The sequence below is a fragment of the Caballeronia zhejiangensis genome, from assembly GCF_022879815.1.
GTDB classification, from domain to species: domain Bacteria; phylum Pseudomonadota; class Gammaproteobacteria; order Burkholderiales; family Burkholderiaceae; genus Caballeronia; species Caballeronia zhejiangensis.
The window spans coordinates 1,020,306-1,077,976 of sequence record NZ_CP084284.1 but is presented as its reverse complement, the minus strand read 5'-3'; the positions used below and the strand labels follow the sequence as shown (position 1 = coordinate 1,077,976).

Below are 57,671 nucleotides of genomic sequence, written 5' to 3'. Positions count from 1 at the left end.
CCTGCTTGCCTTCTTCCGTCAGCACGCCGCTGCTATGGTCCTTGTTGGGCTCCGTGCCGGGTTCGGCCATGTTCCCGCCCGGCTGTTCCTGCGCTGTCTGCTTATTGCCCTTGCGTTGCGCGATACGGTCTTCCTGAGAACGTCCGGCGTAGTTGCTCATGGTGCGCCTCCTTTCGGATTGATGCGATGAAAGGCGCGCAAGCCGCGTTCCAGCCGGACGGTCGTCGCATGCTTATTGCGGCTGACCTTCGACGCCGCCGAGCACCATCCAGTTGACGCCGAATTTGTCCGTCACCATGCCGAAGCGCTTGGCGAAGAAGGTTTGCGTCATCGGCATCTGCACCTGGCCGCCGTTCGATAGCGCGTTGAAGTATTTTTCCGCCTGCTGTTCGTCATCGGCCGTGAGCGAAAGCGATACGCCCTTGAACTCGGTGTTGCCGCTGCACATGCCGTCGGAGCCCATCACCATTGAATCGCCGATGGTGAATGCCGCATGCATGATCTTGTTTTCCGATCCCGACGGCACGCCGCAACCGCTCGCGGCTTCGGCCTTGCCGGCGTCGGGGTTTTCGCTGAAGCGCATCATCATGACGACTTGCGCGCCCAGGTTCTCGCGATAGAACGTGATCGCTTCCTCGCAGCGGCCTTCGAAAAACAAATAGGGTTGCACTTGCATGACTGCTCCTTGAGTTATGACGTTTCGTCAGGGTCCATATCCATCATGAGCGGCACCGATGCGTGCTCGTGCACGACACGCCAGTCGCCATCGATCTTTCTGAAGCACACGGTCGCGCGCACGATGTCCTCCTGTTCGCCCACGGCGACGCGGTTGACGGAGTGCGCGTAAGCCAGATCGCCGCTCGCGGCGACTTCCACTTCCCGCATTTCGAATGAGAGCGGGGCTTTCATGCTGTCGAACCAGCGCCGCCAGTTCTCGCGATAGTGCTCGATGCCCCTGATCGACGCGGGCGGCACGACGTCGAACACGACGACATCCGGCGCGTAGTGGCTGACGAGCGTATCGACGTCTTTCGCCAGCACTGCCTGCCGCCACGCCTCGATCATTTCGCGGATCCGCGCGATATCGTCATGCGGATCCGTACGATCATTTGTATTCGCCATGCGAACCTCCTTTCGCATACGATGCCGCCGCGTCGTGACAATGCAACGGCAAACACCGATGCAGAACTATTTTTTGTGTTGTGTACACCGTCCACAAAAAGTAGCAGAGATAATGGACAGTGTCCACATAATCGAAGTCACACGAATCAAAATGACAAATGGCAAGCCGCGCAGCACCTATCGACATGGCGATTTGCGACGCGCGCTGATCGATGCGGGAATCGAACTCGCGCGCGAAGGCGGCCCCGACGCGATCGTCTTGCGGGAAGCCACGCGCCGGGCGGGCGTCGTCCCGAACGCGGCCTATCGTCACTTCGGGAGCCGTCAGGAATTGCTATCGGCGGTACGCTCGGCGGCGCTGTCATTCGTCGCGCAAGCAATGGAAGAGGAACTCGCGTCGCGCCCGAAGAAGCGCCGCCGTGCCGATGCGGCGCGCGCGGGTTTGCGCGCCATCGGCACGGGATATCTTCGTTTTGCGCAAAAGGAAGCGGGATTGTTTCGCACGGCGTTCGCGGCGCCGCAAACGGAATGGACGGAACACGAGGAAACCTATGGCGCGGGGCCGGGCGGTCTCGATCCGTTCGAGTTGCTGAGCCGCGCGCTGGACGACATGGTCGAGGCGGGCGCGCTCGAAGCGAAACGCCGGCCCGAAGCGGAATATCTAGCATGGAGCGCGGTGCACGGCTTCGCGCTCTTGCTGATCGAAGGCCCTTTGCAGGGGCTGAAGCGCACGCAGATCGAACCGCTTGCCGAGCGGCTTCTCGATATGGTCGAGGGCGGTCTCTGAAAGAAATCGCGCCGCACGGAGCGGCGCGAAGCATCATCGAATCAACTGAATTTCATTTCGCCGGTTCCGATGAGTCGGTTATCGGTTCGACCACGCTGAGCAACAAGAGCAGGCACAGCGTCGCGGTCCCGACCATGTACAGGAAGACCGCGGTCCAGTTATAGCTGTCGAGCAGCAGGCCGACCGCGAGCGGAGCGCAGGCGCCGCCGATTTGTCCGACCGAGTTCACGATGCCGAACGCCGTCGGATAGGTGGCCTTGGTTGCGAGACCCATCGGATACGCGGAGTAGCCTGCGAAGCCGATGCCGAGCATCAGGCCCGCGAGCATCAGCGCCGCGCCGAGATAGGCGACGCTGTCGGGCGCATCGATCAGCAGGAAGGTCATCACCATGGTGCCGAGCGCGCCGAGCATCATCATCGGTTTGCGGCGTCCGCCAAGCAGACGATCGGAGATGATGCCGCCGAGCATGTTGCCCGTCACCGCGCCGATGAAAGGCGCCGATGCAAGGAAGCCCATCTTCACCGAAGCGAAGCCCTTCACTGTCACGAGATAAGTGGGAATCCACGAGATGAAGATGTTGCTGATGCCGATCATGCAGCCATAGCCCAGCGCGATGCCGAAGATATTCCACGAGCCGAAGACCTGGCGAATCGTTTCGAGCTGCGGCACGCGCTTCGTGCGATTGATAGCGTCGAGCCGGGGCATCGGCGTCATGCGCGCGCGCGACAGCGACTTGCCGCCGTTGCTGCCGACGGTCGTTTCATCGGCGATGTAGCGGCGCTCGGCGGGCGAGCAGAAGCGATTCTCGCTGGGCGAGTTCGTCACGAAGAACATCCATACGACGGCGAGCAGAATGCCCGGCACCGCGAACACATAGAAGATCTCGCGCCATCCCCACAACTGGATCACGATGATGCACACCGACGGCACGATCAGCGGCCCGAGCTTCGATGCGGCGATCCACAGGCCGGTGGCCGTGCCTTTTTCCTTTGCGGGGAACCATCGGTTGATGACGTTGGTGCAGCCGATGCCGAGCGGTCCTTCCGACAAGCCGAGACCCACGCGATACGCCATCAGCAGAAACACCGACGATGTCGTGCCCATCAATCCGGTGAATACCGACGTGAGAATCATGAAGACGGAAAACAGCAGGCCGGTGGTCTTTTCGCTGAGTCGCTTGTAGAGGAGGCCGACGGGAATCTGCACAAAGCCATAAGCGAAGGAGAACAGGCTCACGATGAGACCGGCCTCGGTATTGGTGATGTGATATTCCCTCTTCAGATACGGCAGCGCGATGCCGAAGTTGGCGCGATCCGCGCACGCGATCGCCCAGATGCAGAAGATCAGTCCCATCACGACCCAGCGGTGTTTCGTGTGTTTCTCCGCAACAGGTTCCGCTTTCGAGGAAGCGACGATGCCGTCAGCGTTGTTCATTGCGCTGTTGTCTCCGATGTTATGTGCAAGGCTTTATTGTCGATGTGCCTTCCGATGTTTCGAATTGTGGGGAGCGTGGGCAAGAGCGTCCAATCTTTTATTGCTATTACCTGATTCCCGGATTGAATCGATCGAAGCGCGGCATGCAATGCGTCGATTCGTGGATCAATTGATAGCGTTTTGGGATTGGACGTTATCGCCGAAAGCAGACATGATCCGCTCCACATCGCAACGAACACCATGGAGCACGCGAATTGAAGCCGAGCATTCTGCAACTCAATCCCATCCTCGTACCGGCCATCAATGAAAAGCTGAATGCGCTTTATACGATGCATCGGCTGTTCGAGCAGGAAGACAAGGACGCGTATATCCGCGAACACGGCGCTTCGATTCGCGGCGTGATTACCGGCGGACATACGGGCATCGCCAACGATCTCATCGAACGCTTGCCTGCATTGCAGGTGATCGCGGTGAACGGCGTCGGCACCGATGCCGTCGACCTCGAATTCGCGCGCTCGCGCGGTTTGCCGGTGACGGGTACGTTCGGCGCGTTGACCGAAGATGTTGCCGATCTCGCCATCGGTCTCATCCTGACCACGCTGCGCGAGATCTGCCCCGGCAACGATTTCGTGAAGACCGGCAAGTGGGTGAACAACCCGAGCCCGAGCGCGATTCCGTTGTCGCGCCGATTCAGCGGCAAGCGCGTGGGCATCGTGGGCCTCGGCAAGGTGGGCCGCGCGATTGCGCTACGCGCCGCCGCGTTCGGTTGTCCGATCGCTTATACCGATGTACGCGCGATGGACGATATCGACTATCGCTTCGTGCCCGATCTGCTGTCGCTTGCGCGCGAAAGCGACATTCTCGTGCTCGCCGCTGCAGCCGATAAAGCGAAGGGCATCGTTAATGCGGCCGTGCTCGATGCGTTGGGCAAGGACGGTTATCTCATCAACATCGCGCGCGGCAAGCTCGTCGAGGAAAGCGATCTCGTCGAAGCGCTGTCGCGTGGCGTGATCGCGGGCGCGGGCCTGGATGTTTTCGTCGATGAGCCGAATGTGCCGGCCGAATTGTTCGGCATGGATCGCGTCGTGCTGCAGGCGCATCGCGCGAGCGCAACGGTCGAATCGCGCACGGCGATGGGCGAGATGGTGCTCGCGAGTCTCGCTCAGGCTCTTGCGGGACAGCGCCCCGAAGGCAGCCTCACGACCTGACGCACGCGCATGAACGCGTCCGGGGCGAACATATAATGATCGGCCATCACCTCAACGTCGATTACGAATGCTCGATCTCGGACAAGTACGTTGCTTCGTTGCGGCCGCGACGGAACTGAACTTCAGGCGCGCGGCCGCGCTGCTCAACATGACGCAGCCGCCGCTTTCCAGACAGATTCATCTGCTCGAAGAAAACCTCGGCGTGAAGCTGTTCGAGCGCGTCGGGCGCACGGTCAAGCTGACGACCGAAGGGCGCGTGTTTCTCGCCGATGCAACGCGCCTGCTCAATCTTTCCGAGCAAGCCGAAAGCACCGTGAGGCGCGCGAGCAAGGGCAAGACCGGGCGCGTACGCATTGGCTTCACGGGCGCGGCGGGCTATGAGCTGATACCCGAACTGCTCGTCGCTGCGAAGCGCGATTTGCCCGATATCGACGTCGTGCTGCTCGAGATGATTTCCGTCGCGCAGATCGAAGCCTTCGAGGCAAACGCGATCGATCTCGGCTTCATGCGGCCGCTGCCTTCGCGGCAGAAAGTGGAGTTTCTTCTCGTCGACCGCGAGCCGATGATCGTCGCATTGCCTGCGGGACACGCGCTGTGCCGTTTCGACCGGCTCGAACTCACGCAGTTGCACGAGCAGCCCTTCATCATGCATTCGCCCACGCACGGCAAATACTTCTACGACCGCATCATGAGCATGCTCGTCGCCGATGAAGTGAAGCCGCACTTCACGCAATACATCGATCAGACGCCGACCATTCTTTCGCTCGTGCGTGCAGGGCTGGGCGTATCGATTCTGCCCGCATCGTCGCAACGGTTTCATTACGACAGTGTCGAGTTCAGGGAAATTGCGGGCAACGCCGTTCAGGCCGAAATGAGCATGGCGTGGCGTGCCGATCAAGACAATCCCGCCGTCACGGCGTTTAGGCACATGGCGGCGGAATACTTCGCTACGCGGCGTGCGTGATCGCGCGCGCGGTCGCATCGATGGCGGCGCGGGCTTTATCGACGATTTCGTCGATCTCGTCATGCGTGACGACGAGCGGCGGCGAAAGCAACATGCGATCGTGACTCGCGCGCATCACGAGATTGCCCGCGAAACAGAAGTCGCGGCATATCGTGCCGATATCGTCGCCATTGGCAAAGCGCTTTTTCGTCGCGCGATCTTCGGCAAGCTGAATGCCGGCGACGAGCCCCGTGCCCGCAATTTCACCGACGATCGCATGATCGCTTAACGCCTCGCGCAATCGCTTTTGAAAGTACGGCCCCGCATCGTGCTTTACGCGCGCGACGATGCCTTCGTCTCGCAGCAACTTAAGGTTAGCCACGGCCACCGCAGCCGCGACCGGATGCCCCGAATACGTGAAGCCGTGATTGAATTCGCCGCCATTCACGATTGCATTCGCGATGCGATCCGATAGCGCGACGGCGCCCATCGGCACATAGCCGCTCGTAAGACCTTTTGCGATCGTGATGACATCCGGCTCGAAGCCGAAGTGCTCGTGCGCGAACCACTCGCCTGTGCGGCCGAAGCCGCCGATCACTTCATCGGCGATCAAGAGCACGTCATGCTTGCGGCAGATGCGCGCGATCTCCGGCCAATAACTCGATGGCGGAAAGATCACGCCGCCCGCGCCCTGAAACGGCTCGCCGATAAAAGCGGCGACGTTCTCCGCGCCGAGTTCGACGATCATATCTTCGAGCTGACGCGCACGCGCAATGCCGAATTCCTCTTCGTTCATCGCGCCGCCTTCACCGAACCAGTATGGCTGATCGATATGCGCGACATGCTCCATCTTCGATGGCATCTGCTCGTGCATATAGCTCATGCCGCCGAGCGTTGCGCCCGCGATCGTCGAGCCGTGATACGCATTCGCACGCGCGATGACATAGCGTTTTTTCGTTTGTCCTTGCACGGCCCAATAGCGATGCACGGCGCGCAGCGCCGTATCGTTGGCCTCCGATCCGCTGTTGCAATAGAGAAAGCGATTGAACTTCGCGGGCGCGACATCGGCAAGCATCGCCGATAACTCGATGATCGGCGGATGCGTCGTCTTGAAGAAGGTGTTGTAGTAAGGCAGTTCCTGCATCTGTTTCAGTGCGGCATCGGCGAGTTCGCGGCGTCCATAGCCGACGTTCACGCACCACAAGCCCGCCATGCCGTCGATGATGCGCTTTCCCTCCGAATCCCACAGATACACGCCTTCGGCCTTCACGATCACGCGGCTGCCCGCGCGATTGAGCGCGCCCATATCGGAGAACGGATGCAGATGATGCGCGGCGTCGAGCGCGCGGTAATGCGCCGTCGAATCGATTCGATCGTTCATGTTGTCGGCTCCTTCAAACGTGCAATAGCAGATGCTTGCGTTCCCACGAACTGATCACGCGGAAGAACGCTTCGTATTCGGTTTCCTTCAGCGCGAGATAGGCGCGCACGAACTTCTCGCCGAACATTTCGGCAAGCGGCTCGCAAGCGCCCATCAGCGTGAGGCCTTCGTCGAGATTGCGCGGCAATTGATAAGGCTGGCGATAACCATCGCTCGCGAGCGGTTCGGTCGGTTCGAGATGTTGCGTCATGCCGAGATAACCCGCGGCGAGCGTGGCGGCAATCGCGAGATACGGATTGCAATCGACGCCCGGAATGCGATTCTCGATGCGTCGTGCCTGCGGCGACGAGTGCGGCACGCGAAAGCCGACGGTGCGGTTGTCATAGCCCCATTGCACGTTGATCGGCGCGGCCATGAAGCGCGATAGCCTGCGATAAGAGTTGATATACGGCGCGAAGATCGGCATGAGCGCGGGCGTGTATTTCTGCAAGCCCGCGATGTAGCTATAGAAGAGTCCCGTCGGTTCGCCTTCGCGATTGGTGAAGAGATTGCGGCCGGTCTCGTCATCGACGAGGCTCTGATGCACATGCATCGCCGAACCGGGTTCGTTTTCCATCGGCTTCGCCATGAAGGTCGCGTACATCTTGTGGCGCAGCGCGGCCTCGCGCACCGTGCGTTTGAAAAGAAACACGCGGTCCGCGAGATTGAGCGGATCGCCATGCAGAAAGTTGATTTCCATCTGCGCCGCGCCCACTTCGTGAATCAGCGTATCCACTTCGAGCTCCTGCATCTCGCAGTATTCATAGATGTCTTCGAAAAGCGGATCGAACTCGTTGACGGCATCGATCGAGTACGCCTGACGCCCCGTTTCCGCGCGCCCCGTTCTGCCGACCGGCGGTTGCAATGGCAGATCGGGATCGCGATTCATGTCGACGAGAAAGAACTCGAGTTCGGGCGCGACGACAGGCCGCCAGCCCTTGGCGGCGAATTTATGAAGCACTTCGCGCAGCACGCGACGCGGCGAAATGGCGACAGGCGTGCCGTCGAAATGCACGCAATCGTGGATGACTTGCGCGGTCGGATCCGTGGCCCACGGAATCAGGCGGATCGTCGCGGGATCGGGCACGCAGACCATGTCGGGATCGGTGACGCCGGTGAAGCTGCCATCGACGGGATAGTCGCCCGTCACGGTCTGGATCATCACGGCTTGCGGCAGGCGCATCGCTTCGCCCGATTCGAACTTGCTGCGCGGAATGATCTTGCCGCGCGCGGTGCCGGCCATGTCGGGAATGATCGCTTCAACTTCGGTGATGCGATGTTTTCGCAGGAATTCGTCGATGCGTTCCATGTTCGTTCTCACGTTTCGATAGGGCGCACGCGTCCACGGCATTCGCGATGCATCGCGAATGCGCGAAGAAGCAGGACGCGCGCGTTCACGCGTGCGGGCGCACGCGCGCGGACCAACAGCAGCTCGAGAAGAAAACGAGAGGAGGCGCTACGGCAGCAGCGAAGCCGCGCCGACACAATGCACCGCGATGAACGCGCGCGCGGAAATCGCGTTGCGACGCCGCACGCAGCGGCGGGAGAGGACAGTCAGAACCGACAGGAAGCGGCGATCGGGAAGCTTGCCGCAGCGATCGGCGCGGGAGTGATGGCTCCTGCGTGCCAGAGGGCTTTGGACTTTCACGATAAGACTCGTTGGTCGAGTGGATTTGCAGAGCGATTGCCCATGCCGACAATTGCCCTTCAGCGAGCATATACGAGACATAAACGCCGTCAATACGTTTTTTCCAGTGGTTTTCACGCCGGATGTTTCTGTCGCGCCACGAGAAGGTTGCGCAATTCATCGATAATGTCGGCTCTTTCCGCCGAAATGCTCACAGAGCCGATGCTCTCCAACCTGCTCGTTCAACTCGTCAACGGCCTCGCCGATGCTTCTGCGCTCTTTCTCGTCGCTTCGGGACTGTCGCTGATCTTCGGCGTCACGCGCATCGTCAACTTCGCGCACGGCTCGCTCTATATGCTCGGCGTGTATGTCGCGTACAGCCTGACGAGCCGCTTCGGCGAAAGCGTCGCGGGGTTCTGGGCGTCGATCGCGGGCGCCGCGCTATTGGTCGGCGCGATCGGCGCAGTAATAGAAGTGAGCGTGCTGAGGCGCATCTATCGCGCGCCGGAGTTGTTTCATCTGCTTGCCACGTTCGCGCTCGTGCTCATCATTCGCGATGCGGCGCTGTGGCTTTGGGGACCGGAAGATCTGTTCGGCCCGCGCGCACCGCATCTCGAAGGCGCGGTGCAACTGCTCGGTCATGCGTTGCCCACCTATGACCTCGCGCTGATCGTCATCGGCCCGCTTGTGCTGTTCATGCTCTGGTATGCGCTCACGCGCACGCGCTGGGGCACGCTCGTGCGCGCGGCGAGCGCGGATCGCGAGATGCTCGGCGCGCTCGGCGTCAATCAGGCGTGGCTCTTTACCGGCGTGTTCTTCGTCGGCGCGATGCTCGCGGGACTCGGCGGCGCGCTGCAGGTGCCGCGCATGTCGGCGAATCTTTCGCTCGATATCGAGACCATCGGCAATGCGTTCGTCGTCGTCGTGGTCGGCGGCATGGGCTCGATTCCGGGCGCGTTCGTCGCCGCGCTATTGATCGCCGAAATCAAGGCGATGTGCATCGGCATCGGGAACATAACGATCATGGGCGTCGGCTTCTCGCTGTCGAAGTTCACGCTCGTCGCCGAGTTCGTCGTAATGGCGGTCGTGCTCGTGCTGCGTCCGTGGGGACTCTTCGGCCGTCCGCAGACGATCGCACGTTCCGCCGCGCCCGCCGACCGGCCTTTGCTACCCGCCACGCGAAACATGAGGATCGCGGCGTTCATCGCCGTGATCGCGCTTGCGCTCGCGCCGCTCGCCGCCGATGCGTTTCCGTACATGCCCGTGCTGTTCGTCGAGATCATGATCGCGGTGCTGTTCGCCGCGAGCCTGCACTTCATCATGGGACCGGGCGGCATGCACTCGTTCGGTCATGCGGCGTACTTCGGCCTCGGCGCATACGGCGCGGCGCTGTTTCTCAAGGTATTCGCGTTACCAATGGAAGCCGCGCTCGTGCTCGGGCCGCTGATTGCGGGCATCGGCGCGATCGTGTTCGGCTGGTTTTGCGTGCGCTTATCGGGCGTGTATCTCGCGATGCTCACGCTCGCGTTCGCGCAGATCGTCTGGTCCGTCGTCTTTCAATGGGATGCCGTGACGGGCGGCAGCAACGGCATATTGGGCATCTGGCCGTCACCGTGGCTATCGTCTCCCGTCGCGTTCTACTACCTCACGCTCTTCTTCGCCGTCATCGGCGTATGGCTTTTGCGGCGCATGCTTTTCTCGCCGCTCGGTCTCGCGATGCGCGCCGGTCGCGATTCGCCGTTGCGCGCCGAAGCGATCGGCGTGAACGTCGCGCGCGTGCAGTGGGCCGCGTTCATCGTCGCGGCGCTCGTGTGCGGGCTCGCGGGTTCGCTCTATGCGTTCTCGAAGGGCAACATCTCGCCGGAAGCGATCAGCGTGGGCCGCTCCGTCGACGGCCTCGTGATGGTCCTGCTCGGCGGCATCCAGACGCTTGCCGGTCCGATCGTCGGCGCGAGCGTGTTCACCTGGCTGCAGGATGCCGTCGCGCGTCAGACCGACTACTGGCAAGCGCTGCTCGGCGCGGCGATCCTCGTGCTCGTCATCGCGTTTCCGCAAGGCATCGCGGGTTTCGTGCGCGAGCGCTTTTTCAGGGAGGCGCAATGAGCCTGCTATCCGTCGCGCATCTCTCGAAGTCGTTCGACGGTGTGCACGCCGTCGACGACGTTTCATTCGATCTCGAAGCCGGTCAATTGCTCGCGCTCATCGGTCCGAACGGTGCGGGCAAATCGACGTGCTTCAACATGATCAACGGTCAGCTCAAGCCGACTTCCGGCGCGATCCGCTTCGACGGTCACGATATCGCGGGTATGCGTCCGCGCGATATCTGGCGGCGTGGCGTCGCGCGCACGTTTCAGATCGCCGCGACCTTCAATTCGATGACCGTACTCGAAAACGTGCAGATGGCATTGCTGTCGCGCGAGCGGCGCATCTACAGGCTGTTCGGGCGCGTCGAATCGTGGAGGGAAGACGATGCGATGGCGTTGCTCGGTCTCGTCGGCATGGCGATGCATGCGCGCCGCAGTTGCGCGGTGCTCGCATACGGCGACGTGAAGCGCGTCGAGCTTGCTATCGCGCTTGCAAATCATCCGAAGCTCTTGTTGATGGACGAACCGACCGCTGGCATGGCGCCACAGGAACGCAATGAATTGATGACGCTCACCGCGCGTCTAGCGAAAGAGCGCAACATCGGCGTGCTGTTCACGGAGCACAGCATGGACGTGGTCTTTTCACATGCGGACAAGCTGATCGTGCTCGCGCGCGGACGTCTCATCGCACAAGGCGATGCCGAAGCGATCCGCAACGATGCCCGCGTGCGCGAGGTCTATCTCGGCACGGGCGCATCGTATGCGCCGCGTGCGGCGTTGAATGCGGGGGCATCGTCATGACGCTGCTCAAAGTCGATGCGTTGAATGCGTTCCATGGCCGCGCGCAAATACTGTTCGATGTCGGCTTCGAAGTCGGACGAGGCGAAGTGGTCGCGCTGATGGGCCGCAACGGCGCGGGCAAGTCCACGACGATGAAAGCCGTCATGGGTCTTCTGCCGCGCATATCGGGCGCGGTGTCGTTCATGGGCGAAGACATCGCGGGCATGGCGCCGCATCGCATCGCGCGCAAGGGGCTGGGTTACGTGCCCGAAGATCGCCGCGTGTTCGGCGATCTCACGGTGATGGAGAACCTCGACACGGGCCGGCAGCCGCCGCGCGAAGATGCGCCATCGTGGACGCCCGAAAAGCTCTTTCGCGTGTTCCCGAATCTCGGCGAAATGCGCAATCGCCGCGCGAGCCGCATGAGCGGCGGCGAGCAGCAGATGTTGACCGTATCGCGCACACTGATGGGCAATCCGCGCCTCGTGTTGCTCGATGAGCCATCGGAAGGTGTCGCGCCTGTCATCGTCGAACAAATGGCCGATATGATTCTCGAACTGAAGCGCGAAGGGCTCGCCATACTGCTGTCGGAACAGAATCTGCATTTCGCGGAACTCGTCAGCGATCGCGTTTATGTGCTGGAAAAAGGGCAGATTCGCCATGAAGGCCCGATGCACGCATTCGCGCGCGACGATGCCGCGCGCCGCGAGTTGCTCGGCGTTTAAACGATCATTCAAACGGAGAGGAGAAGATTCAATGGCGCCAATGCGCTTCACTATCGCGGCCATCGCAGCGGGCATGGCGTTCGCCGCGCACGCCGACACCATCAAGATCGGCGAGATCAATAGCTATAAGGCGCAGCCCGCGTTTCTCATGCCGTACAAGAACGGCTGGAATCTCGCGCTCGACGAGATCAACGCGGCGGGCGGCATCAACGGCAACAAGCTCGAAGTCGTCTCGCGCGACGACAACGGCAATCCCGGCGATACGGTGCGCGTCGCGCAAGAGCTCGTCGCGCGCGAGCAGGTGAAATTGCTGTTCGGCGGTTATCTGTCGAATACGGGTCTCGCGCTCGCGGACTTCGCCAAGCAACGGCGCATCTTCTTCCTCGCAGCCGAGCCGCTCACCGACAAGATCGTCTGGCAGGACGGCAACAAGTACACATATCGGCTGCGTCCTTCGACTTACATGCAGGTCGCGATGCTCGTGCCCGAAGCCGCGAAACTCGGCAAGAAGCGCTGGGCGCTCGTCTATCCGAACTACGAGTACGGGCAATCGGCGGTGGCCACGTTCAAGCGCTTGCTGAAGGCCGCGCAGCCGGATGTCGAGTTCGTCGCGGAGCAGGCGACGCCGCTCGGCAACATCGATGCCGGCGCGGTCACGCAAGCGCTCGCCGATGCAAAGCCCGACGGCATCTTCAACGTGCTCTTCAGCGCGGACCTCGGCAAGTTCGTGCGTGAAGGCAATACGCGCGGCCTGTTCAAGAATCGCGCGGTCGTATCGCTTTTGACGGGCGAGCCGGATTATCTCGATCCGCTCGGCAAGGAAGCGCCGGTCGGCTGGATCGTGACGGGTTATCCGTGGTATTCGATCGATACGCCGGCGAACAAGAAGTTCGTCGCCGCTTACGAGGCGAAGTATCACGACTATCCGCGCCTCGGATCGGTCGTCGGCTATACGGCGATGATGTCGATTGCGAACGGCCTGAAGAAAGCGGGCTCGCCCGACGCCGACAAGCTCGCGGCCGCATTCAAGGGCTTGCCTGTCGATACGCCGTTCGGTCCGATCACGTATCGCAAGGAGGACAATCAATCGACGATGGGCGCGTATGTCGGCGTAACCGGGCTGAAAGACGGCAAGGGCGTGATGACGTCCTTCCGTTATGTCGATGGCGCGAGCGTGCAGCCATCGGACGATGAAGTGAAGAAGCTGCGTCCGGCTGACTGAAGCGTCAATCCTTCGGAAAGGGCTTGCTGACGAATTTCGAACCGGCAAGCCCGAAACGCCACGGCACGTCCATCGCCTTGCTGATGCCGATGCGCGGTCCTTGAACGATCGCGCATTCTTCCTCGGGCGGCTCGATATGAAACGGCGCTTCGAGCAGCGACATGCCATTGTTCTTGTGCGTGATGCCGAGCGCCTGCGCGACGCGGCCCGGTCCCGAGCACAGCAGTTTGATCGGCGCAAGGCCGCGCCGCTCGCGCATTTCATCGATGCCGACGAGCGGTTCGATGGCGCGAATCAGCACGCCCGCGCCATGACCGGCTTCGCGGCACACGAAATTCATGCACCAGTGAATGCCATAAGAGCGATAGACATAGACATGCGCGGGCGGCCCGAACATGGCTGCATTGCGCGGCGTCGGACCGGAGAAGCTATGCGAGGCCGGATCTTCGCGGTCGTACGCTTCCGTTTCGACGATGCGGCCGCCGATACCGTCGACGGTCACGATCGCGCCGATCAGGCGTTGCGCGACGATCTCGGACGGCGCGTAGAAATCGATGGGTTTGGGCTTCGTGTTCACAAGCGGTATTCTAGCCGCGCCCCGTAGCAGATCCTCAAGCTCAGGAGACGCCGAATGAAGACTTCGTGGTTTCTCAGGTTCTCGAATGCGCTCGCGCAATTAGCGGGCCGCGCATCGACCTTCGTCATCGCCGTGGTGCTCGTGATCGTCTGGGCCGTCTCGGGACCGCTCTTTCACTTCAGCGATACATGGCAGCTCGTCATCAATACGTCGACGACGATCGTCACTTTCCTGATGGTGTTTTTGATCCAGAACACGCAGAACCGCGACACCGCAGCGATGCAGATCAAGCTCGACGAACTGATTCGCGCAATCGACAAGGCGCATAACGCGCTGCTCGATCTCGAAGAGCTCGATGAAAAGGAACTCACGGTTTTTCGCAAGCGTTATGAAAAGCTCGCGCAAGAAGCGCGCGATAATTTCCGCTCGGCAAGCAGCGATATCGACATGCCTTCTTTTCCACAAGACGAGAAGCGCGATGGATAAAGCTTGCATGGAAAGGCATGAAAGGGCGGCCCTGGATAATAATCTTGCGAGTTGCGCAAACTGCGTGACAAAAGCAGGTAATAAAAGGTAATCTTTCGGTTTCGCGGCGGCGCGCTCAGCGCTGCGCCGCGCGCCTGGCTCCGGAATCGCTCAGGTTTTGTCGAGCCGTTTCTTACGAGCGCATTTCGCCATACATCAGTAAACGGTTTCTCTAAAGTTTGCGGGATCTGCTTAAAACGATAGGGCGCCCGTCTTGTCGATTGGTTAAAAATAAAAAAAGAAAAAATCCACTCTCTAAAGTATTTCGGATTGTTGCCGACAAAGGGCGCGCGCATCGTTTTTCTAAACCTCGGAAAGAGGCCATTTCAGGCTTTAATTCGCGAAGTTATTCCTTCCCAAAATGGCTAGGATGGGTCCTGCCCGGTATTCCTTTTGCCGGGTCCACACCTACCTAAACCCTTGAAGGAAAGAAAAATGCGCAAACTGATGAAGGCATTCGTGCGCGACGAGCGCGGCGTTAGCGCGATGGAGTATGCAGTCCTGGCCGGCATCGTCGTGCTGGCGCTCGGCGCGATGGCGAGCACGTTCAGCAACAGTGTCAGCTCGATGTTCTCGAGCCTGTTCAGCAAGGTCTCGTCGGCACAAAGCACCGGTAGCGGCAGCTAAAGGGCTCGCGCCCACACAACAACGAGACCAACGTGCAGCTCTTGTCTCTTGCCATCCGCCTGATCGTGCTCTGCGTGCTGCTCTGGCTCGCGGTCATCGACGTGCGCTCCCGACGCCTGCCGACCAAAATCGTGCTGGTCGTCGGGGCGCTCTTCTTTGCCGACGCGCTGGCGCGCCGCATGCCGGTCGACGATGTCATCGTGCATCTGCTGCTCGCGATTGGCGTATTCCTGGTCTGCGCCGTGCTGTTCGCGGCGAAAATGCTGGGCGGAGGCGATGCGAAACTCGCCTCCGTGATTTTTCTCTGGGCCGGACTCGCTTTGTCCTTGCCCGCCTTAACCCTGATTTCCGTGATCGGGACCGTCGTGTCCCTCATCAGCCTCGCGACGCGCCACATGGACCCCGTGCAACGGTTCATGCCCATGAAAGCGCTCGCGATGTTCTCCGGCGCGCGCGGCGTTCCGTACGGCGTGGCCCTCGCGCTCGGCGGCGGTCTCGTGATCGTGCTGCCGGCGCTCATGCCTTTCTTTGCGATCCGATAGGACGGCGCGCTCATGTCCAACATCATCAAGTTCGCCATGCTTCTGATCGGCGCGCTGCTCATCGCGCTCATCGTGCGCGTCGTGGTCGCGAGCGCTTCGCGCCCGGCCAATCAGCCCGTGACGACCGAGAAGGTGCAGGTGAGCGCCGCCGATCTGCCCCAAGGCCTGCTTCTGCGCGACGAAGACCTCGCGTGGAAGGCGATGCCCGCCAACCAGATTCCGCCCAACGCGATCATTTCGGGCGCGCAGAACGCGCCCGACCTCAAGGGCGCGCTGCTGCGCCATCCGGCCGCGAGCGGCGCGGTGCTGACCGCGGCCGATGTCTTTTTGCCGAACGCACCCGGCTTTCTCGCCGCGACGCTCAAGCCCGACATGCGCGCCGTGTCCGTCGCGGTCGATGACGTCTCCGGCAACGCAGGTCTGATTCAGCCGGGCGATTACGTCGATCTGTTGCTGACGCAGCAAATGGAGCGCCGCACCGATTCGCCGGACATGGCCGTATCGAGCGAAACCGTGGTCGAGCACGTACGCGTGCTGGCCGTCGGCTCGGAGATCAAGCGGCCCAAGAACAACGGCGACAGCAGCGAGCCCATCGCGCGCGCCCGCACCGTGACGCTCGAAGTGACGCCGCGCATGGGCGAGGTCGTCGCCGTGGCGGCGCGCCTCGGTTCCCTTTCGCTCGCGCTGCGCAGCTTCGCGACCGACAAGCGCGATCCGAACGCATCGGCGACTGCGGCGGCGCCTGCATCGTCCGCGCAGCACGCGCCGATCTGGGCCGGCGACATCTCGCGCGCCGTCCGCGATCTGCCGCGCTCGCGCCAGACGCAGGTCAGCGCGCCGGTTCGCGTGGCGGCGCCCGCGCGTCCGGTCACGATCTATCGCGGATCGGAGAAGGGCGAAGCCGGTGCGACGGTCGCGCAGGTCGGCGGATCGTCGGACGCCGCGCCGCCGATTCCGAGCGTGCCGGCCCGATGAGCATCGTCCGCCGCGGCCGAACGCGGCGCCGATATGGAGCAGCAGCATCAAGTCACGGCAGCACAGTGCCAGGATCGAATCTCATGAGAACGCAGTTGGACTTCAGCAGCATCGAAAGACGGAGCGCGCGAACCGTGCGGAACGCACGAATCGCGCTCGCGTGCGCCGGCGCGCTGCTGGCGGGGTCCGTAGCGGCGGCGCAGCCGGTCATGTCCACGAAGCCGGGCGATGACGCCGCGCCCGCCATGCAGCTCGCGCAGCAGACTCGCGTGCGCGCCGCGGCGCCTGCGCGGACCGCGCTCGCCGCCCAGGCGGACGCCGCCGTCACGCTCGGCCCGCTTACGCTCGACGCGGGCAAGGGCACGATGCTGCGCCTGCCCGAGGATGCGACTTCGGTGTTCGTGGCCGACCCGTCGATCGCGGACGTGCATGTGCCTTCGCCCAAGACCGTGTTCGTGCTCGGCAAGAAGAACGGCACGACGACCTTGTATGTGCTCGGGCCGGGCAACAAGACGCTGCTTCAGCGCACCGTGGTCGTCGCGCGCGACATGCTCTCGGTGCGCAACATGCTCGCCGCGCGCTTTCCGAACCTGAACCTGCAGACGAGCTCGGGCCAGGGCTCGCTGCTCGTCTCCGGCCAGGTGCCGACTTCCAGCGATGCCGATGCGATCGTGCAGGCGCTGACGCCGTTTCTCGCCGACAAGGAAGTGCTCATCAACCGCCTGACGGTGGACCGTCCGCTGCAGGTGCAGTTGCGCGTGCGCATCACGGAAGTGGACCGCAACGTGACGCAGCAGCTCGGCATCAACTGGCAGGCGCTCGGCAATTCGGGCAACTGGCTCGGCGGGCTCTTCGCGGGCCGCGCGATCCAGAATCTGAGCCAGCCGATCGTCGGTTCGAACGGCGGCGTCGTGTATCCGATCAACCTGCCGTCCAACAACGCGTTCTCCGTTCTCGCGGGCTTCAAGGCGGGCAATACGGACATTCGCGCGCTCATCGACGCACTGAATCAGGAAGGCCTGCTCACCGTGCTCGCCGAGCCGAATCTCGTCGCGATGTCCGGCCAGACGGCGAGCTTCCTCGCGGGCGGCGAGTTTCCGATTCCCGTCTCGCAGACCAACGGCGCGATCTCGGTCGAATTCAAGCAGTTCGGCGTCAAGCTCGACTTCACGCCGACCGTGCTCAACGAACGCCGCATCAGCCTGAAGGTGCGCCCGGAAGTGAGCCAGATCGATTCGACCGCGAGCGTGACGACCGGCGGCGTGACCGTGCCGGGCCTCTCGGTGCGCCGCGCCGATACGACCGTCGAGCTGGCGAGCGGCCAGAGCTTCGCGATCGGCGGGCTGTTGCAGAGCAATACCACCGACATCGTTTCGCAGATTCCCGGCATCGGCTCGATTCCGGTGCTCGGCAAGCTGTTCTCGTCGTCGAATTACCAGAACAACAAGACCGAGCTGGTCATCATGGTGACGCCGTATCTCGTCGAGCCGACCGATCCCGCGAAGCTGCGTTCGCCGCTCGATTCGCTGATCTCGCCTTCGAGCGACGTCGAATACAGCTTCCAGCGCAAGGCGGGCGCGCAGCCGTCCGCAACCGAACCGCGTCTCGTCGGCGCGGCGGGCTACGTCTACTGAGCGCCCAGCCATGAAACTCGCACTTCGCCCGAGCCGCGTCTCGACCCTCGCCGTGCTGCTCGCGCTCGCGTGCGGCCTGTCCGGGTGTTTCCACCCGCCGCGCAACATGCCCAACGAATCGGTGATCGGCTATGACGGCACCGGCGCCGTGCCGCCCGATTGCGCGGCGCTCTCGCGCCCGCCCGTTCTCTCCGATGCCGGCAGGCAGCGCCCGTCGATGCAATGGGGCTGCGCGACCTACACGAATCTCGCGGCGCAGCTCGCGCATCCGGCCGATATCGTCGCGCCGCAGCCGCTCGGCCCCGCCGACGGCGCGACCGCCGCCAGCGCGATGCGCCGCTACGAAACCGGCCACGTCCTCCAGCTCGACAAGTCGTCGACGCGCGATTCGAACTAGCGCCTTCACGGACCGAGAACATGAGCACCACCGAGATCAGCTTCTTCAAAGGCAAGCAGGGCGTCCGGATCGCCGACTTCATCGCGTTCGTGGCGGACCGCAAGACCGAGCAGGTCCTGAAGAGCTTCGTGCTCGAACAGGCGATGCCGCACGTTCACATCGCCGTCGGCAACGTGGACGACGCCATCGCGCATCTGTCGAAGATCGAGCGATCGCCGCTCTTTCTGCTCGTCGATCTGGAAGGATCGGTGATGCCGCTCTCCGACCTCGGCCGTCTCGCGGAAGTGTGCGAGCCCTCGGTGCAGGTGGTCGCGATCGGGGAGCGCAACGACGTCGGCCTGTTCCGCAGCCTGCTCAAGATCGGCGTGCGCGACTATCTCGTCAAGCCGCTGACGGTCGAGCTGCTCAAGCGCACCGTCAACGTCTCCGAGGGCAAGGTGAGCCCGGTGACGCTCGCGCGCGCCGGCAAGACCATCGCGTTCGCGGGCGCGCGCGGCGGCGTCGGCGTGACGACGCTCGCGCTCAATCTCGCGCGTTATCTCGCCGAGGACACGCATCGCCGCGTGGCGTACGTGGACCTGAAGATGTGCGGCGGCGCCGCCAACAGCATGCTCGGCACGCAGAGCAACAACGGCCTCGTCGACGTGCTGCAGAACGTGCATCGTCTCGATCCGCAATATGTCGAACGCACGCTGGTCTCGAACGGCAGCCGCCTGTTCATCCTGTCGGCGGATATCGACTACGGCACGACGAAGCAGTTCGAGCCGGGCGCGCTGCGCCGCGTCGTCGAGCTTCTGTGCGACAGCTTCCACTACGTGATTCTCGATATCGGCGATCCCAACGGCCCGCTCGCCGCCGAAGCCTTCGATCACGCGTCGCGCGTGTATCTCGTCGCGGACCGCTCGGTGCATGCGACGCGCGAGACGATCCGCATGCTGCGCTACATCGAGGATCGCGACAACAATCCGCCGACTTCCGTGGTGCTCAACAATCCGAACGCGGCGGCCGCAGGGAAGGTGCAGCAAACGGATTTCATGACGGCGATCGGCCGCACCGTGCTGCACGAAGTGCAGTTCGAGCCGAAAGCGCTCGCGACCGCCGAGAACCTTGGCGAAGCGCCGGTCGAGCGCGCGCAGAACGGCTTCACGCAGACTATCGCGCGCATCGCCAATGACCTCACCGGCCAGCACGCGACGGTCGAGCGCTCGTTCCTGAGCAAGTTCAAGCTCCGGAGGGCGTGATGTTCGGGCAAAAGCAGGTGCGCGCGGAGCCGCCGTCCGATTCCCGCGACGGCGCGAACGGACAGCCGCAAGGTGAGGCGCCGCCGCTTTCGCTCGTCGAGAAGCAGGCCGCCGCGCCCGCGCCTGCGCCCGTGCGCTCGCAGCAGCCGGACGGCAACGAAGCGCTCGTGCGCTCCGATCTCTTCAAGACGATCCGCGCGGGCGTCTTCGCGGCGATGAATCCGTCGGCGGCCGTCGGCAAGACGCGCGAGCAGATGAAGCCTGCGGTCGAAACGCTGGTGCTCGATGTCGCGGAGCGCGAGCGCCTGAACGTCACGATCGCGGAGCAGGTGCAGATCGTCGGCGAGCTGCTGAACGACATGTTCGGTCTCGGCCCGATCGAACCCTTGCTCGCCGATGAAACCATCACCGACGTGCTCGTCAACGGTCCCGATCAGGTCTGGGTCGAGCGGCACGGCCGGCTCGAACTGACCAACTGCAAGTTCCGCGACAACGCGCACGTCGTCAACGTCGCGCAGCGCATCGCGGCGGGCGTCGGACGTCGTGTCGACGAAAGCAGTCCGATGGTCGATGCGCGTCTCGCCGACGGCAGCCGGGTAAACGTCGTGCTGCCGCCGCTCGCGATCCACGGCGCGTCGATCTCCATCCGCAAGTTCTCGAAGCGCAACATCACGCTGCATCGCATGGCGACGCAGGGCAACCTGTCCGCGCAAATGGCGACCGTGCTCAAGCTCGCGAGCACATGCCGCCTCAACATCATCGTGTCGGGCGGCACCGGCTCGGGCAAGACGACGCTGCTCAACGCGCTGTCTCATTTCATCGGCCACGGCGAGCGCACGGTGACGATCGAGGATGCGGCCGAACTGCAACTCGTGCAGCCGCACGTCGTGAGTCTGGAGACGCGGCCGGAGAATGCCGAAGGTCTCGGCGCCGTGACGCAGCGCGATCTCGTGCGCAATGCGCTGCGGATGCGCCCGGACCGCATCATCCTCGGCGAAACGCGCGGCCCCGAAGCGTTCGACGTGCTGCAGGCGATGAACACCGGCCACGACGGTTCGATGACCACGATCCACGCGAACACGCCGCGCGACGGCATCACGCGTCTCGAATCGATGGTGATGATGGCGAACGGCAACCTGCCGCTCTTGTCGATCCGCCGGCAGATTGCGAGCGCCGTGCATTTCATCGTGCAGATCGAGCGCATGCGCGACGGCATGCGGCGCGTGACGCGCATCACCGAGCTCGTCGGCATGGAGGGCGACGTCATCATCACGCAGGATCTGTTCACGTTCCGCTACGACGCGAGCGCCTACAGCGAAGAAGTGAAGGGCGTCTTCGAAACCGCCGCCGTGCGTCCGGCCTTCGCGCAGCGCGCCGCGTACTACGGCCTCGAAGATGCGCTTCTGGAAGCGATGAAGCCATGAACCTCGTCAATCTCATCACCGTCGCTTCGTTCGTCTGCGTGATGCTGCTCGGCGTGATGGTCGTCATCGTGCAGGACATGCGCAACAATCAGCCGCCGTCGCGCATCCGCCAACGCATGCAGACATCGTTCGCCGGGCGCGGCGCGAACGTGGCGAAGGCCAGCAAGCACGATCTCGACATCTTCCACGTCAATCGCCACGAGAACGCTTTCACGCGCTGGACCGGGCCGCGCCTCGCGCGCCTGCGCACGGTCGCGGGCGCGAACGGCCTTCGTATCGTGATCGTCGCGACGCTCGCGGGCGAGCTCGTCGCCGTCATCGTCAACCGTTTCGCGCCGATGCCGGATTTTCTGCCGCCGCTCGTGTCGATCGGCCTGCCGGCGCTCGCGCTGACCCAGTCGTACCGCTTTCTCGTCGAGCGTTTTCGCAAGCGCTTTCTCGACGGCTTCCCCGATGTCATCGACATGATCGTGCGCGCGGTGCGTGCGGGCGTGCCCGTGACGCAGGTGATCGGCAGCGCGGCGAGCGAATGCCGCGAGCCGCTCAAGAGCGAGTTCCAATTGATGGCCGACTCGCTGCAGGTCGGCCTCGATCTGGAAGAAGTGCTCGCGGTGGCGATGCGGCGCATCGAGATCGCGGATTTTTCGTTCTTCTGCGTATGTCTGCTGCTGCAGCGCGAAACCGGCGGCCAGCTCGGCGAGACATTGGAAAACCTGTCGGGCATCGTTCGCACGCGCCGCGAGATTCGCCAGAAAACCAAGGCGCTGACGGGCGAGGCGCGCATCACGACGAAGATTCTCGCGGCGATTCCGGTTGTCATCATGGGATCGATGTACGCGCTCAACCGCGACTATCTGATGGTGCTGTTCAACACCGATTCGGGTAACAACGTGCTCACGTTCGGCGTGATTTCCATCGTCGTGGGCCTGATCGTGATCGGCAAGATGTCGAAACTCGATACCTCGCGATGAACCAGAACCAGTTCGAAACGCTCATCAATCTGCTGATGCTGTTCGGCCTGTTCGCCGCGCTCGCCATCTGGTGGATGACCAAGCACGGCGGCACGCGCGGGCGCATCGCGGAGCGCGCGCGCATGGCCGCGGCCACGCACCGCTCCGACAACGTCGCGACGGACGACGGCGGCGATACGATGACGCGCGGCGAGCGCGTGATGCGCCGGCTCGCGCGCATCGGCGACAAGATCCCGTTCTTCGATGCGAAATATCGGCTCAAGCTGCAGAAGGAAATGGTGCGCAGCGGCTATCGCAGCAACCTCGCGGTGTCGATCCTGCTCGCGGTGAAATTCTTCTGCGGGCTCGCCTGCGCGGCGGCCACCGTGATGCTCGGCTCGCGCATTCCGATGGTCGGCGCGTATCCGGCCGCACGCGGCATCGCGATGCTGATGGTGTTCATCGTCGGCATGATCCTGCCGGAGTACGTGGTCGCGTTCCGGGCGTCGCGCCGCCGCAAGATGATGGCCGGCTGCCTGCCCGATGCGCTCGATCTGCTCGTCATTTGCACGAACGCGGGCAACAGCCTGGGCGTGTCGATCCGGCGCGTGGCCAACGAGCTGAAGACGATCTGCCCGCCGCTCTCCGACGAATTCGCGCTCGCCGCCGACGAGCTCAAGCTATCCGGCGACAGCACGCGCGCGCTCAACAATCTCGCCGAGCGCATCGATCTGCCGTCGATTCGCGCGCTCATCTCGACGCTCACGCAGTCGATGCGCTACGGCACGCCCATCACGCAGGCGCTGCGCACGCTGTCGCGCACCGAGCGTCTCGCGCATATCGTCTCGCTCGAAGAGAAGGCCGCGAAGCTCGCGCCGAAGATGGTCGTGCCGATGATGCTGTTCATTCTGCCCGCCATCATCTCGATCGCGGCGGGCCCTGCCGTCATTCAGTTGCTTGCGTTCATCGCGGGAAATAAATGAAGCCATCCTTCCAACGCACCGCGCGTATCGCGGCACTCGCCTCCATGCTCGCACTCGTGCTGGCCGCCACCGGCTGCACGACCACCGTGCGCCAGGTGACCGAAACGCGCCCCGTGCTGCGCAACTCCGCGCCGAGCACGATGAGCGAACTGCGCATCGCCGACACGGCGCTCGAATCGAACAACTTCGAGCTCGCGACTTCGCTGTACGAGAAGATCGTGCAGGCCGATCCGAAGTCCGTGCCCGGCCTGACGGGTCTCGGCAACACGCTGTACGGCGTCGGCGATTTCACGCGCGCGGGCGTCTACTATCAGCGCGCGAGCCAGATCGATCCGAAGGCGACGCCGCCGCTCATCGGCATCGCGCGCGTGGCGATTCATCAACGACGTTTCGCCGACGCCATCGCGACGTATCATCGCGTGCTCGCGATCACGCCGAACGATCCGCTCGCCTGCGCGGGCCTCGGCGCGGCGCTCGATCTCTCCGGCGATCACGCGCGCGCGCAAGCGCTGCTGCGCGAAGCGCTGATCGCGAATCCGGGCGATCCGATGCTGTCGCTGAATCTCGGTCTTTCGCTCACGCTGTCGGGCGATCCGCGTCAGGGCGCGAACGTGCTGCTCGACGTGACGCGCTTTCCCGCCGCGCCGCCGCAAGCGCGCCAGAATCTCGCGCTCGCGTACGGCCTGCTCGGCAACGATGAAGCCGCCGCCGCGATCCTGTCGCGCGATTTGCCGAAGGCGTCGGTGCGCGACAACCTGCGTTACTACGAACTGCAGCGCGAGCGCGACGGACAGACGAGCGCGCAGCCGTCGAAGAGCGTCGCCGTCTCCGCGATCGCGACGCCCAAGGTCCAGACGGCGAGCGTGAAATGATCTTGCGCGCGCGGTCGCTCGGAAACCGCCGCTTCTGGAAGCGCATCGCGCGCGACGAGCGCGGCGTATCGGCGATCGAGTTCGCGATCGTCGCGCCGGTGCTGTTCATCCTGATTCTCGGCACGGTCGAAGTCGCGCTCGACATGATCGTCGACGCCTCCGTGCAATACGCGGCGCAGCAGGCCTCGCGCGCGGGGCTCACGACGACCGATCCGTCGAGCGGCACGCGCAGCCAGGAGGCGGCGCGCATCGTCAACAACATTCTCGGCGGCTGGAAGAACATCAACGGCACCGTCGATATCAAGACCTACGCGTACGACTCGTACAACGATATTTCCGCAGGCAACTACGAGGACACGATGGGCGGCTTCGGCGATGTCGTGCTCTACCAGATCACGGTGACGATGCCGACCTTCTCGGGCATTCCGAAGCTCTTCGGCATCAACTCGATGACCTTCCAACGCAACTATCTCGTGCAAAACGAAAAATGAAGCCCGTCAGCGCAACGATGCGATCCCTGTTCGCGGCGGCCGTCACGCGACGCGTGCGCTCGGTGTCGAAACGGCTCATGCGCTCGGAGCGCGGCGCCGTGACGATCGAATTCGTGATCGTCGTGCCCGTGATGCTGCTGATCCTGCTCGGCTTCACCGAGCTGTATCTGTACATGCGCGCCGTGAGTCTCGTCGAGCATACGGCGTTCACGCTCGCGGATTCGATCGGCCAGATGAGCAACGTCATCGACGACACGTCGGACAAGAACAACGCGACCAACGCGAACAGCCTCACGTCGATCTGGGCGGCGGCGGTCACGCTCGCGCAGCCGAATACGCTCGACAGCAAGGGCGGCGTCATCATCACGGCGATCTGCGACCAGAATGTGAACTGCAATTGCACGCAGATGGGCGGAACGCTCGCGCAGACCAAGGGCACGCCGGCGATCATGTGGAGCGCGAAGCCGAAATGGCAGCCGACGGGCATGACGTCGAGCGTCACGGCGACGAAGGTCGTGCCGAGCAACTGGCCGTTCCGCTACGGCGATTCGGCGGTGGCGATCGAAGTCTTCTACCGTTACACGCCGTTCTCGATGACCGCGCCGTTCTGGCGCAGCGCACCGGGCGAGACGACGATCTACGAGCGTGTCTTCGTTCGTCCGCGCAACGGGCAGGTGCTGGCGCTCTCGAACCCATCCTCGACCTTGTCGACATCGCAATGCGAAAGCAGCACGGCCCTCTGAGCGCGCGCAGCGCGCGCAATCTGGTGTGCGGCGACGAGGGCGCCGTCACGATGATGTTCGCGATCTGCGCGAGCATGATGATCGGCTCGATGTGCATGGCCATCGACTCGATCCACTACGAAATGACGCAGGCGCGCATGCAGATGGCGCTCGACGTCGCGACGCTCTCGGCGGGCGCGGATCTCGCGCACTACGACACCACCAAGCCCGCCGATCTCGCCAACTGGAAGACCGACGCGCGCGCGTTCTACGACGTCAACATGCCGTCCGGCTATCTGGCGCTGAACATGCCCAACGCGAATTTCTCGGCGTCGGTGACGGGCGCGCCCGCGACGGGGCAGACCATCAAGCTCTCGGCATCCGGCTCGATGCCGCTGCTTGCGCCGGTCTTCTTCGGCAAGGCCAAGACGGACACGGGTTCCGACAGCGGCAACAACCAGACCAATCCCGACACGGCGACCGTCAGCGCGAGCAACGCGGCGCTGCGCCTGCCCAAGAGCACGCTCGAACTGGTGATGGTGCTCGACAATACCGGCTCGATGTCCGACTACGCGAACACCAAGGACTACACGGCGGGCACGAAGATCACGGGCTTGCGCGCGGCCGCGCAGAATCTCGTCACCAGCATCTTCCAGTCGTCCACGACCGATTCGTATGTCGGCCTCGTGCCGTTCACGACGATGGTCAACGTGAAGAATGCGTTGCAGCCCACCGGCAAGTGGATCACGCCGCTGTTCGACAACTACAACGCCCAGCATATGTCGATGACCGCCAGCAAGAACTGGAAGGGTTCGGGCTGGGGCGGCTGCGCGGTCGAGCCGCGCGACGCGGGCGGCAACCTGCGCGCGGAGGCCTACGAGCCGGCGTCGTCGCCGAACTTCAGGCCCTTCTTCTGGAACGTGCCGAAGAACAGCTTCTCGGTCTACACGTACACCAAATCGACGAAGAACAAGATCACCACCTGCACGATCAACAGCAACCCGACCGTCACGGTCGGCGCGCCGCTCACGTATCTCACGAGCGGCAGCGTGACGACTTCGTGCGGTACGACATACTCGGGCGCAACGCCGCCCGCGATTTACGACCAGTGGTACGTCAATTCGAGCAGCAATTCGACTTCGACCACGACCTACGATCAGAACGGCAATACCAACTACGGCACCAATGGTCCGTGCAACATCGCGCCTGCGCTCTTCCTCACGAAGAGCCAGAGCGATCTGACGACCGCCATCACCAACATGAAGGCGGCCGGCTCGACGCTGATCCCGACCGGTCTCCTGTGGGGCTGGCGCATGCTGAAGTCGTCGTGGTCGGACAATGTGGCGGGCGCGGGCAACGGCTTCATTTCGACCGACACGTCCTTGCCGCGCCCGGAGACGACGCAGGGCTTGCAGCGCGTGGTCATCGTGCTGACGGACGGCGAGAACGATCCGGGCGGATCGACGGGCTTCATGCCGCCGCAGGCATTCAACGGATTGTCGGGCGTGGGCCGCGCGGATCTGACGTCGAGCACGGTGTTCCCCAAAGGCCCCGGGTCGATGGGCTCCGTCGACGACATCAATACGTACCAGCTCGCGGTGTGCTCGGCGATGAAGCAGGACGGCATCATCATCTATTCGATTACGTTCGGCACTTACGGAACGGATACGGCCAGCGTGAGCGCGCAGACGACGATGCAGAACTGCGCGAGCCCCGGCAACTACTATCACGCGCCGAGCAACACGACGCTCAATCAGATCTTCCAGCAGATCGCGGGCAATCTCGGCGTGCTGCGTCTTACGCAGTAAGGTTTTCGGGCGAGGCGGGCACGCACGTTGCTCGCTTCGTCAGGGCAAGTCCACTTCACCAAGGAGGTCCGACATGCCCGAAAAGAAAACTCTCGAGCGCGCGGCGAAAGCCAAACGCGAAGGCAAGTCCCCGAGCACGCAAGCCGGCGCATTCGTGAAGGAGCAGATCGATCACGTTCGCGAGGGCAAGCACGGCGCGAAATCGGCGAAGCAGGCCATCGCCATCGGTTTGTCCGAGGCGCGTCGCTCAGGCGTGAAGATGAAGCCGCCGAAGAAGGGCACGGCGTCCGAGGCGACACGCAAGAAGGCCGCGCAGGACACCAAGGCCGCGCATCGGACGAAGAAGAGCCCGAGCACGGAGTCGAAGGCGAAGCGCTCGGCAACGTCCACGCGCGTGCTCAAGCGCGAAAGCACCAAGGCCGCTTCGCACAAGTCGCTGTCGCGGCAGACGCATGCAGCCGCGAGCCGGCGCTCGGCGGCGGATCGCTCGGCAGCCGCGAAGAAGGGCTGGGCGACGCGCCGCAGGAACGCGGCCGCGAAGTCCAAAGGCTCGCATGCGCGTCACGCATCGCGTTGAGTCGGCAGCATCCGGGCGTACGACACGGCCATCGTCGCGAGTTCCTGCGCGGCGGGCGTGAGCGGCACGCCCGCGCGGCGCAGCAGGCAGACGGGCGTTCTCCCGGCACGTTCGGCGATCGGCACGATCTCGACGTGCTCGCGAAAGAACGGATGTCCGGTGAGGCTCGCGGGTTCGAGCCCGAGATAATCGCTCGACGCAAGGCAATGCAGCGTGTCGAAGACCGCTTCGGTCGTCGCGGCGATGCGCGGCGGCGCGAGCTTCGCGTGCTCGAAGAGCGCCGATAGCTTGTTGGCCGGCGCGCCGCCGCCGCGCTGGCGTGTGCTGACCCATTCGGCGTTCTGCAAGTCGGCCAGTGCGCGCGAACGTGCGAGCGGATGACCGCGCCGCGCGATCACCGCGACGTCGGAATCGAAGAGCGGCGTCGTTTCCATGTCGTGGATGTCCGCGCCCGGTGCGATCAGCGCGAGCGCGAAATCGAGGCTGCCGTCGCGGACCCACGAAGTCAGCATCCGCGACGTCGCGCTCGTCAGATGCACATCGATGCGCGGACAGCGCTCCCGATAGCTCGCCAGCAGCGCGGGAAAAAGCCGCATGGTCGCTTCGGCCGCGAGTCCGAGCGCGACGCGACCCGTCAGTTCGCCGCGCAACTGGCGCATCTCGTCTTCCGTCTTGCGGCATTCCCCCAGAATCAAGTCGGCGCGTACACGCAAGCGCTCGCCGATCGGCGTGAGCCGCGCGCCGCGCACGTCGCGTTCGAAGAGCGGCCCGCCCGCGATCGCTTCGAGCTTCTGCAACTGCTGCGTGATGCCGCTTGGCGCAACGTCGAGCCGGCGCGCGGCGGCGCGCACGCTGCCCGCATCGGCGACGGCGACGAACATGCGCAACTGCGTGAGAGTCAGATCCACGTTCCGCGTCTCCGTCGGTGATCTCAAAAACTGAACATGATAAGCAAAACGCCTCTTTTTACGAGCGTTTTGGGCCCGTACCATCGGTGGCCACAATCAGGAGGCACCGCGTTCATGCTCAGACTCAGCACGCTTTTTCTCGCCGCCGCGCTCGCCGCCGCCGCGCCGGTTCACGCTAAAGACGCCGACACCTTGCGCCTCGGCATCGATCCCGGTTATCCGCCGATGGACGTGAAGACGCCCGATGGCCACGTCGCGGGCTTCGACGTGGATCTCGGCGATGAAATCTGCCGCCGCATCGCGATGCGCTGCCAGTGGGTCGAACTCGAGTTCTCGGGGATGATTCCCGCGCTGCAGGCCCGCAAGATCGACGGGATCATGTCGTCGATGGCAATCACCGACAAGCGCATGAAGCAGATCGCTTTCTCCACCAAGCTCTTCCAGTTCCGCTCGCGGCTGATCGCGAAGCAGGGCGCGCCGCTCACGGCGAGCGCGCAGGGCTTGCGCGGCAAGCGCATCGGCGTGCAGAGCGGCAGCCAGTTCGAAACCTACGCGATGAAGAACTGGCAGCCGGGCGGCGTCGAAGTGGTCGCGTATCAGAGCATGGACGGCGTGCTCAACGATCTGACCGCGGGACGCATCGATGCCGCGCTGCTCGGCTCCGTCGAAGCGGAGCACGGCTTTCTGAAGACGCCGCGCGGCGCGGGTTTCGCGTTCGTCGGCGAGCCGCTGTCGATGGGCGATCACGGCGTCGGCATGGGTCTGCGGCAGGAGGATGCGGCGCTGAAGGCCCAGGTCGACAAGGCCGTGGGCGACATGCGCGCGGACGGCACGTATCAAAGAATCGCGCGCAAGTATTTCGATTTCGACGTCTACGGCGACTGAACATGCACACTCAACGTCATCCGCTCGTGTCGACGACGCTCGGCACGTCGCGCGAACTCGCCAGCTTTCATTTCGGCGATGCCGCGAACGGCGAAAGCGTTTATCTGCAAGCGTCGCTGCACGCCGACGAAACCCCCGCCATGCTCACCGCGTGGACCTTGAAGCAGCGTCTCGCCGCGCTCGAAGCCGAAGGGCGCATGCGCGGCGAAATCGTGCTGGTGCCGGTGGCGAATCCCATCGGCTTGTCGCAGCATGTGCTCGGGCAATTCCTCGGGCGCTTCGAGGCGAACAGCGGCCACAACTTCAACCGCGATTTTCCGATGCCGTCCGCTGCCGCGCTGATCGAACGCGTGGGCGCGCGCTTATCGTCCGGCGATGCCGCGCACAACGCGCGTCTGCTGCGCGGCGCGCTCGTCGAGATGCTCGGCGAAACGACCGCGAAGAACGAGTTCGAATCGCTGCGGCTTGCGCTGCTCGGGCTGGCGTCGAAAGCGGATGTCGTGCTCGATCTGCATTGCTCGCTCGAAGCGACGATGCACATCTACACGAGTCCCGCGAGCTGGCCCGCGATCGAGCCGCTCGCGCGCTATCTCGGCGCGAACGGCGTGCTGCTGGCGACGGATTCGGGCGGTCAATCTTTCGACGAGGTTCATGCGCTTTTGTGGAACGAGCTGCGCGAGCGCCTCGGCGATGCAACGCCGCTCGGCGCGCCGAACATTGCGGCGACGATCGAGCATCGCGGCCAGCGCGATGTCGATTACGACACGGCGTCGCATGATGCGGAGGCCATCGTCGATTATCTGATCGCGCGCGGCGTGATCGAAGGCGAGGCGAAGGACGCGCCGCCGCTCGCGCAGGCCGCGACGCCGCTCGCGGGCAGCCAGCAACTGACGGCGCCGGCGAGCGGAATCGTCGTGTATCGCGCGAAAGTGGGCGCGCGGCTGCAAGCGGGCGATCCGGTGTTCGATATCGTCGATCCGGTCACCGACTCGGTGACGACCGTCACGACGGCCAACGGCGGCGTGTTCTACATGCGACGCGCGGTCCGCTTCGTGTACGCGGGCGCGCCGATGGGGCGCGTAACGGGTGAGAAGGCGATCAGGAGCGGGGTGTTGATCGGGGCGTGAGCGCGCCGAGCGCGTGTTTTCACTGCTCGCTAGAATGACTCCTCGCTTTCGAGGAGTCTCGCCATGCTGGATTTCGCACGCCACGCGCGCACGCTGACGCTCGATATCTCTTACGCCGATTCCGGTCCCGCCGACGCGCCCGTCGTGCTGCTGATCCACGGATGGCCGGATGCGGCGCGCGCGTGGAATGCCGTGGCCGCGCGGCTCAACGACGCCGGCTATCGAACCGTCGTGCCGGAGTTGCGCGGGGCGGGCGGCACGCGTTTCCTGCGCGACGACGCCGTGCGCGACGGCTCGGGCGTCGCGCTCGCGCGAGACGCCGTCGATCTCGCCGATGCGCTCGGCATCGCCACGTTCGATGTCGTCGGCCACGACTGGGGCGCGCGCGCCGCCTACACGATCGCCACGCTGTTTCCCGAGCGCGTGCGCCGCATGGCCGCGCTCGCGCTGGCGTATCAGCCGCGCGGCGTCTTCGAATTGCCCGACTTCTCGCAGGCGCGGCGCTTTTGGTACCAATGGTTCATGTCGCTCGACGGCGGCCCGGACGCCGTCGCCGCCGATCCCAAAGGCTTCGCGCGCATCCAGTGGGACACATGGTCGCCGCCCGGCTGGTTCGACGAAGCCGAATTCGCGGCGACGGCGCGCGCATTCGACAATCCCGACTGGGTGCCGATCACGCTGAACGCGTATCGCCGGCGCTGGCGGAGCGATCAGCCGTCCGATCCGGCGCTCGCCGATCTGTACGCGCGGCTTGCGACGATCGATCGCATCGGCGTACCGGCCTTGATGATTCAAGGCGGCGCGGACGCCTGCGACGAACCGGCGAGTTCGGAAGGCCAAGCGCGCTACTTCACGGCGGGCTATCGGCGCGTCGTTATCGATGGCGCCGGGCATTTTCCGCTGCGCGAGGCGCCGGATGCCGTCGCGGATGCGGTCATCGAACATCTGAAGTGATCGCCGAGCAGGCGAGCGCCTTGCGCAGTGTCACCGGACACTTCCGACACGTTTGGCGGCAAACACTGTATGCGTGTACAGTACTGATCGCTATGGCGGCCACGCACTTCCGAACACTCGTGCGACCTCGTCGAACACTTCGAGGATGCCGCCTAACTCATTGAACCGGTTGAAAAATTGGCATCGAATAACGCAATCCGCATTCGCGGCGCACGTCAGCACAACCTCAAGAATCTCGATCTCGACCTGCACACCGGCGAGATGACGGTCGTGACCGGCCCGTCCGGTTCCGGCAAGTCGAGCCTCGTGTTCGACACGCTCTACGCGGAAGGCCAGCGGCGCTACGTCGAAACCTTCAGCGCGTATGCGCGCCAGTTTCTCGACCGGATGGACCGTCCGCAGGTCGATCGCGTGGACGGCGTGCCGCCCGCGATCGCCATCGACCAGACGAATCCGGTGCGCAGTTCGCGTTCGACCGTCGGCACGATGACCGAACTGAACGATCATCTGAAGCTCTTCTACGCGCGCGCCGCCGAACTTTTCGACAAGAAGACGTCGCATCGCGTGCGTCACGACACGCCCGAGACGATCTACGCCGAACTGCTCGAACGCACGCGGGCCGATGATCCGCGTCTCGCGATCACGTTTCCGGTCGAATTGCCCGACACCGCGAGCGACGAGGAGGTCGAGCAGTGGCTCTCCGCGAGCGGCTATACGCGCGTGCAGGCGAAACGCCACGTCGAAACCGCAAGCGGCAAACGGCAGATGCTCGATGTCGTCGCGGATCGTTTTCGCTTGCAGAACATCGAGCGTTCGCGTGCGCTGGAGGCGATCGAAAGCGCGTTGCTGCGCGGCACGGGCCGCGTCGACGTCTATGTGCTGAAAGACGAAGGCGAGCCGGAGATCTGGCGTTTTTCCACCGGCCTGCACAGCCCGGAAAGCGATCTGCGCTACGCCGATCCGCAGCCGGCGCTGTTCTCGTTCAACTCCGCGTATGGCGCTTGCGAGACGTGCCGCGGCTTCGGACGCGTGATCGGCGTCGATTACGGTCTCGTCATCCCCGATGAAAAGAAGACGCTGCGCGAAGGCGCGATCAAGACATTGCAGACGCCCGCGTGGAAAGAGAACCAGGACGATCTCGTGCGCTACGGCGCGAAGGCGGGCATTCGCCTCGGCGTGCCGTGGAAGGATCTCACGCAGCAGGAGCGTGACTGGGTCATCAAGGGCTCTCCGGACTGGACGGGCAAGTGGCAGAACCAGTGGTACGGCGTGCAGCGCTTCTTCGATTATCTGGAGTCGAAGGCGTACAAGATGCACATCCGCGTGCTGCTGTCGAAATATCGCAGCTATACGACGTGTCCGGTGTGCGCCGGCGCGCGTCTGAAAACCGAATCGCTGCTGTGGCGTCTCGGCACGAAGGAACAGGCCGACGCAGTGCTTGCGCCGCAAGATCGCTTCATGCCGGAAGGCGTCGACTGGACGCGCGCGCAACTCGAAGCGCTGCCGGGCCTCACGGTGCACGATCTGATGCTGATGCCGATCGAGCGCATCCGCCGCTTCTTCGATTCGCTGACGCTGCCGTCGACCTTGCTCGACGAAGCGCTCAAGCTCTTGCACGCCGAGGTCCGCACGCGTCTGAAATATCTCTGCGATGTCGGTCTCGGTTATCTGACGCTCGATCGCCAGTCGCGCACGCTGTCCGGCGGCGAAGTGCAGCGCATCAATCTGACGACCGCGCTTGGCACGTCGCTCGTGAACACGCTGTTCGTGCTCGATGAACCGAGCATCGGTTTGCATCCGCGCGATCTGAACCGCATCGTCGAAGCGATGCATCGTCTGCGCGACGCGGGCAATACGCTCGTCGTCGTCGAGCACGATCCGTCGGTGATGCTCGCGGCCGATCGTCTCATCGACATGGGACCGGGTCCGGGCGAGCGCGGCGGGCAGATCGTCTATGACGGCGCACCCGACGACATTCAAGTCACCGACACACTCACCGGCGCGTATCTCGGCGGCCGCAAGCATGTCGCGCATGCGTCGAACTGGAATCGCCGCGTCGTCGATGCGAACACGCCGCGCCTCACGCTCGAAGGCGCGAGCGATCACAACCTGCGCGACGTGACGGTCGACATTCCGCTGCAACGTCTCGTGTGCGTGACGGGCGTATCGGGCTCGGGCAAATCGACGCTGATCCAGGACGTGCTCGCGCCCGCGCTGATGCGTCACTTCGGCAAGGCGACGGAAGCGCCCGGCGCGTATCGCGACCTGAAGGGCGCGGAGCATTTGAGCGATGTCGTGTTCGTCGATCAGTCGCCGATCGGCCGCACGGCGCGCTCGAATCCGGCGAGCTATGTCGGCGCGTTCGACGAAATTCGCAAGCTCTATGCGAAGGCGCCGCTCGCGTTGCAGCGCGGCTATAGCGCGAGCATGTTCAGCTTCAACTCGGGCGATGGACGCTGCCCGACGTGCGGCGGCTCGGGCTTCGAGCACGTCGAGATGCAGTTCCTGAGCGATGTCTACTTGCGTTGCCCCGATTGCGACGGACGCCGTTATCGCGCGGAAATCCTCGAAGTGAAGATCGAGCGCGGCGATCGTCAGTTGAGCGTCGCCGATGTGCTCGAGCTGACGGTGAGCGAAGCCGTCGCGCTGTTCGCCGGCGACAAGGAAGTGCTGCGCGTGCTGCAGCCGATCGTCGATGTCGGTCTCGAATACGTGAAGCTCGGCCAGCCCGTGCCGACGCTTTCGGGCGGCGAGGCGCAGCGTCTGAAGCTCGCGGGCTTTCTCGCGGAAACGTCGCAGACCAGCAAGAGCGAAAGCCGTCTCTTCATGTTCGACGAGCCGACGACGGGCCTGCATTTCGACGACATCGCGAAGCTGATGCAGGCACTGCGGCGCCTGCTCGAACGCGGTCATTCGCTGATCGTCATCGAACACAATCTCGATGTGATTCGCGCGGCCGACTGGATCATCGATCTCGGTCCGGAAGGCGGCGATGGCGGCGGGCAGCTCGTATGCGTCGGCACGCCGGACGATGTTTCGGCATGCGAACAATCGCATACGGGCCGCGCGCTGGTCGAATACGAAGAAGCGATGGCGCCCGGCGCGGCTCAAAAGCGCGCGGGCGTGCCGCTGCAACTCGCGGCGGAAGTCGCGAGCGCGCGACGTGCGTTGCAGGGCGAGAACGTGGTGCGGATCGTCAACGCGCGCGAGCACAATCTGAAGTCGCTCGATGTCGATATTCCGCATAACAAGTTCAACGTCGTGACGGGCGTGTCCGGTTCGGGCAAGTCGACGCTCGCGTTCGATATCCTTTTCCACGAAGGTCAGCGCCGTTACCTCGAATCGCTGAACGCATATGCGCGCTCCATCGTGCAGCCGGCGGGCCGTCCGGAAGTCGATGCCGTCTATGGCATTCCGCCGACCGTCGCGATCGAGCAGCGCCTGTCGCGCGGCGGACGCAAATCGACGGTCGCGACGACATCCGAAGTCTGGCACTTCCTGCGCTTGCTGTACGTGAAGCTCGGCATTCAGCATTGCATTCACGATGGCACGCCGGTCCAGTCGCAAAGTTCCGAATCGATCGCCGCGCAGATCATGCGCGATTTCAAGGGGCAGCATGTCGGACTGCTCGCGCCGCTCGTCGTCAATCGCAAGGGCGTCTATACCGATCTCGCGAAATGGGCGAAGGCGCGCGGCAATACGCATCTGCGTGTGGATGGCGAATTTCTGCCCGTGAGTCCGTGGCCGAAGCTCGATCGCTTCCGTGAACATACGATCGAATTGCCGGTTGCGGATCTAGTCGTGTCGGCGGACAACGAAGCGGAACTGCGGCGTTTGCTCGACGACACGCTCGAAATCGGCAAGGGCGTCATGCATCTTTGCGCGCCGCTCGATGAACTGCATGGGTCGTGGCACGACGGCGCGCGTCGCGGCAAGGAAGAAACGCGCGTGTTCTCGACGAAGCGCGCGTGCCCCGTTTGCGGCACGAGTTATCCGGAGCTCGATCCGCGCATGTTCTCGTACAACAGCAAACACGGCTGGTGCAACACATGCGTCGGGACGGGCGTGAAGCTCACGCGCGAACAGCGCGCCGCGTTCGACGACACGCTCTTCGCGCAGGACGATCGCGGACGCGAGCAGAGCATCGGCTCGGTCGATCAGGAACCGGACGATATCGTGGATCAGCCCTGCCCGGAATGCGAAGGCACGCGTCTGAACGATGTTGCGCGCGCCGTCACGTTCGGCAATTATCCGATCACGGAAGTCGGACGATGGACCGTCAGCGATACGCGCGAGTGGATTGCATCGCTCAAGCTCAAGGGCCGCGATGCGGATATCGCGCGTGACGTGGTCAGTGAAATCGAAGGGCGCTTGCAATTCCTCGAAGAAGTCGGGCTCGGCTATTTGAGCCTCGATCGCGCCGCGCCGACGCTTTCCGGCGGCGAAGCGCAGCGCATCCGTCTCGCGGCGCAACTCGGCAGTAATCTGCAAGGCGTGTGTTACGTGCTCGATGAACCGACCATCGGTTTGCATCCGCGCGACAACCTGATCCTGCTCTCCGCGCTCAAGAAGCTGAACGACAAGGGCAATACGCTCGTCGTCGTCGAGCATGACGAAGACACGATTCGCCGCGCGGATCACATCATCGATATCGGGCCGGGCGCGGGCAAGCGCGGCGGTACGGTCGTCGCGCAGGGCAACGTGACGGATCTCGCGGCGCACAAGGCGTCGCTCACGGGCCAGTTCCTCGCGAATCCGATCGTGCATCCGTTGCAGCCGCGCCGCGAAGTGCGCGCGGCGACCGCGAAGCGCGCCGCCGTGCCGGAGCAATGGCTGACGGTCGAAGGTGCGACGCTGCACAACTTGCGCAACGTGACGGCGACGATGCCGCTGAATCGGCTCGTCGCGATTACGGGCGTGTCGGGTTCGGGCAAATCGACGCTCGCGCGCGACGTGCTGATGACGAACCTGCTCGATGCCGTCGGCCGTTCGGTGTTGTCGTCGCCTGCGGTGCGGCGCGCGCGCAAGGCCGCGCAAGCGGACAAGCCCGCTGCCGGGTCGCGCGCCAGCGTGCTCGCGCGCGAAGCGCCGCGTCCGACGTTCGATGTCGCGCATGCGTGGCAGGGCTGCGCGGGCGTAACCGGTTTCGAGGCTATCGATCGCGTGCTCGAAGTCGATCAGACGCCGATCGGCAAGACGCCGCGTTCATGCCCGGCCACCTACATCGGCATGTGGGACACGATCCGCAAGCTCTTCGCCGATACGCTCGAGGCCCGCGCGCGCGGCTACACGCCGTCGCGTTTCTCGTTCAACACGGGCGATGGCCGTTGCCCGGCATGCGAAGGCCAGGGCGTGCGGACCATCGCGATGAGCTTCCTGCCCGATGTCAAAGTGCCGTGCGACGTGTGCCACGGCCAGCGCTTCAATCCGGAAACGCTCGCGGTGACATGGCGCGGCAAAAACATCGGCGAAGTGCTGACGATGGAGATCGACGAAGCCGTCGAGTTCTTCGCGTCGATGCAGAGCATCGCGCATCCGCTGCAATTGCTGCGCGATGTCGGCCTCGGCTATCTGACGCTCGGCCAGCCGTCGCCGACGCTGTCGGGCGGCGAGGCGCAGCGCATCAAGCTCGTCACCGAACTGTCGAAAGTGCGCGACGACGTCACGCGGCGCGGCCAGAAGCCGCCGCACACGCTTTATGTGCTCGATGAGCCGACCGTCGGCCTGCACATGGCGGACGTCGCGAAGCTGATACGCGTGCTGCATCGTCTGGTGGATGGCGGGCATAGCGTGATCGTCATCGAACACGATCTCGATGTGATCGCCGAAGCCGACTGGGTGCTCGATCTCGGCCCGGAAGGCGGCGTGAATGGCGGCACGATCGTCGCGGCGGCGGACCCGGACACGCTCGCGACGCATCCGCGCAGTCATACCGGCGCTGCGCTGCGGCCGGTTTTGGCGCGGACACGGGAGACCGAAAATGCTGCGTGATCTCGATACGCTGATCGCGTCGATGGAGCCCGAACTGCAGCCGGGCGCGTACGTGTTCGCGTCGCTGCCGCACGATGCGGTGGCGAGCGGCGCGGGCATCGTCGCGACGTTCCGCGAGCGCGAGGGATTGACGGTCGTGATGGAAGAAAGCGCGGCGCAGGCGGCCGGCGTCGCGCCGCTCTTTCGCGCGGCCTGGATCACGCTGACCGTTCATTCGGATCTGAACGCGGTCGGCTTGACGGCGGCGTTCGCGCGTGCGCTCGGCGAGGCGAACATCAGTTGCAATGTGATTGCGGCGGCGTATCACGATCACATCTTCGTTCCGGTCGAAGAGGGCGAACGCGCCGTCGAAGTCCTTCGGGATGTGCAACGCGCTGCTGGTAAGCTTTCGGCCTCATCAAAACCATGAAACCGACATAGATGGAAACGCAGGACAAAGCCGTCGCGCTGAGAAGAATGAAATGCTTCGCCGCCGGGCTGCTCGTCGCGGCCGGCGCCTTGTTCGCGCTCGCGAAAAGCCAGCACGATGCGGGCGCGTGGGCGTGGGTGTCGTCGTTCGCGGAAGCCGCGATGGTCGGCGCGCTCGCCGACTGGTTCGCGGTGGTCGCGCTGTTTCGGCATCCGCTTGGCGTGCCGATTCCGCACACCGCGATCCTGCCCGCGAACAAGGCGCGCGTCGCGGACAACCTGGCCGTGTTCGTTCGCGACCGTTTTCTCGGCACCGATGCGCTCGTCGCGCGCGTGAATGCGTTCGATCCGGCGAGCCGTCTGTCGATGTGGCTGGCCGAGCCTGCCAATGCCGAGTTGCTCGGCAAGAAGGCCGTGGGCGCGGTCGGGCAACTGCTGTCTTTCGTCGATGACGAGCGCGTGAAGTCGATGCTCTACGAGACGCTGCGCCGTCGCGCGGAGTCGTTCGATCTGGCGAGCGCGACGGGAAGCGTGCTGTCGACGCTGATATCGGACCGGCGTCATCAGTTGCTGCTCGATGAGGGCCTGAAGCAACTGGCCGGGTGGCTCGACAAGCCCGAAGTGCAGGAGATGCTCGCGACGCGCATCGTCGCGGTGGCGGGCGAGGAGTATCCGAAGCTCGTCGGTATGCTGGGATTCGTCGGACTGAATGCTGAAGACCTTGGCAACAAGTTTGCGGCCGGTCTCGTGCGCGGCGCGAATCAATGGCTGCACGATGTAAGCAGCGATCCCGAGCACGAGCGTCGCAAGGCTTTCGATGCGGCCGTGGAGCGGTTTGTCGAGCGGTTGAAGACGGATCCGGCGTTCAAGGCGCGCATCGACGAGCACAAGCGTGAGTGGCTGGAGCGGCCCGAGTTGCGGACATACGTGAACGGGCTGTGGGACGAGTTCATCGCGTGGCTCGATGCGGATATCAAGCGGCCGGATTCGGCGCTGCATGCGAAGGTCGTCGCGATGGCGGGCGGTTTTGCCGAGGCGCTCGGCAGCGATCCGGCATTGCGCGAGTCGATTAACGAGCATATGCGCGATGCTTTGAAGGCGCTTGCGCCGGAGTTGCGCGATGGCATCGCGAAGCATATTGCCGCCACCGTCAAGCAGTGGGACGATGCGACGCTCGTCAGGGATGTTGAGCTTAATATTGGGCGGGATTTGCAGTTCATTCGCGTGAATGGGACGCTTGTGGGAGGCGCCGTCGGGATTTTGATTCACGCTGTGAGTGCGGTTCTTGGTTGATTTTGTTTCTTCGCTGGATCCCGTGATTGGGTCGGGTCGGGGTTTCGCCGGATCCCGTTTTCGCGTCGGTCTATTAGCGTTGCCCCTGTGCGGGGCGGCACTTACTTTCTTTGCTGCTGCAAAGAAAGTAAGCAAAGAAAGCAGCTTCCGATACGCCCGCGGTCACACGCAATTTGGGTAGTCCTCTCGTCGATCGTGGGCTGCCTAAAGAGTGCCCTCATAGGCCCCATCGGGCTTGGCTCGCGCACGGTCTGAACCATCGCACCACACACCAAACTGGTTCAGCACCAAATAGCTCCAGCCCGCTTCGCGGCCGACCGGTCAATCGGGGATGCATGTGCTTCGCTACTAACGTCTTCATCTCGCCGCCTTCGCCGTACGTCGGTTTCCCTCGCATATCGGGCGGCAGCGCGTAGCGCTGTGCCGGATGTATGATTGCTGGACCCGCGCGTTGTAACTACTAGCTAGTCAGACCGTGCGCGAGCCAAGCCCGGTGATTGTGATGAGGGCACTCTTTAGGCAGCCCACGATGGACGAGAGGACTACCCAAATTGCGTGTGACCGCGGGCGTATCGGAAGCTGCTTTCTTTGGTTACTTTCTTTGCAGCAGCAAAGAAAGTGACTGCCGCCCCGCACAGGGGCAGTGCTAATAGACCGACACGAAACCGGGATCCGGCGAAACCCCGAACCGACACGAAACCGGGATCCGGCGAAACCCCGAACCGACACGAAAGCGGGATCCGGCGAAACCCCGAGCCGCCACGAAACCGGGATCCGGCGAAACCCCGAGCCGCCACGAAAGCGGGATCCGGCGAAACCCCGAGCCGCCACGAAACCGGGATCCGGCGAAACCCCGAGCCGCCACGAACACGCAATCCAGCAAAAAAAACAAAACCATGACACGCATCGAACGCACCGATGAATCGCCGATCGACGCTGCGCGTCTGGAAGACGAATGGCTCGAACCCGATGCTTACGGCGGTTTCGCCTCCGGCACGGTCGGCACGATGCGCACACGTCGCTACCAAGCGCTGCTGCTGACGGCGACTCAACCGCCCGCCGGCCGTGTCGTGCTCATCAACGGCATGGAAGCATGGCTCGAAACGGGCAACGCGCGTATCCCTCTGACGATGCAGCGCTACGCCCCCGACATCCTCTATCCCGACACGACCGCAAGCCTCCTTTCATTCGATACAGATCCGTGGCCCACATGGCGCTACCGCATCGGTAACGACGACGCAACGATCATCGTCGCAGAAGCGTTCGTTGCAAAGGAAGCCCGCCAAACCGTCCTGCGCTGGCGTCTCGAGGGCGCATCGAAAGCGGCCAAGTTGGAAGTCCGCCCGCTGCTCTCAGGCCGCGACTACCACGCGCTGCACCACGAAAACGCGGCATTTTCCTTCGATGCCACACTGGAAGGCGAGCGCGTGCAATGGCAGCCGTATGGCGATTTGCCGACGATTTGCGTCACGTCGAACGGCGCTTACGATCACGCCCCCGACTGGTATCGCAACTTCTGCTACGTGCGCGAACGCGAGCGCGGACTCGATTTCACCGAAAACCTCGCGACGCCCGGCATCTTCAGCTTCGATCTCGCGCGCGGCGAAGCCGTGATGATCCTCCACGCGCACGCGGGCCACGACAAGCCGTTCGAAGACAGCGCGCTCGCGCACGCATCGCATCTCGCCTCGCGGGAAAAAGAACGGCGCGCGGCGTTCGGCTCGCGGCTCGCGCGCAGCGCCGATGCGTACGTCGTCACGCGCAATGTCGGCAAAACGATCATCGCGGGCTTTCCGTGGTTCACCGACTGGGGCCGCGACACCTTCATCTCGATGCGCGGCCTCCTGCTCGCGTCCGGCCGGCATCAGGAAGCGGAATCGATCCTGCTCGAATGGGCCGATACGATTTCCGAAGGCATGGTGCCGAACCGCTTTCCGGACAGCGGCGGCCTGCCCGAATACAACTCCGTCGATGCCTCGCTGTGGTTCGTCGTCGCCGCGCACGATTATCTGGCGACGGGGCACGCGCACGCGGCGACGACGAGCCGCCTGCAAAGCGCCGTCGATGCGATTCTCGACGGCTATTCGCGCGGCACGCGCTTTCGTATCGCCGCCGATGTGGACGGTCTGCTGCGCGCGGGCGTGCCCGGCGTCCAGCTCACATGGATGGACGCGAAGGCAGGCGACTGGGTCGTGACGCCGCGTATCGGCAAGCCGGTAGAGGTGCAGGCGCTGTGGATCAACGCGCTCACGATCGCGAGCGAGTGGAATCCGCGCTGGCAGGCGTTGCGCGATCGGGCGCAGTTGTCGTTCGCCGCGCGTTTCGTCGATCCGGACACGCATACGCTCTTCGATGTCGTCGACGTCGATCACGAACCCGGTCGCGTCGATCGATCGATTCGCCCGAATCAGATCTTCGCGGTCGGCGGCTTGCCGTTTCCGCTCGTCGATGGCGATATCGCGCGCGCGGTCGTCGATCAGGTCGAAACGCAACTTCTCACGCCGCCCGGTTTGCGCACGCTCGCGCCGTCCGATCCGGCCTACAGGGCGAACTACGCGGGCGGCGTGCTGGATCGCGATGGCGCGTATCACCAGGGCACCGTCTGGCCGTGGCTGATCGGCCCGTTCGTCGAGGCGTGGGTGCGCGTGCACGGCGCGGCGGGCGCGCGCGAGCGTTTTCTGACGCCGCTCTACGCGCATCTCGATCGCTACGGTCTCGATCACGTCAGCGAAGTCGCCGATGCCGATGCGCCGCACACGCCCGGCGGGACGCCGTTTCAGGCGTGGTCGCTCGCGGAGCTCCTGCGCATCGAAAAGCTGCTCGGCGCAACCTAGCGCGGCGCGCGCGGGCCGGCGTCAAAACGCGCTAAATTACGAGACTTGCCCGTCGTTCAGCACGCCGCCATCGAGGAGTCGCCCATGTCGAAATCGCGCCCCGTCAACCAGCTCGAAACCGTCGAGGGCCTGAGGCTCCATTCGAAGGACTGCCCACGCTGGCAGCGCTGGGGACCGTATCTGAGCGAACGCCAATGGGGCACCGTGCGCGAGGACTACAGCGAATTCGGCACCGCGTGGGAATACTTTCCGCACGATCATGCGCGCAGCCGCGCGTATCGCTGGGGCGAGGACGGTATCGCCGGTTTCGGCGACGACAAACTCAACTGGTGCATCTCGCTCGCGCTCTGGAACGGCTGCGATCCGATCATCAAGGAGCGGCTCTTCGGTCTGACGAACCAGGAAGGCAATCACGGCGAGGACGTGAAGGAACTGTACTTCTACATCGACGGCACGCCGACGCATTCCTACATGCGCATGCTCTACAAGTATCCGCATGCGGCGTATCCGTATGCCGATCTCGTCGATGAAAACGCGCGGCGCGGCGCCGACATGCCCGAATACGAAGTGCTCGACACGGGCGTGTTCGACGACGCGCGTTACTTCGATGTGCAGGTCGAATACGCGAAGCACACGCCGGACGACATCGTGATGCGCGTGACGATCGAGAATCGCAGCGACGTGCGGGCCGCGCTCGACGTGCTGCCGCAAATCTGGGCGCGCAATACCTGGTCGTGGAAGCCGACGCCGATCAAGCCCTCGCTGAAGGTGGAAACGGTGCAGGGCGAAGGCACCTACGTGCTCGCCGAACAGGGCGCGCACGAACCGATGGTCGTCACCGCGTGGTCGCCGGACGCGAGCGCGATGGAATGGCTCTTCTGCGAGAACGAGACCAACGTCAGGCGTCTCTTCCACATGGAAGGCACGGGACCGTTCAAGGACGGCTTCAACGATTACATCCTGCAAGGCGACGAAGACGCGATTCGCCGCGACAAGGGCACGCGCGCGGCCGCGCACGCGCATCTCGAACTGGAGCCGCTCGGCAAGGCGGTCGTGTATCTGCGCTGGCGGCCCGAGTCCGCGCCGGACGCCGTGCCGCTCGACGTCGATGGTCTCTTCGCGCGACGCATCGCGGAAGCCGACGAGTTTTACGGCGCGCTGCAGCACGATATCGCCGATGCCGATCAGCGGCTCGTGCAACGCCAGGCACTCGCCGGCATGCTGTGGTCGAAGCAGTACTATCAGTTCGATGTGACGCGCTGGCTCGACGGCGATCCGCTTCAGCCGAAGCCGCCGAAGCAGCGGCGCACCGGACGCGATTCGGACTGGCGGCATCTGTGCAACGCGGACATCGTGTCGATGCCGGACAAGTGGGAATATCCGTGGTACGCGTCGTGGGATCTCGCGTTTCATGCGGCGGCGTTCGCGCTCATCGATCCGGAGTTCGCGAAACGTCAGTTGCTATTGCTAGTGAAGGACCGCTATCAGCATCCGAACGGTCAATTGCCCGCGTACGAATGGGCTTTCGGCGATGCCAATCCGCCCGTGCACGCGTGGGCGACGTGGCGCGTCTACGAGATCGACCGCGCGATCACCGGCAAGGGCGATCGCGATTTTCTGGAACTCGTGTTCCACAAGCTGCTGCTCAACTTCTCATGGTGGGTGAATCGCAAGGATGCCGACGGCAAGAACATTTTCCAGGGCGGCTTTCTCGGCCTGGACAACGTGGGCATCTTCGATCGCTCGTCGCCGCTGCCGACGGGCGGCCACATCGATCAGGCCGACGGCACCGCATGGATGGCCGCGTACGCGCTCGATCTGATGCGTATCGCGCTCGAGCTCGCATACGCGAACAAGGTGTTCGTCGATATCGCCGTGAAGTTCTTCGAGCACTTCCTGTATATCGCGGAAGCGGTGAGCTGCGAGGACGATTGCGACACCGGTCTCTGGGACAGCGAGGACGAGTTCTTCTACGACAAGCTGCGCCTGCCCGACGGAACCAATGTGCCGATGCGCGTGCGGTCCATCGTCGGGCTGATTCCGCTTTTCGCCGTGCATGTGCTGGAGCCGAAGGTGTATCGCTCGCTGCCGGAATTGCGCGAACGGCTGCACTGGTTTCTCGAACATCGAACGGATCTTTCGAGGCTCGTGTCGCGCTGGAACGTGGCGGGTCAGGGCAACAGCGTGCTGCTGTCGCTGTTGCGCGGGCATCGCATGAAGGCGCTGCTCAGGCGCATGCTCGACGAAACCGAATTCCTTTCCGATCACGGCGTGCGCGCGCTGTCACGCGTGCATCTCGATAACCCGTTCGTCTTCTATCACAACAGCGAAAGCTTCGGCATCCAGTATCTTCCGGCGGAATCCGACTCGCGCGTGTTCGGCGGCAATTCGAACTGGCGCGGTCCGGTGTGGATGCCGGTCAACTATCTGCTGATCGAATCGATCCACGAGTTTCATCGCTATTACGGCGATGATTTTCGCGTCGAATATCCGACGGGCTCGGGACAGAAGTTTTCGCTCGCGCAAATCGCCGACGAACTCGCGCGCCGCGTGACCACGCTCTTTCTGCTCGACAAGAACGGCGAGCGTCCGGTGATGGCTGCCTATCCGCTGCTACAGGCCGATCCGCGTTCGCGTGATCTCGTGCTCTTTCACGAGTATTTTCATGGCGACAACGGGCGCGGCGTGGGCGCGTCGCATCAGACGGGCTGGAGCGGGCTCGTCGCGCTGTTGCTGCATCCGCATGCGACGGGGCCGTCCGGCGTCGTGCCGCTCGCCGGCGAAGCCGATGCCGATGTTCAGGAGTTCGCAGGAGCGAAATGAGGCGTGAATCGCGGTGGCATCGCGTTTTGCGGGGTTCGGCGAAAGTCAAGCGCCACAGGTCGAAAGCGTTGTTAGGAATTGTCTGGTATTACTCATCGCTCCAACTGCGTAAGTTTGTGGAAACACAAATTGATAACAGTCTGGAGGACAAAATGGCGCAGTCCATTAGCGCATATTCTCTCAGCGGCTACCAAATGGGCTTGGGCGCTGGCGGCCGCGCTCATATCGAACACGAACATTGCCCGCCGTTCGCCATCGTCATGCTGGTGTTCGCCGCCGCAATGCTCGGCGGCGTCTGGTTCAGCGGCGAATTCAACAGCTTCGCCGCCGGGTTGATCGCGTGGGCCGGCATCCTCGCCATGCTGGGCGCATGCGCCGATCGCTGGTTCAGCGGCGCCGCCGCGCTCGAACGCCGTATCCGTCAGCGCGAGAGAGCGCGATGCCGCGTGCTTGGCGGCATCGCGTCGCGCAGCGGTTTCAGGCAGCAATGGCCTGACTGGACGACGTCAGCAGCACGGGAATGGACTTCGACGTCGGCGTACCGGCGCCATCCGCAACCGATGACAGCGGCACGAGCGGGTTGGTCTCCGGATAATACGCACCGAGACAGCCACGCGGAATGTCGTATTCGACGAGCTTGAAACCGTCTACGCGACGCTCGATGCCGTCGTCCCACACGCTCGTGATATCCACCAGTTCGCCCGGCTCGAACCCGAGCATGTCGATGTCCTCGCGGTTCGCGAACAGCACGCGCCGCTGTCCGTACACGCCGCGGTAGCGATCGTCGAGACCGTAGATCGTCGTGTTGTACTGATCGTGCGAACGCGTCGTCATCAGCGTCATGAGACGGTCGCCGTACAGCGCACGGGCGCGGTGGATCGGCGTATCGACCGCGATCCTGTGCACGATGAACTGCGCCTTGCCGCTCGGCGTCTTCCAGACGCGATCGCGCGAGGCCACGCCGAGATGAAAACCGCCCGGCTGCTTCAGGCGTTCGTTGTAGCGCTCGAAACCGTCGAGCACTTTTTCGATGCCATCGCGGATCAGCGCGTAGTCGCCCTCATGTGCGCGCCAGTCGACCTTGGCCGAGCCGAGCGTCGCGTGCGCCATGCGTGCGACGATCGCGACTTCGGAAAGCAGATTCGCCGAGGCCGGCTTGTTCATGCCGTAAGAAATGTGCACCATGCTCATCGAATCCTCGACGGACACGCCTTGCGGCACGCCGTTCTGAACATCGATCTCGGTGCGGCCGAGCGTCGGCAGAATGAGCGCGTCGCGGCCGTGTACGAGATGGCTGCGGTTGAGCTTTGTCGTGATGTGCACCGTGAGATCGCACGAGCGCATCGCTTCCCAGGTGCGCGGCGTGTCGGGCGTCGCGATCGAAAAATTTCCGCCCAGGCCGATAAACACCTTCACCTTGCCTTCGAGCATCGCGTGAATCGTTTCGACGACGTCGTAGCCATGCTCGCGCGGGGGCTCGAAATCGTAGGCCGCGCCGAGCCGGTCGAGAAACGCCTGCGTCGGTTTTTCCTCGATGCCGACCGTGCGGTCGCCCTGCACGTTCGAATGGCCGCGCACCGGACATAAGCCCGCGCCGCGCCGTCCGATATTCCCGCGCATCATCATCAGGTTCGAAAGCAGTTGAATGGTCGGCACGGAGTTCTTGTGCTGCGTGAGGCCCATGCCCCACGTCGAGATGACGGCGCGGCCTTTCGCGTAGATGTCGGCGAGATTCAGCAGATCGTCCATCTCCACGCCCGATTCCGCGATGATCGCGTCCCAGCTTTCGGCGCGCAGGTCGTCGGCGAAGGCGTCGAAGCCGACCGTGTGCTCCGCGATGAAATCGACGTCGAGCACGCGCTCGCCACCGTTCGCGCGCGCGGCGTCGTCGAGTTCGATCACGCGCTTCGCCACGCCTTTGATCAGCGCGAAGTCGCCGCCGACTTTCGGGCGGATGAACACCGAACTGATCTTCACGCCCTTCGGCGAGAGCATGTCGAGCGTGTGCTGCGGGCTCGCGAAACGTTCGAGGCCGCGCTCCTTCAGCGGATTGATCGACACGATGGTCGCGCCGCGTTTCGCGCACTCGCGCAACTCGCCGAGCATGCGCGGATGGTTCGTCGCCGGATTCTGGCCGAAGAGTAGCAGCGTGTCGGCGTGTTCGAAGTCGTCGAGCGTGACGGTGCCCTTGCCGATGCCGACGGTATGCGGCAAGCCGCGGCTCGTCGCTTCGTGGCACATGTTCGAGCAATCGGGGAAATTGTTCGTGCCGTACATCCGCACAAACAATTGATACAGAAAAGCGGCTTCGTTGCTCGCACGGCCGGACGTGTAGAACGCGGCGCGATCGGGATCGTCGAGTTTTTTCAGATGCGAGGCGATGAGTTCGAACGCATCGTCCCAGTCGATCGGCACATAGCGGTCGCGCTTTGCGTCGTAGACGAGCGGATCGGTCAGCCTGCCGTGCTGCTCCAGTTCGTAATCGCTCTGCGTCATCAGCGACGAAACCGTGTGCTCCTCGAAGAACGCGGGCGTCACGCGCTTGCTCGTCGCTTCGGCGGCGACGGCCTTGACGCCGTTCTCGCAGAATTCGAAGGTCGAGCCGTGCTCGCGGTCGGGCCACGCGCAGCCGGGGCAATCGAAGCCGTCCGGCTGATTCTGCTTGAAGAGCGTCTTGTAGTTGCCACCCGCCACCTTCTCCTTGACGAGATTGATGGCGACCTGCTTCAGCGCGCCCCAGCCGGCGGCGGGATGCGTATAGGGTTCGATGCGTTCTTCGGGCTTCTTGAACATGGCTTGGCGGATGATGCTTTTTGGCTTGCGATGTCCGAAGCGTACTGTGATCCGAATCGCGCGCGGCGCACAGAAAATGCGAAATAGAAGGAGTACAGTTGCGTCGATTTGCCCTAGACTTGACGCATTCCCGCTTCAGAACGAAATCCAGTTGAAACTCTACGAAAAGCTCGCCGATGAAATCGAGGAAGCCGTGCGGCGCGGCGTGTTCACGCCCGGCGAGAAGATTGCGTCGGTGCGGCAGGCGAGCCAGCAGCACGGCGTGAGCATCAAGACGGTGCTGCATGCGTACGCGATCCTGGAAAGCCGCGGGATTCTGGAGACGCGTCCGCAGTCCGGCTATTTCGTGCGCGCAAAACCGCAGGCGGGCGCGGCGCACAGTCAGCCGACGCGCGTGATCGCGACGGCATCGGAAGTCGATGTGAGCCGGCTCGTGCTTTCGACGTTGCGCAGCATCCGCGCTCACGACGCCGTGCCGTTCGGCTCGCCGTATCCCGATCCCGAGCCGTTTCCGTGGCGGCGCATCAACCAGTACGCGAACGCGATCGCGCGGCGGCAGGCGAGTTGGAATCTCATCGACGATCTGCCGCCCGGCAATCCCGAGCTGATTCGCCAGATCGCGCGGCGTTATGCCGAAAACGGCGTGCCGGTCGATCCGGAGGAGATCGTCATCACGGTCGGTGCGACTGAGGCGATCAACCTGAGCCTGCAGGCCGTCGCGCAGCCCGGCGACACGGTGGCCGTCGAATCGCCGACTTACTACGCGATGCTGCACGCGATCGAGCGTCTCGGGATGCGCGCGATCGAAGTGCCGACGCATCCGGCGGAAGGCATCGACATCGACGCTCTGGCGCGGATCATCGGACGAAGAAAGATCGCCGCGTGCATGGTGATGCCGAACTTCCAGAATCCGCTCGGCTTCCAGATGCCGGACGAGCACAAGCGCCGGCTCGTCGAATTGCTGTCCGCGCACGATATTCCGGTCATCGAAAACGATGTCTATCACGAGCTTTATTACGGCGATGCGCGCCCGTCGACGCTCAAGAACTTCGATACAAAAGGGCTCGTGCTGCATTGCGCGTCGTTTTCGAAGAGTCTGACGGCGTCGTACCGGATCGGCTGGGCGATGCCGGGACGGTATCGGGCGCAGGTCGAGAAGCTCAAGTTTCTGAACACGTTGACGACGCCATCGGTGCCGCAGGTCGCGATCGCGGATTATCTGCGGCAGGACGGCTACGACCGGCATCTGCGGCGCGTGCGCAAGCTGTATCGGCAGCAGTCGCGCATCATGAGCGCGATGGTCGAGCGCTTCTTTCCGGCGGGCACGCGCACATCGGCGCCGCAGGGCGGCTATGTGCTATGGGTGGAATTGCCGGAGCGCGTCGATTCGATGCGGCTCTATCGCGCCGCGCTCGACAGCGGCATCACGGTCGGACCGGGCTACATGTTCTCCACGCGCAACGCCTTCAGCCATTTCATCCGGCTGAACTACAGTTATCCGTGGACCGCGCAGAGCGAGGCCGCGTTGCGGCGGCTCGGCGAACTCGCGGGCAGGGAGATAACTTTGGGGATTCGCGCATGAACGATGACATCGATCCGGCGCTCGTCGCCGTGCTGACACAGCTTTGGCGCGCACAGACGGAAACGCCGGAACGCGCGTGGTCGCTCGCGAAATTGGCGAAGCAGTCCGGTTTGCCGATGAGCGCGTTGCGTCGGCAATTGACCGGGCTCGAGGAAGCGGGATTCGTCGAGGTCCGGATGAACGAGGATGGGACGGGCAGCGCGGGGTTGAGCGAGCAAGGCGTGACTTTGTGTCAGTCGATTTTCAGCGCAGGTGAATAAATGGGCTATGGTGATATACCATATGTATATCGTATAGCGAGGTATCTATGGGAAGGATCTTGATCGATTTGCCCGACGAACAGATAGACGAACTCGCCGCGATCGGCGAAGAGCAGCAGCGCCCGCGAGCCGCGGTCATTCGGGACGCGATCAGCGCGTACGTCGCGAGCAACAAGCGCCGTTCTGCCGTCGATGTGTTCGGCTTATGGCAAGAGCGAAAGATCGATGGATTGCAGTATCAGCGGGAGCTGCGCGAAGAATGGTAAGAGCGCTTTTCGACACGAACATCCTGATCGATTACCTGTTGGGAATCGATGCGGCACGCAAGGAGATCGAGCGTTACGAAGAGCGGTCGATCAGCATCATCACGCTCATGGAAGTTCTAGAGGGCGCCAAACCCGACAGTGAAGCGTCGCTGCGCGCCTGGCTGTCCACCTTCGATCTCGTGCCGCTCGATTCGGCCGTCGCGAACCTCGCAATCGGAATTCGCAGGAAATCGCGCATCAAGTTGCCGGATGCGATCGTGTGGGCGTCGGCGCAATCGGTGAATGCGCTGCTCGTTTCGCGCAACTCGAAGGACTTCCCGCCCGACGATCCGGGCGTGCGGATGCCCTATCAACTGTAGCCGCGTCGGTCGCCAGCACCCTTGGACATCCACATCACCCTGCACGGCCGCCGCGACCTGACCGGCCAGATCTACGGCCAGCTACGCGCGGGCATCATCGAAGGGCGGCTCGCCGCGAACGCGCGCCTGCCGTCCACGCGCGATCTCGCCGCGCAGCTCGGCGTCTCGCGCAAGACCACGCTCGATGTCTTCGAGCGGCTGATCGCGGAAGGCTTCTTGCGCACGCGCGCCGGCGACGGCACGTTCGTCGCTGAAGGGCTCACGCGCCTGCCGACCGCGCGCACCGAACCCGTATCGGCCCGCGCTCGCGCCACCGGCATCTGGCGCAAGATGCCCGAGCGCATGACGATGCCGATGCCGCCCGCCGACGAAACGCTCGACTGCGATTTCAAGGGCGGCGTAACCGACAAATCGCTCTTTCCCTACGACGCCTGGCGACGCTGCCTGAATCAGGCACTGCGCACGCAGACGCGCGCGGGCGGCGGCGTCGCGGGTTATCGCGATCCGGGCGGCGAGCAGGCGTTGCGGCTCGGCATCGCGCGTTATCTCGCGTTCAGCCGCGCGGTCGTCTGCAACTGGCAGGACGTGATCGTCACGCAGGGCGCGCAACAGGCGCTCGATCTGCTCGCGCGCGTGACGATCCAGCCGGGCGATGTCGTCGCGGTCGAAGAGCCGGGTTATCCGCCGGCGCGGGCGCTCTTCGCGGCGCTCGGCGCGCGCATCGCGCATGTGCCGGTCGATGGCGAGGGCATCGTCGTGAGAAAGCTGCCGCGCAACACGCGGCTCGTCTACGTGACGCCGTCGCATCAGTTTCCGCTCGGCATGCCGATGAGCCTCGAGCGGCGCGTCGAGTTGCTCGAATGGGCGGGCAAGCGCGGCGCGGTGATCGTCGAGGACGACTACGACGGCGAATTCCGCTTCGAAGGGCGGCCGGTGGAATCGCTGAAGAGTCTCGATCGCGCGGGACTCGTCGCGTATGTCGGCACGTTTTCGAAGACGCTCTTTCCCGATCTGCGGCTCGGCTACGTCGTGCCGCCCGCGACACTCTCCGAACCGCTCTGGAACGCAAAGCAGATTTGCGACTGGCACAGCTGCATGCTGACGCAAACCGCGCTCGGCGCGTTCATGCTCGATGGCGAATACGCGAAGCATCTGCGCCGCATGCACAAGGCGTACGCGGAACGCCGCGCGCTGTTGATCGAACGTCTGCAAGGCGAGCTCGCGCCTTGGTTCGAGCCGCTGCCCGCGACGGCGGGCATCCATCTCGTCGCGCGGCTCGCCGGTTCGGTGCGGGAAGACGAGGTCGTCGCGGCGGCGCGCGCCGTATCGGTCGGGCTGTACGGCATACGCGCGTTCTACGCGGGCGAGCCGGCGCAGCAAGGCGTGCTGCTCGGCTACGGCGGGACGAACGTCACGGCGATCGAGCGCGGCGCGACGCGCCTCGCCGCGCTCATGCCGACGCTCGTCCGCTAGCTTCGCGGCGTCACTGATCGCACAACAACAGCAGCTTTTCCTGCGCGGAACACGCCGCTTTTTTCGGCTTTTGCGCGGCCGCGTCCGCGTCGCGCGTCGCGACCTTGCGCGTCGGATTCTGCGCTTGCTCGGCGGCCGCCGTGCGCTGCGCGATGCACGCGCGCAAGTGCTTTTCCATCGGCGGATAGTATTTCCAGCCCTTCGTGAGCGGCGGCAGTTCGAGATGCACCTGCTTCCACTTCGGATGGCCGTTCGCCTGCAGCGTGTCGAAGTTCGAGCACAGCGAATCGGCGAATTTCGACAGCGCGCCGACCGTGCCGCGCAAACCGTAATCGTAGGTCACGAGAAACGCCTTCACGGTGAGCGTCGGCGTGTCTTCCTGAATCCAGTTCGGATAACTCGTCGTGCGGATCGTCGCCGGGAAATAGGTCTGCTTCGCGCGCGCGGTTTCCTGCGCGTTCGGATCGAGGCGCAGCAGCCTGATCTGCTTGAGCAGCTCCGGATTCATGTCCTGAAAGAGCTTCGCCGGCTGCCCCGCGACGATCACCGCCACGTCGATCTTCCCGACGATCAGCCGCGCGAGCGAATCCTCGTTGTTGAGATGCTGCTCGTTGGCTTCGGCGATCGGTTCGCCGAACATCAGCCGATACAGCGTCTCCGCCGATTGCGCCGTGCCGCTGCCGATCGGCCCGACGCTGATGTTCTTGCCCTTGATCTCGTGGATGTACTTCATCGGCGAGTCCGCGCGCGTGACGAAGTAAATCTCTTCGTCGTAGAGCGGCATGATGAGCCGCAGCGGCTTGATGATCTTGCCCGCGTCCGCATTGCCCGAGGTCGCCATGTCCATGTACGCCTGATACACGTCCGACTGCACCAGCGCGAACTTCACGCCGGGCTCGTAGCGCATGCGCTGCACGTTCTCCGCCGACCCTTTCGACGGCAGCACTTCCAGTTCGATGCCGGCCGGCTCGGCGACGTACTTCGACAAGTCCTGTCCGATCTGGATATACGTGCCGCGTTCCTGGCCCGTCGTGATCTTGTAGGGAATCGGATCGGCGGCGAAGCTCGATCCCGCGCCGATCATCCCGGCGATGGCGAGAAGCGTCAGCGCGCCCCGTGCGGCGTTGCGCATGTATTTCGTGGTGAACATGATTGACCCTTAGTCGGAGTTGGACGGGTGCTTTTTGAAACTCGCACGATGCGGGAATCGTCCGCGTCGCGCGCAATCTGCTCATGCGCGGGCACTCGCATGCGGCCCGGCGCGAAGATGCGCGGCGCGTGCTTGCGGTGCGTCGGTGTTGTCTCTGCGTGTTCTTGTAGTTGCGTCGTTCTCGTGCGCTTTTTTGCGTTTTTTGCCGTTTTCAGCGCGACGGCGGCTTCGAGGCCGAATCGCCGCCGCTCCAGCCGTATTGCTTGATGGCGCGTTCGAGTTCCTCGGACTTGTCGGAGTCGACATGCGAACCGGCCGGCACCGTGGCGAACTGCGGCGACGCGCCGGTCGTGGCCGCGGCCTGCGTGCTGCGCGTCGCGACGTTCGTCTGCACGACGGGCTGGGCGACGGCTTGTGCGACGGCCGCGGGCGGACGGGGCACGGCTGCCTGCATCGGCGCCGTCGATGGCGGAAGCGCGCTGCTCTGATTGCCCGATTGCGGTGGATGCGGCACGGCGGTGCGCGTCGGGGGCGCGGACGGCTGCGGCGGATCTTCGCCGAGGTAATACGCGCCGCGCGGATTGGCCGGACGAGCGGCTTGCTGCGGCGGCTCGTCGCCGATGTAATAGGGCGCGCGCGGGTTCGCGGCACGCGAATTCGCGGCGGAAGGCTGGGCGCTTTCTTCGCCGAGATAATAGGGCGCGCGCGCCGCTTGCGTGACGGGCGGCGGAGCGGCCTTCGCAGCGGCCGGTTGCGACGGCGCGGGCACGGCGGCTTGTGTCGTGGCCGGTTGTGGCGTCGGCAGGGGCGTCGGTTGGGGCGTCGGTTGCGTGGCCGCTTGCGGCGCGGGCGTGGGCATCGTCATCGTCGTGGCGACGGTCGGCGCGGGCGGCGGATTGATCGTCGTCGCGGTGATCGCGGCGGTCGCCGCCTGGCCACGCGCGATTTTCTCCGCGCGCGATTCGTAGGCAGCGTCGTCGTCGGCCCAGCGCGCAGCGGTGCTGCGTTGCACCGTGCGCCTGTCCGGCGTGGGCTTCTGAGCAAACCCGTTCGTCTTTGCGGCCTGCGCGGCCGCCGCTGCAACGTTTGCCTGCGCGGGAAGCTGAACGGGCGCGGCAGCCGCCGTGTTCGCGGCTTCCGCGGCGGGCGCCGTGCCCGGCACGCGTTTGGCGAGCGCGGCCACTGCCGTCGGCGCGAGCCAGCCCGCGTGCGAAATCACGCGTTCGAGCATGGCTTGCGATTCGATGTTGCTGCCGTCGAGGGCGAGCGCCTCGCCCGCGTTCTGCTGCACGCACGCCCACGCGGACGTGCGCTCGCAGGCGCGCGCGAGTTGCAGCGCGGCGTCGCGCTGCGCTTCGCGCTTGACGAGCTCGTCCTTCAGCGATTCGTAGTCGGCGCGCGCCTGTTGCTGCGGCGGAAGCATTTTGAGCCGCGCGCGGGCCGTGGCGAGATCGTGCTGATCCAGCGCGACGCGCACATCCTGCAGCGCATTGCCGGACGGAGCGGCGGCCAACGGGCGCCGGTCCGCCGCGGCCGGCGTGCCGGGCGCGTCGGTTGCGCCGCGCATCAGCGAACCGACCTTGGAATCGATCACGCCCGAAACGCTGTGATCCGCGGATGGCGTGCTCGAACCGCCGTCCGAATCGCCAAGCTGGTAATAGAACGTCGCGCCGAGCAGCAACACGAGACCGCATGCACCGGCGATGACTGTCTTCTTCGTGTTCCACCGCTCGGAACCGGGCAGGGCGTCGGGATCGTTGCTGGAATCGGCGAAGGCGTTGCGTGCGGATTCCTCGGCGCGGCGCGCGCGATATTCCGCCGCCTTTTGCGCGATGCGCTCACTCGCGCGCTCCGTCCAGCGCGAGCGCATGCCCGGCTCGACGCGCCCGGCGCCATCCGAGTCGAGGGAAGCGGAAGAACCGGATGCGGACGCACCCGCCGATGCGAGCGGCGCCGATGCCTCTTCGAAAACGTTCTTGCGCGATTTGCCCGAGGCGGCCTCGCGCGTCTGGCCGAATGCGGCGCTTCGGTCTGCGCCGCAATTGGGGCAACTGTCGGCGTTCTTGCGCACCGTGCTGCCGCACCGCTGGCAGACGACGGAGAACATGGATGCGGGAAACGTCAGTCGCGTGGTCATGCTAAAGCCCTCGAAGGACGTGTGCGTGAGGTTGCCAAAATCGCGTGGCCGCCAATGCGCGCCGAGCCGTCGCGCCTGTACGCGGGAACGGCGTCCCGCGGCAGCAATCCTTCGTATTCTTTGTCCGCGCGGCGCGCGCGCCAGCGGGAAACGACTATCCGACTATGGTTCAACCACTATCGGACGTCAATTGCCTTTCGCCCCTACTCCGGGCGGTGCTCTCGCTCACGATATTTCTGACATTTTGGGATCGCGGCGGCGGTTTTGAATCGCCAATCCTTAGCCGAAAAAAGACAACGGGGCGCGATCGCCGGATAACCCACTGATGTGAAAGCGATTCGAGCGCGTGATGAAACGTTGTAGCGAGCCCACGCCGAGTATGTCAATGCGGATCGCCCGAAGCGGCGGACGTCGCCGGGGGATTGGTAAGGCTTCCGAATCATCGTTCGAAAGGTTTGCCTTTCGTGCTCCGGCGTTGCGCAGAAGCGAAAAAGCCGCGGCGCGAATGACGCGCCGCGGCTTTCATCAGACCGACCCGAAGCGTTATTCCGCCAGTTGCAGCTTGCCGTCGATGCGGCGGTTCAGGCCGAGCGGATTCGCCGTCTTCAGCGCGTCGGGCAGAAGCGCGTCAGGCAGATCCTGATAGCTGACCGGGCGCAGGAAACGGTTGATCGCGAGACTGCCGACCGAAGTCGAGCGGCCATCCGCCGTCGACGGGAACGGGCCGCCGTGCACCATCGCGTGGCCGACTTCCACGCCCGTGCCGAAGCCGTTCACCAGCAGGCGGCCGGTGCGGCGCTCGAGCGCGGGCAGGACGCGCTTCGCATCGGCGTAATCGGCCTCGTCGATATGCAGCGCCGAGGTCAACTGGCCTTCCAGCGATTCGATCAGATCGATCATCGCGTCGAGGCTCGGGCAACGCACGACCAGCGACGATGCACCGAAGATTTCCTCTTGCAGATCGTGATTCTTGCGGAACGCTTCGGCGGTGGTGACGAACAGCGCCGACTGGCCCTGATTGTCGCCCTTCGCTTCGAGGCCGCGCGCGGCGGTGGTCACGTCGGCGTTATCGGCGGTCTTCGCGACCGAGTTCGCGTACGTCTTGCAGATGCCCGGCGTAAGCATCGTCTGCGCGGCGGTTTCCTTGAGCGCAGCGGAAGCCGCTTCGATGAACTTGTCGAGATCCGGGCCGTCGACGGCCAGAATCAGGCCCGGATTCGTGCAGAACTGGCCCGCGCCGAGCACGAGCGACGAGACGAACGCCTTGCCGATGGCTTCGCCGCGATTCTTGAGCGCGTTCGGGAACAGCAGTACCGGGTTGATGCTGCTCATTTCCGCGTAGACGGGGATGGGTTCCTTGCGCGCCGCCGCGATCTTCATCAGCGCGACGCCGCCGCCGCGCGAGCCGGTGAAGCCCGCCGCCTTGATGCGGTTGTCGGCGACGAGGCCCTGACCGATGTCGCGGCCGCTGTCGAAGAGGAGCGAGAACGTGCCTTCGGGCATGCCGCAGTCCTTCACGGCCTTCTGCACCGCGCGGCCGACGAGCTCCGCCGTGCCCGGATGCGCCGAGTGCGCCTTGACGATGACCGGGCAACCGGCGGCGAGCGCCGACGCCGTGTCGCCGCCGGCGACGGAGAACGCGAGCGGGAAGTTGCTCGCGCCGAACACGGCGACCGGGCCGACGCCGATATGACGCAGACGCAGATCGACGCGCGGCAGCGGCTTGCGCTCGGGTTGCGCCGGATCGATCCGCACGCCGAGAAAATCGCCATTGCGGACGACATCGGCGAACATGCGCAACTGGCCGACCGTGCGGCCGCGCTCGCCTTCGAGACGCGCGCGCGGCAGGCCGCTTTCGATCATGCAGCGCTCGATCAGGTCGTCGCCGATATCGAGGATGTTCTGCGCGATCGTTTCCAGGAACTTCGCGCGCGCTTCGGGCGCGGTTTCGCGGTAGACGTCGAACGCGGCCCACGCGAGGGCGCACGCGCGGTCGAGGTCCGCGAGCGTCGCGCCGCCGAAAGCCGGTTCGATGGCCGCGCCGGTCGAGGCGTTGACGGCCTTGATCGAGCCGTTCGAGCCGAAAACCGATTCCTGACCGATGAGCAGGTTGCCAGTGAGTTGCATGATGTCTCGTCCTTGCTTGGAGTGATTCGCGGCAGCCGCATGTACCGGTTGTACGATGACTGCACCTTGCCCGACTATACGGCTTCGCGTGTGCGCCTGTATAGTGAAACCTTTCCATCGCTTGATCGCTTTTTGGAATCACCCCGCGCTTTCCCGCACGCCGAAAGATGAAGAACACGCTCGATGTATTGATGTCGCGGCTGCGCATGAAGCAGCTTCAACTGCTGATCGCGCTCGACGACCACAAATCGCTGCACAAGGCGTCGAGCGCCATGGCGATGACGCAATCCGCCGCGAGCAAGGCGCTCGCCGAACTCGAATCCATGCTGGAAGCGCCGCTATTCGAGCGTGCGAAGAGCGGGCTGATCCCGAATCCGTTCGGCCGCTGCGTGGTGCGCTACGCACGCGTGCTGGCCGCCGATCTCAACGCGCTCTGCCAGGAAGTCGCGCAGATTCGCGCGGGCACGGGCGGGCGGCTGACCGTCGGCACGATCATGGGCGCGGTGCCGGGCGTGGTCGCGCCGATCGTCAACGAGATGCACGCGAAGCATCCGGATCTGGCGATCGAAATCGTCGAGGATACGAGCGCGCGCATGCTGCCGA

At 64.0% G+C, this 57,671-nt stretch carries 50 protein-coding genes (2 of these 50 cut by a window edge); 36 read left to right on the top strand and 14 right to left on the bottom strand.

Going from position 1 to position 57,671, the window contains the following annotated elements; translation table 11 throughout:
* The 3 genes from LDZ23_RS19535 to LDZ23_RS19525 form a co-directional block, all read right to left on the bottom strand.
* Positions 1-160 carry the 5' portion of a hypothetical protein gene (locus LDZ23_RS19535; protein ID WP_008352891.1) on the bottom strand. Its footprint begins 44 nt before the window's first position, so 160 of the gene's 204 nt are visible here — the first part of the coding sequence; its start codon is at positions 158-160; its stop codon lies off the left edge, out of view.
* 72 nt (positions 161-232) lie between these two features.
* On the bottom strand, positions 233-676 hold the full coding sequence (locus LDZ23_RS19530; protein WP_008352892.1) for a VOC family protein: 444 nt from the start codon (positions 674-676) through the stop codon (positions 233-235).
* Positions 677-690: 14 nt separating this feature from the next.
* Positions 691-1,122 carry a YybH family protein gene (locus tag LDZ23_RS19525; protein ID WP_008352894.1) on the bottom strand — a complete coding sequence of 144 codons (432 nt, stop codon included), beginning with the start codon at positions 1,120-1,122 and terminating at the stop codon, positions 691-693.
* Positions 1,123-1,273: 151 nt separating this feature from the next.
* Here LDZ23_RS19525 and LDZ23_RS19520 point away from each other — a divergent pair, with 151 nt between their 5' ends.
* The gene (locus LDZ23_RS19520) at positions 1,274-1,909 is read left to right on the top strand and encodes a TetR/AcrR family transcriptional regulator (protein WP_008352896.1); all 636 of its coding nucleotides are present in this window, start codon (positions 1,274-1,276) and stop codon (positions 1,907-1,909) included.
* Between the two features lie 52 nt (positions 1,910-1,961).
* Here the strand turns inward: LDZ23_RS19520 and LDZ23_RS19515 are convergent, their stop codons facing one another.
* Positions 1,962-3,344 (bottom strand): MFS transporter, encoded by a 1,383-nt coding sequence (locus tag LDZ23_RS19515; protein ID WP_008352897.1) that lies wholly within the window; start codon positions 3,342-3,344, stop codon positions 1,962-1,964.
* Positions 3,345-3,598: 254 nt separating this feature from the next.
* Here LDZ23_RS19515 and LDZ23_RS19510 point away from each other — a divergent pair, with 254 nt between their 5' ends.
* Positions 3,599-4,552: a 2-hydroxyacid dehydrogenase gene (locus tag LDZ23_RS19510; RefSeq protein ID WP_008352899.1), complete on the top strand. Its 954-nt coding sequence runs from the start codon at positions 3,599-3,601 to the stop codon at positions 4,550-4,552.
* 67 nt (positions 4,553-4,619) lie between these two features.
* On the top strand, positions 4,620-5,516 hold the full coding sequence (locus LDZ23_RS19505; protein ID WP_008352900.1) for a LysR substrate-binding domain-containing protein: 897 nt from the start codon (positions 4,620-4,622) through the stop codon (positions 5,514-5,516).
* Here LDZ23_RS19505 and LDZ23_RS19500 read toward each other — a convergent pair.
* The 3 genes from LDZ23_RS19500 to LDZ23_RS19490 form a co-directional block, all read right to left on the bottom strand.
* Complete coding sequence (locus tag LDZ23_RS19500) at positions 5,500-6,876, bottom strand: aspartate aminotransferase family protein (RefSeq protein ID WP_008352902.1); 1,377 nt, start codon at positions 6,874-6,876, stop codon at positions 5,500-5,502. The genes LDZ23_RS19505 and LDZ23_RS19500 overlap by 17 nt on opposite strands.
* A 13-nt stretch (positions 6,877-6,889) precedes the next feature.
* Positions 6,890-8,224, bottom strand: coding sequence for a glutamine synthetase family protein (locus tag LDZ23_RS19495; protein WP_008352904.1), 1,335 nt, complete (start codon positions 8,222-8,224; stop codon positions 6,890-6,892).
* A gap of 147 nt (positions 8,225-8,371) precedes the next feature.
* On the bottom strand, positions 8,372-8,563 hold the full coding sequence (locus tag LDZ23_RS19490; protein WP_008352906.1) for a hypothetical protein: 192 nt from the start codon (positions 8,561-8,563) through the stop codon (positions 8,372-8,374).
* A gap of 201 nt (positions 8,564-8,764) precedes the next feature.
* On the opposite strand from LDZ23_RS19490, the gene LDZ23_RS19485 reads away from it, so the two are divergent.
* The 4 genes from LDZ23_RS19485 to LDZ23_RS19470 are packed head-to-tail and all read left to right on the top strand — an operon-like array spanning position 8,765 to position 13,353.
* The gene (locus LDZ23_RS19485; protein WP_033536721.1) at positions 8,765-10,645 is read left to right on the top strand and encodes an ABC transporter permease; all 1,881 of its coding nucleotides are present in this window, start codon (positions 8,765-8,767) and stop codon (positions 10,643-10,645) included.
* Entirely contained in the window at positions 10,642-11,427 is a 786-nt protein-coding gene (locus LDZ23_RS19480; protein WP_008352908.1) for an ABC transporter ATP-binding protein, read from the top strand. Before LDZ23_RS19485 ends, LDZ23_RS19480 begins: the two co-directional genes overlap by 4 nt.
* Positions 11,424-12,131 carry an ABC transporter ATP-binding protein gene (locus tag LDZ23_RS19475; protein WP_008352909.1) on the top strand — a complete coding sequence of 236 codons (708 nt, stop codon included), beginning with the start codon at positions 11,424-11,426 and terminating at the stop codon, positions 12,129-12,131. Before LDZ23_RS19480 ends, LDZ23_RS19475 begins: the two co-directional genes overlap by 4 nt.
* Before the next feature lie 31 nt (positions 12,132-12,162).
* The gene (locus tag LDZ23_RS19470) at positions 12,163-13,353 is read left to right on the top strand and encodes an ABC transporter substrate-binding protein (RefSeq protein ID WP_008352910.1); all 1,191 of its coding nucleotides are present in this window, start codon (positions 12,163-12,165) and stop codon (positions 13,351-13,353) included.
* Between the two features lie 4 nt (positions 13,354-13,357).
* Here LDZ23_RS19470 and LDZ23_RS19465 read toward each other — a convergent pair whose 3' ends face one another.
* Positions 13,358-13,930 carry a DNA-3-methyladenine glycosylase gene (locus tag LDZ23_RS19465; RefSeq protein WP_008352911.1) on the bottom strand — a complete coding sequence of 191 codons (573 nt, stop codon included), beginning with the start codon at positions 13,928-13,930 and terminating at the stop codon, positions 13,358-13,360.
* A gap of 54 nt (positions 13,931-13,984) precedes the next feature.
* On the opposite strand from LDZ23_RS19465, the gene LDZ23_RS19460 reads away from it, so the two are divergent.
* From LDZ23_RS19460 to LDZ23_RS19390, 15 genes are all read left to right on the top strand, one after another.
* Positions 13,985-14,416, top strand: a complete 432-nt coding sequence (locus LDZ23_RS19460) for a low affinity iron permease family protein (protein ID WP_008352912.1) — start codon at positions 13,985-13,987, stop codon at positions 14,414-14,416.
* A 474-nt stretch (positions 14,417-14,890) separates the two neighbouring features.
* The gene (locus LDZ23_RS19455; RefSeq protein ID WP_008352913.1) at positions 14,891-15,082 is read left to right on the top strand and encodes a Flp family type IVb pilin; all 192 of its coding nucleotides are present in this window, start codon (positions 14,891-14,893) and stop codon (positions 15,080-15,082) included.
* 32 nt (positions 15,083-15,114) lie between these two features.
* Complete coding sequence (locus LDZ23_RS19450) at positions 15,115-15,624, top strand: A24 family peptidase (RefSeq protein ID WP_008352914.1); 510 nt, start codon at positions 15,115-15,117, stop codon at positions 15,622-15,624.
* A gap of 12 nt (positions 15,625-15,636) precedes the next feature.
* Positions 15,637-16,599 (top strand): Flp pilus assembly protein CpaB, encoded by a 963-nt coding sequence (gene cpaB / locus LDZ23_RS19445; protein ID WP_008352917.1) that lies wholly within the window; start codon positions 15,637-15,639, stop codon positions 16,597-16,599.
* Between the two features lie 245 nt (positions 16,600-16,844).
* Positions 16,845-18,233: a type II and III secretion system protein family protein gene (locus LDZ23_RS19440; protein WP_033536724.1), complete on the top strand. Its 1,389-nt coding sequence runs from the start codon at positions 16,845-16,847 to the stop codon at positions 18,231-18,233.
* 10 nt (positions 18,234-18,243) lie between these two features.
* A complete protein-coding gene (locus LDZ23_RS19435) occupies positions 18,244-18,630 on the top strand; it encodes a CpaD family pilus assembly lipoprotein (protein ID WP_008352921.1) in 387 nt (128 codons plus the stop codon).
* A 20-nt stretch (positions 18,631-18,650) separates the two neighbouring features.
* Positions 18,651-19,871 (top strand): CpaE/TadZ family protein, encoded by a 1,221-nt coding sequence (locus tag LDZ23_RS19430; protein WP_008352922.1) that lies wholly within the window; start codon positions 18,651-18,653, stop codon positions 19,869-19,871.
* Positions 19,871-21,295, top strand: a complete 1,425-nt coding sequence (locus LDZ23_RS19425) for a TadA family conjugal transfer-associated ATPase (RefSeq protein WP_008352923.1) — start codon at positions 19,871-19,873, stop codon at positions 21,293-21,295. Before LDZ23_RS19430 ends, LDZ23_RS19425 begins: the two co-directional genes overlap by 1 nt.
* Positions 21,292-22,266 (top strand): type II secretion system F family protein, encoded by a 975-nt coding sequence (locus LDZ23_RS19420; RefSeq protein WP_008352924.1) that lies wholly within the window; start codon positions 21,292-21,294, stop codon positions 22,264-22,266. Before LDZ23_RS19425 ends, LDZ23_RS19420 begins: the two co-directional genes overlap by 4 nt.
* On the top strand, positions 22,263-23,228 hold the full coding sequence (locus LDZ23_RS19415) for a type II secretion system F family protein (protein ID WP_008352925.1): 966 nt from the start codon (positions 22,263-22,265) through the stop codon (positions 23,226-23,228). Before LDZ23_RS19420 ends, LDZ23_RS19415 begins: the two co-directional genes overlap by 4 nt.
* A complete protein-coding gene (locus tag LDZ23_RS19410; RefSeq protein WP_008352926.1) occupies positions 23,225-24,100 on the top strand; it encodes a tetratricopeptide repeat protein in 876 nt (291 codons plus the stop codon). Before LDZ23_RS19415 ends, LDZ23_RS19410 begins: the two co-directional genes overlap by 4 nt.
* Positions 24,097-24,591 (top strand): TadE/TadG family type IV pilus assembly protein, encoded by a 495-nt coding sequence (locus tag LDZ23_RS19405; RefSeq protein WP_008352927.1) that lies wholly within the window; start codon positions 24,097-24,099, stop codon positions 24,589-24,591. Before LDZ23_RS19410 ends, LDZ23_RS19405 begins: the two co-directional genes overlap by 4 nt.
* Entirely contained in the window at positions 24,588-25,334 is a 747-nt protein-coding gene (locus tag LDZ23_RS19400; RefSeq protein WP_008352928.1) for a TadE/TadG family type IV pilus assembly protein, read from the top strand. The genes LDZ23_RS19405 and LDZ23_RS19400 overlap by 4 nt, the downstream gene beginning before the upstream one ends.
* Positions 25,310-27,121: a TadE/TadG family type IV pilus assembly protein gene (locus LDZ23_RS19395; protein ID WP_008352929.1), complete on the top strand. Its 1,812-nt coding sequence runs from the start codon at positions 25,310-25,312 to the stop codon at positions 27,119-27,121. Before LDZ23_RS19400 ends, LDZ23_RS19395 begins: the two co-directional genes overlap by 25 nt.
* Before the next feature lie 73 nt (positions 27,122-27,194).
* A complete protein-coding gene (locus tag LDZ23_RS19390) occupies positions 27,195-27,698 on the top strand; it encodes a DUF6496 domain-containing protein (RefSeq protein WP_008352931.1) in 504 nt (167 codons plus the stop codon).
* Here LDZ23_RS19390 and LDZ23_RS19385 read toward each other — a convergent pair.
* Positions 27,683-28,606, bottom strand: coding sequence for a LysR family transcriptional regulator (locus LDZ23_RS19385; RefSeq protein WP_008352934.1), 924 nt, complete (start codon positions 28,604-28,606; stop codon positions 27,683-27,685). The genes LDZ23_RS19390 and LDZ23_RS19385 overlap by 16 nt on opposite strands.
* 114 nt (positions 28,607-28,720) lie before the next feature.
* Between LDZ23_RS19385 and LDZ23_RS19380 the strand changes: the two genes are divergently transcribed.
* The 8 genes from LDZ23_RS19380 to LDZ23_RS19345 all read left to right on the top strand — a co-directional run bounded on the left by LDZ23_RS19380 (position 28,721) and on the right by LDZ23_RS19345 (position 44,921).
* On the top strand, positions 28,721-29,491 hold the full coding sequence (locus LDZ23_RS19380; RefSeq protein ID WP_008352936.1) for a transporter substrate-binding domain-containing protein: 771 nt from the start codon (positions 28,721-28,723) through the stop codon (positions 29,489-29,491).
* Positions 29,492-29,493: 2 nt separating this feature from the next.
* Positions 29,494-30,618, top strand: a complete 1,125-nt coding sequence (locus LDZ23_RS19375) for a succinylglutamate desuccinylase/aspartoacylase family protein (RefSeq protein WP_008352939.1) — start codon at positions 29,494-29,496, stop codon at positions 30,616-30,618.
* A 63-nt stretch (positions 30,619-30,681) separates the two neighbouring features.
* A complete protein-coding gene (locus LDZ23_RS19370; RefSeq protein WP_008352942.1) occupies positions 30,682-31,572 on the top strand; it encodes an alpha/beta fold hydrolase in 891 nt (296 codons plus the stop codon).
* A gap of 177 nt (positions 31,573-31,749) precedes the next feature.
* Entirely contained in the window at positions 31,750-37,563 is a 5,814-nt protein-coding gene (uvrA, locus tag LDZ23_RS19365; RefSeq protein ID WP_034473102.1) for an excinuclease ABC subunit UvrA, read from the top strand.
* Positions 37,553-37,972: an ACT domain-containing protein gene (locus tag LDZ23_RS19360; protein WP_008352946.1), complete on the top strand. Its 420-nt coding sequence runs from the start codon at positions 37,553-37,555 to the stop codon at positions 37,970-37,972. The genes uvrA and LDZ23_RS19360 overlap by 11 nt, the downstream gene beginning before the upstream one ends.
* Positions 37,973-37,983: 11 nt before the next feature.
* Positions 37,984-39,264, top strand: coding sequence for a DUF445 domain-containing protein (locus tag LDZ23_RS19355; protein ID WP_008352947.1), 1,281 nt, complete (start codon positions 37,984-37,986; stop codon positions 39,262-39,264).
* Positions 39,265-40,160: 896 nt separating this feature from the next.
* Positions 40,161-42,098 carry a glycogen debranching enzyme GlgX gene (locus LDZ23_RS19350; protein WP_008352949.1) on the top strand — a complete coding sequence of 646 codons (1,938 nt, stop codon included), beginning with the start codon at positions 40,161-40,163 and terminating at the stop codon, positions 42,096-42,098.
* An 84-nt stretch (positions 42,099-42,182) separates the two neighbouring features.
* Positions 42,183-44,921, top strand: coding sequence for an MGH1-like glycoside hydrolase domain-containing protein (locus LDZ23_RS19345; RefSeq protein ID WP_008352950.1), 2,739 nt, complete (start codon positions 42,183-42,185; stop codon positions 44,919-44,921).
* A gap of 92 nt (positions 44,922-45,013) precedes the next feature.
* On the opposite strand, the gene LDZ23_RS19340 is transcribed toward LDZ23_RS19345, so the two are convergent.
* Together LDZ23_RS19340 and LDZ23_RS19335 are read right to left on the bottom strand one after the other, a co-directional pair.
* Positions 45,014-45,409 carry a hypothetical protein gene (locus tag LDZ23_RS19340; protein ID WP_152563208.1) on the bottom strand — a complete coding sequence of 132 codons (396 nt, stop codon included), beginning with the start codon at positions 45,407-45,409 and terminating at the stop codon, positions 45,014-45,016.
* Positions 45,399-47,714, bottom strand: a complete 2,316-nt coding sequence (locus LDZ23_RS19335; protein ID WP_008352951.1) for an FdhF/YdeP family oxidoreductase — start codon at positions 47,712-47,714, stop codon at positions 45,399-45,401. Before LDZ23_RS19335 ends, LDZ23_RS19340 begins: the two co-directional genes overlap by 11 nt.
* A 151-nt stretch (positions 47,715-47,865) precedes the next feature.
* On the opposite strand from LDZ23_RS19335, the gene LDZ23_RS19330 reads away from it, so the two are divergent.
* From LDZ23_RS19330 to pdxR, 5 genes are read left to right on the top strand one after another with little or no spacing between them, the layout of a single operon-like run.
* Positions 47,866-49,296, top strand: coding sequence for an aminotransferase-like domain-containing protein (locus LDZ23_RS19330; RefSeq protein WP_244808154.1), 1,431 nt, complete (start codon positions 47,866-47,868; stop codon positions 49,294-49,296).
* Positions 49,293-49,556 carry a helix-turn-helix domain-containing protein gene (locus tag LDZ23_RS19325; protein ID WP_008352953.1) on the top strand — a complete coding sequence of 88 codons (264 nt, stop codon included), beginning with the start codon at positions 49,293-49,295 and terminating at the stop codon, positions 49,554-49,556. The genes LDZ23_RS19330 and LDZ23_RS19325 overlap by 4 nt, the downstream gene beginning before the upstream one ends.
* Before the next feature lie 47 nt (positions 49,557-49,603).
* Entirely contained in the window at positions 49,604-49,822 is a 219-nt protein-coding gene (locus LDZ23_RS19320; RefSeq protein ID WP_008352954.1) for a ribbon-helix-helix domain-containing protein, read from the top strand.
* A complete protein-coding gene (locus LDZ23_RS19315; RefSeq protein ID WP_008352955.1) occupies positions 49,816-50,181 on the top strand; it encodes a type II toxin-antitoxin system VapC family toxin in 366 nt (121 codons plus the stop codon). Before LDZ23_RS19320 ends, LDZ23_RS19315 begins: the two co-directional genes overlap by 7 nt.
* A gap of 21 nt (positions 50,182-50,202) precedes the next feature.
* On the top strand, positions 50,203-51,654 hold the full coding sequence (pdxR, locus tag LDZ23_RS19310) for a MocR-like pyridoxine biosynthesis transcription factor PdxR (protein WP_008352956.1): 1,452 nt from the start codon (positions 50,203-50,205) through the stop codon (positions 51,652-51,654).
* Between the two features lie 10 nt (positions 51,655-51,664).
* Here the strand turns inward: pdxR and LDZ23_RS19305 are convergent, their stop codons facing one another.
* The 3 genes from LDZ23_RS19305 to LDZ23_RS19295 all read right to left on the bottom strand — a co-directional run bounded on the left by LDZ23_RS19305 (position 51,665) and on the right by LDZ23_RS19295 (position 57,068).
* A complete protein-coding gene (locus tag LDZ23_RS19305; protein WP_008352958.1) occupies positions 51,665-52,804 on the bottom strand; it encodes a TAXI family TRAP transporter solute-binding subunit in 1,140 nt (379 codons plus the stop codon).
* 211 nt (positions 52,805-53,015) lie between these two features.
* Positions 53,016-54,941, bottom strand: a complete 1,926-nt coding sequence (locus LDZ23_RS19300) for a zinc ribbon domain-containing protein (RefSeq protein WP_008352959.1) — start codon at positions 54,939-54,941, stop codon at positions 53,016-53,018.
* Positions 54,942-55,484: 543 nt separating this feature from the next.
* Positions 55,485-57,068, bottom strand: a complete 1,584-nt coding sequence (locus LDZ23_RS19295; protein WP_008352961.1) for an aldehyde dehydrogenase (NADP(+)) — start codon at positions 57,066-57,068, stop codon at positions 55,485-55,487.
* Positions 57,069-57,235: 167 nt separating this feature from the next.
* Here LDZ23_RS19295 and LDZ23_RS19290 point away from each other — a divergent pair, with 167 nt between their 5' ends.
* Positions 57,236-57,671: the start of a LysR family transcriptional regulator gene (locus tag LDZ23_RS19290; RefSeq protein ID WP_008352964.1), read on the top strand. Its footprint extends 500 nt past the window's final position; 436 of the gene's 936 nt are visible here — the first part of the coding sequence; its start codon is at positions 57,236-57,238; the stop codon falls past the right edge of the window.

Coding starts and splice junctions, on each gene's coding strand:
- LDZ23_RS19500 (WP_008352902.1), bottom strand. CDS start 6,876: ATGAACGATCGAATCGATTCGACGGCGCATTACCGCGCGCTCGACGCC.
- LDZ23_RS19505 (WP_008352900.1), top strand. CDS start 4,620: ATGCTCGATCTCGGACAAGTACGTTGCTTCGTTGCGGCCGCGACGGAA.
- LDZ23_RS19455 (WP_008352913.1), top strand. CDS start 14,891: ATGCGCAAACTGATGAAGGCATTCGTGCGCGACGAGCGCGGCGTTAGC.
- LDZ23_RS19320 (WP_008352954.1), top strand. CDS start 49,604: ATGGGAAGGATCTTGATCGATTTGCCCGACGAACAGATAGACGAACTC.
- LDZ23_RS19325 (WP_008352953.1), top strand. CDS start 49,293: ATGAACGATGACATCGATCCGGCGCTCGTCGCCGTGCTGACACAGCTT.
- cpaB (WP_008352917.1), top strand. CDS start 15,637: ATGTCCAACATCATCAAGTTCGCCATGCTTCTGATCGGCGCGCTGCTC.
- LDZ23_RS19440 (WP_033536724.1), top strand. CDS start 16,845: ATGCAGCTCGCGCAGCAGACTCGCGTGCGCGCCGCGGCGCCTGCGCGG.
- LDZ23_RS19515 (WP_008352897.1), bottom strand. CDS start 3,344: ATGAACAACGCTGACGGCATCGTCGCTTCCTCGAAAGCGGAACCTGTT.
- LDZ23_RS19370 (WP_008352942.1), top strand. CDS start 30,682: ATGCTGGATTTCGCACGCCACGCGCGCACGCTGACGCTCGATATCTCT.
- LDZ23_RS19475 (WP_008352909.1), top strand. CDS start 11,424: ATGACGCTGCTCAAAGTCGATGCGTTGAATGCGTTCCATGGCCGCGCG.
- LDZ23_RS19315 (WP_008352955.1), top strand. CDS start 49,816: ATGGTAAGAGCGCTTTTCGACACGAACATCCTGATCGATTACCTGTTG.
- LDZ23_RS19520 (WP_008352896.1), top strand. CDS start 1,274: ATGACAAATGGCAAGCCGCGCAGCACCTATCGACATGGCGATTTGCGA.
- LDZ23_RS19300 (WP_008352959.1), bottom strand. CDS start 54,941: ATGACCACGCGACTGACGTTTCCCGCATCCATGTTCTCCGTCGTCTGC.
- LDZ23_RS19350 (WP_008352949.1), top strand. CDS start 40,161: ATGACACGCATCGAACGCACCGATGAATCGCCGATCGACGCTGCGCGT.
- LDZ23_RS19485 (WP_033536721.1), top strand. CDS start 8,765: ATGCTCTCCAACCTGCTCGTTCAACTCGTCAACGGCCTCGCCGATGCT.
- LDZ23_RS19345 (WP_008352950.1), top strand. CDS start 42,183: ATGTCGAAATCGCGCCCCGTCAACCAGCTCGAAACCGTCGAGGGCCTG.
- LDZ23_RS19470 (WP_008352910.1), top strand. CDS start 12,163: ATGGCGCCAATGCGCTTCACTATCGCGGCCATCGCAGCGGGCATGGCG.
- LDZ23_RS19435 (WP_008352921.1), top strand. CDS start 18,244: ATGAAACTCGCACTTCGCCCGAGCCGCGTCTCGACCCTCGCCGTGCTG.
- LDZ23_RS19525 (WP_008352894.1), bottom strand. CDS start 1,122: ATGGCGAATACAAATGATCGTACGGATCCGCATGACGATATCGCGCGG.
- LDZ23_RS19400 (WP_008352928.1), top strand. CDS start 24,588: ATGAAGCCCGTCAGCGCAACGATGCGATCCCTGTTCGCGGCGGCCGTC.
- LDZ23_RS19375 (WP_008352939.1), top strand. CDS start 29,494: ATGCACACTCAACGTCATCCGCTCGTGTCGACGACGCTCGGCACGTCG.
- LDZ23_RS19395 (WP_008352929.1), top strand. CDS start 25,310: ATGCGAAAGCAGCACGGCCCTCTGAGCGCGCGCAGCGCGCGCAATCTG.
- LDZ23_RS19460 (WP_008352912.1), top strand. CDS start 13,985: ATGAAGACTTCGTGGTTTCTCAGGTTCTCGAATGCGCTCGCGCAATTA.
- LDZ23_RS19390 (WP_008352931.1), top strand. CDS start 27,195: ATGCCCGAAAAGAAAACTCTCGAGCGCGCGGCGAAAGCCAAACGCGAA.
- LDZ23_RS19495 (WP_008352904.1), bottom strand. CDS start 8,224: ATGGAACGCATCGACGAATTCCTGCGAAAACATCGCATCACCGAAGTT.
- LDZ23_RS19360 (WP_008352946.1), top strand. CDS start 37,553: ATGCTGCGTGATCTCGATACGCTGATCGCGTCGATGGAGCCCGAACTG.
- LDZ23_RS19425 (WP_008352923.1), top strand. CDS start 19,871: ATGTTCGGGCAAAAGCAGGTGCGCGCGGAGCCGCCGTCCGATTCCCGC.
- LDZ23_RS19410 (WP_008352926.1), top strand. CDS start 23,225: ATGAAGCCATCCTTCCAACGCACCGCGCGTATCGCGGCACTCGCCTCC.
- LDZ23_RS19415 (WP_008352925.1), top strand. CDS start 22,263: ATGAACCAGAACCAGTTCGAAACGCTCATCAATCTGCTGATGCTGTTC.
- LDZ23_RS19355 (WP_008352947.1), top strand. CDS start 37,984: ATGGAAACGCAGGACAAAGCCGTCGCGCTGAGAAGAATGAAATGCTTC.
- LDZ23_RS19380 (WP_008352936.1), top strand. CDS start 28,721: ATGCTCAGACTCAGCACGCTTTTTCTCGCCGCCGCGCTCGCCGCCGCC.
- LDZ23_RS19335 (WP_008352951.1), bottom strand. CDS start 47,714: ATGTTCAAGAAGCCCGAAGAACGCATCGAACCCTATACGCATCCCGCC.
- LDZ23_RS19295 (WP_008352961.1), bottom strand. CDS start 57,068: ATGCAACTCACTGGCAACCTGCTCATCGGTCAGGAATCGGTTTTCGGC.
- LDZ23_RS19480 (WP_008352908.1), top strand. CDS start 10,642: ATGAGCCTGCTATCCGTCGCGCATCTCTCGAAGTCGTTCGACGGTGTG.
- LDZ23_RS19530 (WP_008352892.1), bottom strand. CDS start 676: ATGCAAGTGCAACCCTATTTGTTTTTCGAAGGCCGCTGCGAGGAAGCG.
- LDZ23_RS19405 (WP_008352927.1), top strand. CDS start 24,097: ATGATCTTGCGCGCGCGGTCGCTCGGAAACCGCCGCTTCTGGAAGCGC.
- LDZ23_RS19430 (WP_008352922.1), top strand. CDS start 18,651: ATGAGCACCACCGAGATCAGCTTCTTCAAAGGCAAGCAGGGCGTCCGG.
- LDZ23_RS19305 (WP_008352958.1), bottom strand. CDS start 52,804: ATGTTCACCACGAAATACATGCGCAACGCCGCACGGGGCGCGCTGACG.
- LDZ23_RS19420 (WP_008352924.1), top strand. CDS start 21,292: ATGAACCTCGTCAATCTCATCACCGTCGCTTCGTTCGTCTGCGTGATG.